Genomic DNA, 55,987 nt, shown 5'->3' on the forward strand with positions numbered 1-55,987 from the left:
ATCGTTGCGATCGTTAACCCCGAACGCAACCGTCGTTTCGTGATTGCTCATTGTTCGCGGGTGGCCGCGGCGGAAAACTATGAGTCACCGGGAAAACCGATCCGAGACGAGAGGGCACGACACCATGGCAGTCGTCCGCACGCACCGATACACCGTCGTGACCGGCAAGTTGGCCCAGCTGCTCGAGCAGCGCACGCTGGTGCTGCGGGCCATTCGGTCGGCGAACGCGGCCTTCACCGCCGCCACTTTGATCCGTCAGGAAGACGGGTCCTTCCTCGACATCTGGCGCTGGGAGTCGGCCGAGGGTATGCGCGGCGCGACGGCGGGTGCGCAGAGTTGCCCGCTCGCCACGGCGGCCGCCGCGCTGACCACCCAGCACAGCGTGGTCGACGGCAAAGTCCTCGACGAGCGATAGATCCGAAACATTTACCGCACGACCTGTGGATCGTGCACCGCACAAAGGAGAACATCATGGCTTGGAGCAAGCGGAACCGTCAGCTGCATCGCCAGCTGTCCATCATCTTCACCACGACCGTCATCGTCGCCTTCGTCGGCGCCGCCCTCGGCCTCACCGAGACCGCGATGTGGCTGTTCTACCTCCCGCTGCCGCCGCTGTTCTTGCTGATGGGCACCGGCTTGTACATGTTCGCCCAGCCCTACCGAAGCAAGCGGCGCGGCGTGCGCCCGAACCTCGCCCAGTAGTCCTGATCAGGTTAGATGGAGACACCATGAGCACCGCAACGAAGAAAAAGAGCACCGAGCCCGCGCAGCCGGCCGCGGACAGCCACGATCTGATCCGGGTGCACGGCGCACGGGTGAACAACCTGCGCGACGTCAGCATCGAGATCCCCAAGCGCAGGCTGACGGTGTTCACCGGTGTCTCCGGCTCGGGCAAGAGCTCGCTGGTGTTCAGCACGATCGCCGCGGAGTCGCAGCGGCTGATCAACGAGACCTACAGCTCCTTCGTGCAGGGTTTCATGCCCACGCTGGCTCGGCCCGAGGTCGATGTGCTCGAAGGGCTGACCACGGTGATCACCGTCGACCAGCAGCGGATGGGTGCCGACCCACGCTCCACGGTCGGCACCGCGACCGACGCCAACGCGATGCTGCGCATTCTGTTCAGCCGTCTCGGTAAGCCGCATATCGGTTCGCCCCAAGCCTTTTCGTTCAACGTCGCCTCGATCAGCGGCGCGGGCGCGGTCACCATCGAGAAGGCCGGCCGGACCGTGAAAGAGCGGCGCAGCTTCAGCATTACCGGCGGCATGTGCCCGCGGTGTGAGGGCAGGGGCTCGGTCTCCGATATCGACCTGACCCAGCTCTACGACGATTCCAAATCACTGGCCGAAGGCGCGTTCACCATTCCCGGCTGGAAATCCGACAGTTTCTGGACGGTGCGGGTCTATGCCGAGTCGGGTTTCGTCGACCCGAACAAGACGATTCGCAAGTACACCAAGAAGGAACTCAACGACTTCCTCTACAAGGAGCCGGTCAAGGTCAAGGTCGACGGCGTCAACCTCACCTATGAGGGTCTGATCCCGAAGATCCAGAAATCGTTCCTGTCCAAGGACCGTGAGGCGATGCAGCCGCACATCCGGGCGTTCGTCGACCGGGCGGTCACCTTCACTACCTGCCCCGACTGCGACGGCACCCGGCTCAGCGCGGAGGCGCGCTCGTCGAAGATCAAGCGCAAGAACATCGCCGACCTCTGCGCGATGCAGATCAGCGACCTCGCCGAGTGGGTCCGCGCCCTCGATGAGCCGTCGGTGAAACCGTTGCTCGACTCGCTGGTGCACACCCTCGACTCGTTCGTGGACATCGGCCTCGGCTACCTCTCGCTGGAACGGCCCTCGGGCACGCTGTCGGGCGGTGAAGCCCAGCGCGTCAAGATGATTCGCCACCTCGGGTCCGCGCTCACCGATGTCACCTACGTGTTCGACGAGCCGACCATCGGGCTGCACCCGCACGATATCCAGCGGATGAACGACCTGCTGCTGCAGCTGCGCGACAAGGGCAACACGGTGCTCGTGGTGGAGCACAAGCCGGAGACGATCGCCATCGCCGATCATGTGGTCGATCTCGGTCCTGGCGCCGGTTCGGGCGGCGGCACAATCTGTTTCGAGGGTACGGTCGAGGGGCTGCGGTCCAGCGGCACCATTACGGGCAAGCACTTCGACGACCGGGCCGCGCTGAAGGAGACGGTGCGAAAGTCCACCGGCGCCTTGGAGATTCGCGGCGCCGACCGGCACAACCTGCGCAACGTCGATGTCGACATTCCGCTCGGCGTGCTCTGTGTGATCACCGGCGTCGCCGGCTCAGGTAAGAGCTCACTCGTGCACGGTTCGATCCCGGCCTCGGCGGGCGTGGTGGCGGTCGACCAGACACCGATCCGTGGTTCGCGGCGTAGTAACCCGGCCACCTACACCGGGCTGCTCGAACCCATCCGCAAGGCGTTCGCGAAGGCCAACGGCGTGAAGCCCGCGCTGTTCAGCTCGAACTCCGAGGGCGCGTGCCCCAACTGCAACGGCGCCGGGGTGATCTACACCGACCTGGGCATCATGGCGAGCATGGAGACCACCTGCGAGGTGTGCGAGGGCAAGCGATTCGACGCGTCGGTGCTCGAGTACCACCTCGGCGGCCGCGACATCAGCGAGGTGCTGGCCATGTCGGTCACCGAGGCCGAAAAGTTCTTCGCCGCAGGCGAATCGCGTATACCGGCCGCGCACGCCATCCTGGAGCGCCTGGTCGATGTCGGGCTCGGCTACCTCACCATCGGCCAGCCGCTCACCACGCTGTCCGGCGGCGAACGGCAGCGGCTGAAGCTGGCCACGCACATGGCCGACAAGGGCGGCGTCTACGTGCTCGACGAGCCGACCACCGGCCTGCACCTTGCCGATGTGGAGAATCTGCTCGCCCTGCTCGACCGGCTGGTGGAGTCCGGTAAGTCGGTCATCGTGATCGAGCACCATCAGGCCGTGATGGCGCACGCCGACTGGATCATCGACCTCGGGCCCGGCGCCGGGCACGACGGCGGCAAGATCGTCTTCGAGGGCACGCCCGCCGAGCTGGTCGCCGCTCGCTCCACCCTCACCGGGGAGCATCTCGCCGAGTACGTCGGCGCCTGAGTCGAACCCGCGGACCGGCGGAGCCGATATCGGCTCCGCCGGTCCGTCGCGTTAGCCGTCGGATCGCTTGGAAATGCCGACTGGCCGGTTTTTGGAAAACTGCCGTTATTTCTTCGACATATGACATGTCTCCGGCGTAGTCTGGGCCCTGATATTCAGCCGGGTGGAGTCGGGGAGAAATGCGTTCAATTCACGGGGGACATCGTTATCGTGGCTGCCTGGAATTCGCTGGACCTGAGCTATCCGGCCGCGGTGTCGACCGGGTCGATGCCGTGTGGTGATTCGAGTGGGGACGTACGGCAATGCCGCAAGAAGACAGAGTTCAGCAAAGATGTCGAGCTTCGCGACCGTCGAGTGGTGGCTTCAAAAGGGAACTTTCCCCGGAGACGAAAGAAGCCGTCAAAGATATTCACAACAGCAGGGATAATTGGCATGGCCCGCTCGGACTGTTGGCCGACTGGCTGGTAATTATCGGTACAGCCATTGTTGTCGTGCGCTTCCATTACCAACCGCTCGTGTACCTGGCGGGCGTGATCGTCATCGCGGGCAGGCAGCGCGCGCTGCGTAGCCTGATGCACGAGGCCAGCCACCTGAAACTCACTCGGCACGGGCCTGCCAACAAGTGGCTCGGGCGCGTCTTCATCGCCTGGCCGATCTTCTCCGGGTTGTCGTCGTACACCTGCGCGCATTGCGAGCATCACCGGCATCTCTGGGACGATCGCCGCGATCCGAAATTGCTCGGCTATATGCGGCTCGGCCTGGTGAATCCGCGGGATATGAAGCAATTCGTGCGGCGGCACCTGCTGAAGCCGCTCTTGATGACGCATGTGCCGTATCAGGTGACGGCGGATCTGATCGGACGCGACGAGGATCGTAAGGAAACGCGCCTTCGGGTACTCTTTATCGTTGCGGTTTCCGCAGCCTTCGTGGTGTCCGGTGCCGGTCTGGAATTCCTGCTCCTGTGGGTAGTCCCATACGTCACCTTCTATCAAATCCTGCGGTACTGGAGTGATATCGCCGATCACGCCGGATTGCGCTCGGACAATCCATGGCAGGCGACGCGCAGCTGGGATGCGCCGTGGCTGGTCCGACAATTCCTGGCACCACACAATTCCAATTGGCATCTCGCACATCATCTGTACCCGGCGGTACCGCACTACCGGATTCGCCAGCTGCACCAGACTTTGCAGGCGACACCGTCCTACCAGGACGCCCACCATTGCGACGGTTTCTTGTTCGCCCGCAACCGGTGTCAACCCGCTGTCGTGCAAGACGTGCTCCAGCCGGAACGGTTGACCGAGATCCGAGCCCGTCATCCGGAACTCTGCGAACATCGCCGCGAGATGATGGCGGGATGCGCGCAATCCTGCCCCGTCACGGCGCTACGGCCAGCGGATCCGAGCGAAATCGTATGAGCCTCAGCGTGTCCCGAGCCGCTGAGCAACGATCCGCTGCTTGGCTCGGGACCCTGCTTGCCTTGGGCTCCAGTGTCGCGGTCGGCTCCGCGATCGCCGCGACGACGGCGCTGACCGAGTTCCCGATCATGACCGGGCAAACGGTCCGATACGGCATCGCCGCCGCGTTGATGTTCGTTCTCTTCTGGGGGCGGCTGCCCCGGGTCAACGCGGCGCAGCTCACCAGGATCGGGGTGCTGGGCGCGACCGGTCTGGCCGGCTTCAATATCTGCCTGGTGCTCGCGCTGCAACGGGTCGACGCGGGTGTGGTCGGCGCGGTCGTCGGTGCGGTGCCGGTGGTGCTGGCCCTCGCGGGTCCGCTCATGGCTCGTCGCTCACCGTCGATGCGGGCGGTGGTTGCCGCGGGCATCGTGACCACGGGTGCGGTCGTCGTGCAATGGACCGGTGCCGCGGCCGATCCGGTCGGACTGCTCCTCGCGGCAGGTGCCCTCGCGGGCGAGTGCGCCTTCTCGCTCGTGGCCATTCCACTGGTGCGGGAGATCGGCGCGAAAGCCACCGCCACCTACGCCGCGACCGCGGGCGCGGTCCTCTGCGGAATCGTCGCGGTGCTGATCGACGTGCCGACCGCCCGCCTGCCCACGCTGGCGGAGTCGGCGGCCATCGGCTATCTCGCCGTCGTGGCGTCGGCCGGCGCCTTCCTCCTCTGGTACGCGGCGCTGGATCGAATCCCGGTGGAGACGGCCGGCGCCTTCGCCGGGGTGGTGCCCGTGTGTGCCTTGGTGACCGGCGTGCTGCTGGGTGTCTCGGAGAGCTCGCCACTGCGTTTCGTCGGCGCGGCCATAGTCGGCGTAGGAGTGGTGCTCGCCGCCCGGGGAACCCGGCAGGTCGGCACGGGAGCGGACTAGGCCATTTCCTGCTGCTCGTACCAGGTACGCAACCGTTGCAGAGCAGCAGGTAGGGTGCCGTCGTTCAGCGCCGTAAGGATGATGCCATCGCCGAAGCGCTCGCCGCGGATCACGGCGGTGAGCACTCGGGCGGCATCGGCGACGGGGGCGGTCTCGAGACCCCGACCGCCCGGATACGCAGTCTTCCTGTCCCACTTCATCCAGTCGAAGCCCACGATGGCACCGACGGCGTAGACGGCCTGGGTCATGCGATCGACCGCTTCGCTGTACTGGACGTGGGGCATGCATAACGACCCGTCGCGATTATTCGTTCGCCAGCTCCCGAGGGCTTGCGGGTCCTCGGCACGGATGTCGTCGACGGCAGACCACAATTGGTGCCATGCTTCCCGGGGTGCGGCGCGCAGGACCGATTCGATGGCGGGATTGTCGCTGGGATCCGGATGATAAGGGTTGGCGCGCAATTCGGCCTCGGCGCGCTCTCTTTCCCGGTTGAATTCCGCGAACTGCGCTGTGATACTCGCTGTTTCCGCGGCGGTGTAGCCAGGGTAAACCTCGTCGGCGGTCTTGCGGAACAGCCGTCTCAACCATCCTGCCACAGTGACACTCTGTCAGATCGTCCGGTTATCCGCGACTGCCTCGGGCACTCAATGCGCGGATCGGGCCGATGAGTGTGCGGTAGATGGGGCGCACGAAACGGCCGGGGAGATAGCGGTGACGTTCCTCCTGCCAGACGCGCGCTCTGCGGTGCGCGGCGAGGGGCGACCAGCGTTCCGGATCCACGGGCTCGGTGGCGTGGAATTCGATGCGGCACAGGTGTTTCGTATTAACGTAGCCATATTGGTGTGGGCTGACCAGTCGGACCGGGGCGCCGTGGTCACCGGTGAGTGGGTGTCCGTCGAGGCGGTCGGCGATGAGCACATCGGCGGCGAGTGCGTCCTCCAGCAACACGATCGACCGGAAGCCGTCGAGTCCCTCGAAGACCACGTGGCTGATGGTCACGCCGGGCTGGAGCAGCGGCTCGATCCGGGCACGGTAGAGCGGTTCGAACGCGGTTCCTTCCCACCGCAGACCGGTAGCCGACCATCCTGCGACACAATGGAAGTCGGCATCGAGCTGCCGTCGCGGCAGGTCCACGAGATCGGCCACCGACAGCGTGATGGGCTCGGTCAGGGGGCCGCCGATCTCGATCGCCGGGTCGGCGGGGACCGGCGGTGGTGGGTGATGCAGATGGGTGCCGAAGCGCGGGAAGCCGTCGACGGCTCGTTGGCCCGGGGGAAGTGTCATGTCGATCCTCGATCTATACGACGTTGTATATGCGGGACGCGGTGGGCGCTATGAGTATTCTGGGCGATACGCACCCGTTGGTGCGCTGTGAGAAACCTAACGTGGGTGGAGCAGTTAGGGATTCAGCGAAGAAGGACTAGGCTTTGTCGTGTTTCGGCGAGATGACTATTCGCCCCGGTGTGCTGTCCTATCGCGGCGGATTGTCGCCGGCGAAGATGCATGCCCACCATTCGGTGCAGGTGCTCATTGCCCGCCGCGGTGAGTTCATCATGGCGGATGCCGGTGCGACAATCGTCACCTGCCCGGCGGCGGTGATTCCCGCCGATACCGCCCACGAAATGGTCCAGGGCGTGGTGAACGGCGAAATGGTGCAACTGGCCGCCGAATCCGCCGACGGCGTCGAATTGAGCCGGACGGTTGCGCAACCGGGATCCGCCGAGTCCTGGGCGGCCGCAGGCGCCGCCCTTATCGCTGAGCTCGGCGAAAATGACTGGTGGGCAGACGGATTGCCCTACGCGAAGCCGGGCCCCGCCGCCATGCGACACCCCGCGCTCACCGCCGCCCTGCGCCGGCTACCCGACCTCATCGCGGCGGGCCCGGTCCGACTGCGGGACGTGGCCGCCGCGGTCGACGTGTCCGAAAGCCGACTCGGCCACCTGTTCACGGCCGAGATCGGACTCCCGTTCCGCCCCTACGTCCGCTGGCTGCGCATGTCCCGAGCCATCGACCACATCGCCCTCGGCCACACCCTCACCGACGCCGCCCACACCGCGGGCTTCTACGACGGCGCCCACTTCACCCGCGTCTGCACCAAAACCTTCGGCCTCTCCCCAGCCATCCTGATCCGCGAAATGACCTTCAACGCGGGTGCGTAGCCCGCGTCAGGCGAGGCGGACGTCGGCGGTGGCGAGGCCGAAGATCTTGCGGCCTGCGGACTTTGCGACGAGGACGAGGACGGCGGAGCGGGTTTCCGGGTCGAGGGATTTGACGCGGGCGGTGAATTCGACGGTGCCGATGGAGCGGGCGTCGACGACGGTGTAGTTGGAGAGGCGGACGCCGAAACGGGTCATGGCGCCTGGGTCGCCGAGCCAGTCGGTGAGGTAGCCGGCGCCGAGGCCCATGGTGAGCATGCCGTGGGCGATCACGTCGGGCAGGCCGGTCAGGGTGGCGATGTCGTCGTGCCAGTGGATCGGGTTGGCGTCGCCCGCGACACCGGCGTAGTTCACCAGGTCGCCGCGGGTGAGCTGGTTGACGCGGGGCGGGAGTTCGTCGCCGACGGTGAGGTCCTCGAAGCGAATCGCGGTGCGCGGGAGGCGGGTTCGGGAGACCTCGGACGGGGTGGCGCTCTGCGCGGCGGTCCGGGTGGCTTCGCCGGGGGTGTTCGAGGCGGTCGCGGCGCGGCCGGGGATTTCGATGCCGTGCATGATGACGCGCTCGATCGCGTCGCCGACCCCGGCTGCGACGTCGTTGCCGGTGATGCCCGCGACGGTGGTGTGCATGACCTGCACGACCCGCCCGGTCCGGTCGGTGAAGGTGTTCTTGATGGTGAGCAGATCGTTGCCCGCTATCCGGCGCACCGAGGCGAGTTCGACATCGCTGACCAGTCGATCGCCGGTGACCACCGGCTGGTACATCTCGAAAACCTGATCGGTCTGCACGAACACGTCGTAACCGGTGATGACGCTCTCGAAGAGCTTGCGGTTGGCCAGCATCGCGGGGATCGAGACGAACGTGGTCGGCGCGACTAGACCGGCGTAGCCGAGCTCGTCGGCGGCGTCCTCGCTCCAGTGCGCCGGATGGAAATCCTGGACCGCACGCGCGTATTCGCGGATCTTCTCGCGGCCGACCTCGTAATAGTCGTCAGCACGATAGTGATGCCCGACCAGTGCGGCCACATCGAACGTCGCTTCCATCAAGCCGCTCCTCGCTCCAGATCCCCGCGCACATCGTAAACGGCTCGCGCAGGACGGAACCCACTGGCGGTCAGTCGAGCCAGATCGCGAGCTCGTCGGCACGCGGGTTGGACACCGCATGGGAGCGCGGGGCATCGAAGGTCATGACGGTCCGGGTGCCTGCGTCGTACGGGGCCCAGCAGGGAGTACGGCCGTGCGCGAAATCGACCCAGATATGGTGCATTTCGGAGGCGAGGGTCTGGGGTGGGACGTCGGCGCCGACCATCATCTGTGTGCCCTCGGCGGTCAAGGTATCGAAGACGAAAGCGACCTCGAGGGCATGGCAGGCGCGCAAATCGAGATGAGTAGTGGGCCAGGCGAATTCGTAGACATGCGCGGTGGCGGCGGCTTCGGCCATGCGGACCGCGGGGATCCGGAATGCCCAGTCGGTGAGGATCGCGGCCAGCAGGTCACCGGGGCTCGCAGTGGGGCGGTTGGCTGCATAGATATCGGCGATGGCCGGGTCGAGTCCGCGGGAGCTCAGCGTTGTGATGAGTAGTTCCGGGGTGAGTGTGGCGGTGAGTCCCGCCGGCGTCGCGAACAGGCGGAATTCGTCGGTGGTGCTGCCGGCGATAAGCGGAATGTCATCCGCAGCGCCCCCGGCGATGGCGTCGAGGGGGAGTTGGGTGAGGCTGTGGCCGTCGATCGTGGGCACGAAAGCCATCTGGCCCAGCCCTGCGGCAATGGAGGACGCGCCCCAGCGGTGGGGTAGCTGCTGGAACATGAAGTCGAGCACCAGGTTTCGCTCCGCGTGGAGCAGTGCGGGAATACCGGCGTCTTCGGGTGGGGTATCGAGTCGCCCGACGAAGTCGGCGGCGACCAGGCGCGCGTCCGCGAGCGTCGAGGCGATGGTTCCGTTGCCGCTCTGCATGATCGCGCGCTGGAACAGACCCGCGGCCAAGGGCGAGGCGATCAGCGTGGCGACGCTCATGGCGCCCGCGGATTCGCCGAAGATTGTGATTCGCTCGGGGTCCCCGCCGAACGACGCGATATTGTCGCGAACCCACCGGAGGGCGGCGATCTGGTCGAGCAGACCACGGTTGGCCGGTGACCCGTCGATCGCCGCGAAACCGATGGCCCCGAGGCGATAGTTGATGCTGACCAGCACCACTCCGTCCCGAGCGAAGGCGTGCCCGTCGTAGACGGAGACGGCGCTGGAGCCGACGCGGAACGCCCCACCGTGAATCCACACCATGACCGGTAGGCCCGAGGCCGTCGGATCGGGTGTCCACACATTGAGGTTCAGAAATTCGGGCCCCTCGATGATCGGGTTGTGCAAGATCGAGCGCAGCGGCTCCGGGTAACCCACTTGCGGAGCGGTCGGCCCGAAGCGGGTCGCGTCCCGTTCGTCATCCCAGCTGGGTGCCTGGCCGGGAGCCTGAAACAGTGCGGCACCCAATGGCGCTGCCGCATACGGTATTCCGAGGAAAGCGGCCACCGACCCGGTGGCGTTGCCGCGAACTTTGCCCTGTGGTAGCGCTACGACTGACGCATGCATCAAGATTCCTCACCTCGCCGACGACACCTTGAACGTCTCACACCCGAACGGGTCACTAGGGTGGAATGATGCGGATCTTTCTGGCCGGCGCGACCGGCGTCATCGGAACACGGTTGGTCCCGCTGCTGGTAGAGGCCGGGCACGAGGTCGCGGGCATGACCCGCTCGGCCACCAAAGCCGACCAGGTGCGCGACGCGGGGGCCGTGCCGGTGATCTGCGACGTCTACGACCAGGACGCGTTGACCGCAGCCGTCGTCGACTTCCGCCCCGACCTGGTGATGCACCAACTGACCGATCTACCCGACGACGCGGCCCTGCTCCCGGAACGGGCCGGCGCGAACGCGCGCATCCGCACCGAGGGCACCCGCAACCTCATCGCCGCCGCCCGTGCCGCCGGAGCCAAGCGATTCCTCGCCCAGAGCATCGCCTGGGAACCGGCGGGCGGCCGCGGCCAGGTCATCCAGGACCACGAGGCGGCTGTCCTCGACATCGATGGTGTGGTCGTGAAATACGGCCAGTTCTATGGGCCTGGCACCTATTACGAAGACCAGCACCCACCACACCCCAGGGTGCACGTATACGACGCTGCGGCACGGACGATCCCGCTGCTCGAGGCGTCGACCGGGGTGATCATCGTCGCCGACGTGGCGTAGGCACACGACTCTTCGGACTGGCAGCGCGTCACCGGGGGCCGTACGTGTTGAGGAACAGCACCGGCCCCGCACCGAAAAAGCCGGCGGTATCGAGGTGCAGTGCGGCGGCCAATGCCTTGGCGGTGTATACGGTTTCGAGCCGGAGCCCGTCCTGTGCCGCGAGGGTCCGTGCCTCGTGGGCGGCGGGGGTGGGGTGACCGTAGCCGGGCCCGAGCCAGTCCGTGGTGCTGGTGAGGTCGTCGGGGCGCAGGCCGGTCGGTTCGAATCGCGCACCGCGCGAACGCAACAGCCGCTGCGCACGCTCGGCCAGGCGAACGATGTGCTGGGCGTCGAGGGGGAGCGCGTCGTTGACGACGACGCCGACGACCCGGGTGTTGAGCCCGGCCAGCCGTAGGCCGAGCGCCAAACCCGCTGCGGTGCCACCGGAACCGACCGCCGTCACGAGATGGCTCGGCTCGGGCATCGCGCCCGCGGCGATCTGGTCGGCCAGTTCGAGCGCGGCTTCGACATAGCCGAGCGCGCCGATCGGCGACGAGCCACCCACCGGGAGGTAGTAGGGCCGCCTACGGCCCTGCATGTGCTTCAGGTACAACCAGGGCGCCGTCAGTAGCGTGCGTCGCTTGGTGTGCGTGAAATGCACTGTGGCGCCGGAGTTCTCCAGTCGCCGCAGTTGCGCGCGGACATGGTCGTCCGTCGGCTGGTCGACCAGCGCGAGCACCGTCTCGATGCCCTGCTCTCGGCCGTACAGTGCGGTGGCGAGCCCCCAGTTGGTGCCGGTGCCGCCAACCGTGAAGATCGTCCGTGCACCGCGCCGATGCGCTTCGGGCAGTAACCATTCGAGCTTGCGGACCTTGTTACCGCCCCACGCGCCGTCGCCATAGCGACTGTCGTCCTTGCACCACAGCGGAGCTGCGGTGCCGACGTCGAGCCGGCGGATCGGGGTCGGCGCGGTACCGAGCCGCACATACGGCAGCGAGTCGGTGAGGTCAGGAAAACGCTGGTGCAGCAGTGCGTCCGACATGTCAGCTTCCTGTGGCAGGTCTCGTGATCGCCTCGGGGATGCCGAGCAGCGCGGCCTGCACCTCGTGCAGCCGGTCGACATCCCCGCGGATGCCTGCGACATTATCGTTGTACAGGAACGCCTCGCCGAGGCGGACCAGCGCGTAGGCGAGCAGGTCCGGCTCGACCGGCGGCCGGTAGTCGTCCTCGCGCTCGGCGCGGGCGATGAGCTCGCGCACGGTGGTGACCACCAGCGGCTGCACCGGTCCGTCGCCTGCGGTGAGGATGCGCAGACCGGACAGCGGCTCGTTCTCGAAGTACCGCCGGAACGGCACATTGTCGGTCATCCAGCGATTGACCCGATACAGCACGTCGAGGATGCGCCGGGCCCCGGTCGAGCGCCGCCGGGCATCGGCGCGGGTGAGCAGCGCGGCGAACTCGCCGGCCAGCACCGTGCCGAGTACTCCTTCGCGGGACCCGAACCAGCGGTAGACCGAGGCGCGGCTGAGTCCGAGCTCGGCCGCGATGGCCTGGATGTCCACCCGTTCACCGGCCAGGAACGACTGCCTGGCCAGCGCGATGACCTGTTCGCGGGTCGCCGACGCCGGTCGTCCTGGTGGGCGGGTGGTTCGCTGGCTCCGGGTGGTCATCGAAAAATGGTACATCTTCCGACACGTGTACCGAATCAGAACCAGGCGTCGCGCATCTCGATGGTCGTGGTGTCGAGGCGGGCGAGCAGATCCCATGCCGGTGCCGTCTTGGGCAGTTCGAACCGGTAGAAGTACCGGGCCGCATGCCGCTTGCCGTCGTAGAAGTCGCCGGAGCGCCCGGCGGCGGCCAGCAGCTGCTCGAGCCAGATCCAGGCCAGCACGCTATGGCCGAAGGCTTCCAGGTAGACCGAGCTGTTCGCCAGCGCGGCCTCGACGTCGCCGCCGGCGAACAACCCGGCGGTCACCTCGACGAGCCGCTGCCACGCCGCATCCAGCTGCGCGGCGAGCTCGGCCGCCTCGCCACCGGCCGCGCTGGCGGCGGCCACGGTGTTCTGCACCCGGCCCGCGAGGGCGATCAGGCTCGCGCCACCCTGCTGGGTTACCTTGCGCCCCAGCAGATCCAGGCCCTGGATGCCGTGCGTGCCCTCATGGATCGGGTTGAGCCGGTTGTCCCGGTAGTGCTGCTCGACGTTGTACTCGCGGGTGTAGCCGTAACCACCGAGCACCTGGATGGCGAGGTTGTTCGCCTCGAGGCACCACTGCGACGGCCAGCTCTTGGCGATCGGGGTCAGGATGTCGAGCAGCAGGGTGAGCGCCCGCTTCTCCTCGTCGGAGTCGGCGGTGTGCTGCTCGTCGACCAGCCGCGCGCAGTAGAGCACGAGTCCCAGCGCGCCCTCGGCGTAGGCCTTCTGCGCCAACAGCATTCGCTTGACGTCGGCATGCTCGATGATCGGTCGCTGCGGTGCCGTCGGATCGGCGGGCAGCTTGGCCCGGCCCTGCGTGCGCGTGCGGGCGTAGTCGAGGGATTCGAGGTAGCCGGTGTAGCCGAGCGCCGTCGCGACCAGGCCGACGCCGATGCGCGCCTCGTTCATCATGTGGAACATGTAGGACAGCCCGCGGTGCGGCTCGCCGACCAGGTAGCCGACGGCGCCCGCCGCGCCGCCCGGGGTCCAGCGGCCCTCGCCGAAGTTCAGCACGGTATTGACGGTGCCGCGGAAGCCCATCTTGTGATTGAGTCCGGCCAGCGCGACATCGTTGCGTTCGCCGACCGCGCCGTCGTCGTCGACCAGGAACCGCGGCACGACGAACAGGGAGATGCCCTTGGTGCCTGCCGGGCCGCCGGGGATCTTCGCCAGCACCAGGTGCACGATGTTCTCGCCGAGCTCGTGATCGCCGCCGGAGATCCACATCTTGGTGCCGAACAGCCGATAGGTGCCGTCGTCCTGCGGCTCGGCCCGGGTGACGATATCGGCCAGTGACGAACCGGCCTGCGGCTCGGACAGGCACATGGTGCCGAAGAACCGCCCCTCCAGCATCGGACGGACGAACCGCTCGGTGAACTCCGGACCGGTATGGCTGAGCAGCAGGTTCGCGTTCGCGACAGTGAGGAACGAGTAGCCGGAGGTGCCCGGGTTGGCCGCCTGGAACCAGGCATAGCTCGCCTGCGCGACGGTGACCGGCAGCTGCGCCCCGCCGAGGTCGTAATCCATTGCCGCCGCGGGCAATCCGGCCTTGGCGAAGGCGGCCAGCGCCGTGGCCACCTCGGGAATGATGGTGACCCGTTCGCCGTCGAAGGTCGGCTCGTTCGCGTCGTTGAGTTTGTTGTGCGGCGCAAAGTATTTGGTGGCCAGCTGCTCGCTGAGCTCGAGCACCGCGTCGAAGGTCTCGCGCGAATGGTCGGCGTAGCGCCCACGTTTGGTGAGCTCCTCGACGTTGAGCCACTCGTAGAGCAGGAAATCGAGATCGCGCCGGGAAAGCAGCGTCGAACGCATCAGCCATCCTTTCGAGACATGTGCCGACCACTGTATCTTACGGTTCGCGCGGATGCAGTGGCCCGGCCATGGGTCGAAGGTAGCGGACGGGAAGGTGCTTGGAGCCGAACTCGGATCAGGTGGTCACCCGCTCGATATGGTCGGCGTGAACACCCCAGCCGGACAGCAGCTTTCGCACCTGCTCCGGGTCGGAGCTGAGCGGCGCGGGGACATCGACCGGGGTGCGGTCGAACCGCGGCGCCGGCGCGGGCTGGAGCACGCCGTCGACCTCGATGAAGGCGTTGCGGGCCTTGTTGTGCGGGTGCTCGTGGGCCTCCCACGGACTCAACACCGGCGCGACGCAGGCATCGGAGCCTGCGAAGATCTCGGCCCACTCGTCACGGGCGCGCTCCTTGAACTTCGCCCCGAGCACTTCCTTGAGCTGAGGCCAGCCGTTCTTGTCGAGCTGGAACGGCAGATCGGGGTCGTCGATGCCGAGGATGGCGAGCATCTGGTTGTAGAACGGGATCTCCACGCAGCCGACCGCGAGGTACCGGCCGTCGGCGCACTCGTAGGTGTCGTAGAACGGTGCGCCGCCGTCGAGCATGTTCTCCCCGCGCGGGAAGTTCCACAGGCCGAGGTGGTGCAGCCCGTGCATGGACGCGGTGAACAGGGCGGATCCGTCGACCATGGCCGCGTCGATCACCTGCCCCTTGCCGGAACGTTCCCGTTCGTACAGCGCGCCGAGCACGCCGAGCGCGAGCAGCAGGCCGCCGCCCGCGTAGTCGCCGAGCATATTGGCAGGCGGCACCGGCGGCTCCCCGGCGCGGCCGACCAACCCGAGCGCGCCGGAGATCGCGATGTAATCGATGTCGTGCCCGGCGGTGCGGGCCAGCGGGCCGTCCTGACCCCAGCCGGTCATCCGGCCGTAGATCAGGCGCGGGTTGCGCGCGGCGAGTTCGGCGGGGCCGAAGCCGAGGCGTTCGGCGACGCCGGGGCGGAACCCCTCGATGAGCACGTCGGCATGATCGGCGAGCGCGAGCAGCGTCTCGCGATCGGCCGGCTGCTTGAGATCCAGTGTGATGCTGTGCTTTCCACGGTCGAGCGGCCCCGCCGGGGAGACGATGCCCTCGCCGGGTGCGCCGCCACGGTCGACGCGCAGCACCTCCGCGCCGAGATCGGCCAGGATCATCGCGCCGAACGGGCCTGGCGCGAGACTGGCGATCTCGATGACTTTCACTCCGTGCAGTGGTCCCATGTCTCCGCTCTCTGTCGTCCTGGACGAGGGCAGGGCAGGCGGCCACGGCCGAACCCCGCCCGTCCGGATCGGTGCCCCCGAGGCTAGGCACGTTCCGGGGTACCGCCAATGACCGTCGCGCTCGGAAGGGGGTGACCGTAGCGCTCACGACTCGCCGAGCAGCAACTCCAGCCGCGCGACCGCGACCGCCGACAGGTCGCCCATGTCGAGGTAGGTCGATATCCGCAGCAGCGCGACGGAGAGCAGCACGGCGCCGAGGATCTCGTTGTAGCGCAGCCGCCGGACCGGGCGGCCGGTGGCCGCCTCGTAGCGTGCGATGGTGTCCGCGCGGCTAGGGGTGCCGGGCAGGCGCGCCTTGCCGAGGTATTCGCTGGACACCCAGTCGGTGAGCAGCAGCCAGGCGAGGTCGGATTCGGGGTCACCGAGGTGGCCGACCTCCCAGTCCAGCGCGCCGATCACGCCGTAGTCCTTGTCGTAGAGCATGTTCGACAGCCGCGAGTCGCCCCAGCAGAGGGCGAGATGCTCGGGGTCGTAGCGGTTGTCGCGGAGCCAGGTGATCGCCCGCTCGATGGTGTCGGGGATGTGCGGCGCCGCCCAGTGCACCGCCCAGTCGAGATAGTTGACGGCCTGCTCGACGGGGTGGCCGCCGAATCGGGGGAGGCGCAGGAAGTCCAGGCGCAGTGCCGCCGGATCGAGGAGGTGCAGCCGGGCCATGGTGTCGACGCAGCCCCACCACATCGTCGTTCGTTCGTGCGGCGCGGCCGCGAGGTACATGCCGGATTCGTGGTACGGCGGTACATCGCTCGGTGTCCGGCCGCCCTCGATCCGGTCCATGATCAGATAGGGGCTGCCGAGGTCCGCGGTGCCGGTGTCGATCCAGCGCACCGACGGCACCGGAATGCCGGTGGGCGCAAGGCGTTTCATCACGACGAACTGGCGGCGCAGATCGTAGTCCGGAAACAGCGGCACCTCGGGTGGTCGGCGGAACACCAGACCCAGCGGTGTGTCCGTGTTATCGATGCCGTCGACGGCGAAAAGGTAAGTGTCGGAGGCGAAGCCCTGCTCCGCACGCTGCCAGCCGATGACGGTGGCGTGCTCGGCGTGCGGAATACGCTGCCGGATCACCTTTTCCAGCAGCGGGGGCAGCTGTTCGGGGGTGGGACGTTCGGTCATCGCGGTCACCATCCGGTGTAGCCGTAGCGCGGATAGTTACCCACGCAGACCATCTCGACCAGGCCGTGCCCGACCCGGTCACCCATCCGTACCGTGCACAACGTCTCGCTGAGCAGGCTGACCGGCCCGATCTGGTCGAGATCGGTGAGGTCGACGGTGAACCCGTCGCTGAACGCTGGGCCGCGCCACATGCCGGACGCGTAGCCTCGGTATTCGTTGTATCCGGCGAGGCCCGGCCAGAAGCGGCAGGTGGGTTGCACCTCGAGGGTGGTGCTGGTGCGGTCGGCCTGGTGCACGGTGAAGGTGCCGCCGGAGATTACCCGCAGGTCCGGCTCGAAGGTCAGCTCGTGTTCGACATCGATGATGGGCGTCGGTGCCTGGCCGGTGGCGAGCGGATACAACACCTCGCCCTCGAACTGCCAGCGCTGGCCGGTGCTCGTCTCCCGCTGCGCGAAATGCACCAGCCGGTCGTCGAATTGGAAGATGCCCATGTAGTACAGGACGCCGTCGGGCACCTCGACGGGTGGCAACCCCGGCCCTTCGTCCAGACTGCCGCCGCCCGGACCGTGTCGCACGCCCCACGAGTGGTCGCGACCGAACCACCACTGCTCGGGGTCGATATCGATGCGCCTGCCGTCGAGTTCGATCCAGCCGGTGACGACGCCGTTCTGGTAGTAGCGGCGGGCGTCCTCGCGCACCCGGCCGCGGGACCGATGGAACGCCGGCGTCTGCTCGTAGGCGGGGAAGCTCCCGCGGAAGTCGAGGTGCAGGCTCAGCCCGTGCTCGTTGCCGCCCAACGTCGCTCGGGTGCCGAGGAGCGGTTCGGTGACCGCGTAGGTGTAGGGGCCGACCGTCCACGAGTCCAACGACGCACGGGGAGCGGTGAATTCGGTGGCGAGACGGACCACCCGCGCCTGCTTGCCGCCGATCGTCACCATCGCGTAGGCGTCCATCACATTGCGATTGGGGTAGCGGGCGAGGCCGGTCATCACACTCACCTCGCCGGAGGTGTCGAAGCCGTACATCACCACCCGCTCGGTCCAGCGCAGATCGCTTTGCGCCACATGGTCGAACGTGGTTGCCAGCTGGTGGCACAGCATTTCGTCGTCGGGTACGAGCACCGAACTTCCCTTCATAGAACCGATGCGGGCCAATATATTACGATGCGCACCGCAACGTATTTGTTTCGACGATTCCCGCCCGGTACGCTGCGCCGTGTGACATCCACCGACCCCGCCCGCTCCGCCGCGGGCCGCCCGCGCGACAGCCAGATCGACCACGCGGTGCTCGACGCCACCCGCACGCTGCTCGCCGAGGTCGGCTACCGGGACGTCACCATCGCCGCGGTCGCTCGTCGCGCCGGAGTCGGCACCGCGCCCATCTATCGCCGCTGGCCGGGCAAGGAGGCGCTGATCGAGGACGCCGTCTTCGGGTCCGAAAACCTCTGGCTGCCAGCGGTAACCGAGGACCTGCACGCCGACCTGATCGCCTGGGCCCGCCTGTTCCTCGAGCGGGTCGCCGAGCCGGCCACCCGCGCCGCGGTGCCCGGACTGATGTCGGCCTACCACCACGACCCCGCCCGCTACCGCGCACTACACGACCGCGCCGACGTCCCAGCCCGCAAGGCCCTCGCCGACCGGATCGCCCCCGCCATCCCGGCGGGCGCCGACGAATCCGCCACCACCGATCTGGTTTTCGAGATCCTGGTCGCGCGCACCCTCCTGCGCGGCGTGACGCACGGCCTCGACGACGCCGAAACCTTCTGTCGCCGAACGGCCGATGCCTTGTCCGCGATAATTCGTGCCGGAACCTGACGGCGAGTCGCCTCGCGGAACAGTCTTCAGTGTCATAGTGATTCGATGGGTCGGCTTCGTGGCTTCGCCGCCATTGCCAGTATTGTTTGTGCGCTCAGCGTGTCGGGGTGCACGGGCTCGTCCGCACCGGCGGGCACACCGACCGCTCAGCCGCCGCCATCGACAACCACGGGCGCTACCGATCGGGATCGAACCGTCCGCCTCGAATTCGGTGGCAAGCAGCGGACTTACGTGGTGCATACGCCCCCGCGCTACCAGGACAGTGCCGCGCTGCCGCTGGTCGTTGCCATGCACTCCTATCCGAGCGACGCGGCTCAGATCGCCGCCACCTCCGGCTTGAATGCCAAGGCGGACAAGGAGAACTTCCTCGTCGTCTACCCGGAGGGGTACTCCCGCGCGTACAACGCCCTGATCTGTTGCGGTACGGAAGACGATGTCGGCTTCATCCGGACGGTCGTCGCCGCGATGGTTGCCGAGTGGAAGGCCGATCCGAAACGCGTCTACGCCACCGGTATGTCGAATGGTGGCGACATGTCCTACAAGCTCGCGGTGGAGCTACCCGGTACCTTCGCCGCCATCGCTCCGGTCAGCGGCGGCTTCATCGGTGCGAAGGCCAAGGAGGAGGCGTATAAGCCGTCCGTACCGGTTTCGGTGATCACCTTCCTCGGCGGCCGGGATCGCTACATCGGCGAGTTCGAGGCCGGCATCACGCAGTGGCAGCAGCGGCTCGCGTGCGCTCCCGCCGAACCCGCCGCGGCGTCGACCAAGGGGATCACCCGCACGACAGCCGAGTGCGGCGACGGCAGCGAGGTTCAGGTGTACCGGATCCCCGAGATGGGTCACGGGTGGCCGGGCGCGGCGCAAGGCACGCTGTCCCAGCCGGACGCCGGGGTGAACGCGACCGACCTGCTGTGGGAATTCTTCGCGGCACACCCGAAATGACCGCCGGTCAGCCCGCGCTCGTAAACAGCTGGTGCGTGTGGGCGGCGGCGGCCGCTTCGGTGCGGGTGGCGACGCCGAGCTTGGTGAGGATGCGGGAAACGTGCACGCCCGCGGTGTTGCCGCTGATGAAGAGTTCGGCGGCGATCTGACGGTTGCTCAATCCCTTGGTGACCAGGCGTAGGACGTCGAGTTCGCGCGGGGTGAGGCCGAAGGTCGATGGGCTGGCGGCGGTGGGGGGTTCCGGCGACTGATCGGTCAGGGTGAGTCCGGCTCGTTCGGCTACCCGGCGGACCTGCGCGAGCAGGGGGGCGGCGCCGAGATCGGTGGCGATGGTGGCGGATTCGCGCAAGGCTGCCTGCGCGGTGGGCCGGTTGCCCTCCGCCAGCTCGGTTTCGGCGGCGCCGAAAAGGCTGAGAGCCAGCTCGTAGGGCTGACCCAATGCCCGCCAAGCTGATACGGCCTCGGACCACGCGGCGGCGTGGTCGGCGCGATGGGCGGCGTCGACGGCGGTGGTGACCGGTAAGGCGTCGGCGAGCGAGTCGAGAGCTGGTGGCAGTTCGCCGATCCGGGCCGCGAGGGCGAGCAGTGGCCACACTTCGTGATGGTGTGCGGCGAGATCGTCGGCGGACAGCGTCTCGACGGCGATGTCGGCGGCCCGCTGCGTTCGACCTAGCGCGAGTGCGGTCGCGCATTGCACGGTGCGCAGTTGGATCTGGTACTGCCGGGCCCACGGCCCGTCGCTCAACAGACCGGCGGCGGTGTCCGCGCTGCTCCTGGCGGCGGCCGAATCACCCTGTGCCAACACTATTCTGGCGTGCGAGAGCAGCAGCGCCGCCTTACTGAGTGGCGGCAGTTGCTCGGTCAGTGATTCATCGATGAGGGTGAGCGCCTCCGGCCAGCGGCCGAGCGCGGTCAGCGCCTGCGCCCATTTGACCAGCAGGATCGGGCCGGCCTCGGCGAAGCGGAAGGTCTCGTGGGCGGCCCGCAGACCCTGCTGGATGGCCGCGATCGCCGCCGCGTAATCGCCTGCGGCGACGAGGACCGCCGATTCCCACAGCACCACGGTGAGCAGTGTCTGCGGATCCGCCGCGGCGGCCGCCGCGCCGTGGGCTTTCTCGAAACAGGCCACGGCACTGTCGGTTCGGGTGGAGCGGGCGGCGGCGAGCCCGAGGTAGGCGTAAGCGCGGGCGGCCAGCGCCGTGGCGCCGAGCTGCTCGGCCACCTCGGCGGCGGCCAGCGCGTTGCGCTCGGCCTCGGTGGCATCGCCGCTGAAGGCGTGGGCCGCGGCGAGCTCGGCCAGCACCTCACCGCGCAGCAGGGTCGGCGGATGCACGGGTAGCAAGGCCGAGGCGCGCACCAGATCGTCGTCACCTCCCTTGCCGCTCTGGTTATTCAGGGCGGCCCGGCAGTAGAGCAGCCGGGCGGCGCGCTCCGGCGCACTGTCGGTGTCCACCAGCGGCAGTGCTTCGTCCGCGGCCGCGATGCCGCGTTCGACGAAGCCGCCGTGATAGCAGGTCTCGACGACCTGCTCCAGCACCTGGAGTCGGTCCGCGGCGACGCGTCCGGCGGCGTCGGGCACGTTGTCCCAGAGTTCGAGCACGCGATCGAGATGGTGCAGCCGTTCCGCGTGCGCGCCCGCGCTCTCCGCGGCCGCGCGCCAGGAGGCGTCCAGTGCCAGGGGCAACTCACCGGCGGCATGTGCGTGATAGGCCAGCGCGCCGGCACTCGATGATTCGCGGTCGCCGGTGAGCGCGTGGGAAAGCCTGGCGTGCAGGCGTTTCCGCTCCGCGGGCAGCAGGTGGCCGTAGACGGCGTCGCGAAGCAGAATGTGCCGGAACTCGTACCCGGTGTCGTCCGCAATGAGGATCTGCCGATCGATCAGTTGACGAAGCGCGTGATGCAATGCGTCCTGGTCGAGTTCGGTGGCCGATGCGAGCAGCGTGTGCCGCACCGGAGAACCCGCGACCGCGGCGAGCCGCAGCAACGCCTGCGTCTGCGGTGCTAGTTCGGACTGATAGCCGAGCAGCAACTCCGACAGTTCGGCAGGCGTGTCCTCGGGCGATGTGCTGAGCGCCTCGACGAACAAGGGAATCCCTTTGCTGCGCGCAGAGATTCGCGCGATCGTCCCCGGTTCGGGTTCCCGACCGAGCAGCGCCGCGAGCTGCCTGCCCACCTCGTGCCGGGTCAGTGGTTCCGGAACCACCAGTCGCACACCAGGATCGCGGCGCAGCCCCGCGACCAGCCTGCGCGTCGCCGCCGAGTCGGCGGGACGATAGGTACCGACCAGCAGCGGGCCGCGCTGCGCCGAGTTGGCCACCAGGAACGCCAGCAGATCCCGGCTCGAATCGTCGGCCCAGTGCAGGTCCTCCAGCACGACGACCACAGGCTGGCCGACCGCGAGCTGCTCGAGCACGGTGAGGATCTCCCCGAACAACCGAATCCGATCGGCCTCCGCCGCGCCCTCGGCCGACCCGGCGTGCGCCGCCAGCTCAGGCAACCATCGCGCCAACGCAGGCCGGGTCACCGGAAGCAGCGTCGCCAGCCGCTCCACCCCGAGTTGTCGCACCAGCGCGCGCAGCACCGACACGAACGGCGCATACGGCACGCTGTTGCCGAACTCGGGGCACCGCCCGGCCAACACCACCGTGTCCGCGCTGAGCCGCGAGGTGAACTCGGCGACCAGCCGGGATTTGCCGAGCCCGCCCTCCCCGGCGACCAGCACGGTGTGCAGCGCCGGATCCTGATAGGCCGCCAGCAGTGCCGACAATTCTGCGGCCCGCCCGACAAAGGCACCGCGGACGGGAAGGCTCACCACCCCGCGATCATGCACGGACCAGGCGATTTGTGCCAGCTCCAGGGTCGAACGGGTAAAGCGTCGCCGCCCGCGTAATGACATTGTCAGCGCCGAAATAACGAATTCTTGTGATTCGCAGGCCCCCTCGTTACGCGAAGTATTTATGGCATGACAAGCACCGAGATCCGCCCCTTCCGCATCGAGATCCCGCAGGCCGCCCTGGACGATCTGCACGACCGGCTGGCCCGCACCCGCTGGATCGACGACCTGCCCAGCACCGGCTGGGAGCGCGGTGTGCCGACCACCTACCTGAAGGACCTGGCCGGCTATTGGGCGGCGGAGTTCGACTGGCGCGCCATCGAAGCGGAACTGAACAAACATCCGCAGTTCACCACCACCATCGACGGGCAGAACGTGCACTTCCTGCACATCCGCTCGGCCGAGGCCGCCGCTACGCCGCTGCTCCTGCTGCACGGCTGGCCGAGCTCGGTGGTCGATTTCCTGGAGGTGATCGGCCCGCTCACCGACCCGAAAGCGCACGGCGCGCCCGAGGCACCCGCGTTTCACCTGGTCATTCCGTCGCTGCCGGGGCACGGCTTCTCCGGCTCGGTCACCGAGGCGGGCTGGCACGACGGCCGGGTCGCCGCCGCGCTGGCCGAACTGATGGCGCGGCTCGGCTACGACCGGTACGGGGTGCAAGGCGGCGATCACGGCGCGTTCATCGCACCGCGGCTCGGCCGGGTGGACGCCGACCATGTGCTCGGCGTGCACGTCAACGCGCTGGTCACCTTCCCGAGCGGTGACCCGGGCGATATGGCCGCGCTGACCGAGGCCGAACGGCAGCGCCTCGGCCGGATGAAGCAGTTCCAGGACGACGGCGCGGCCTACATGAATCTGAAGGGTTCCCGCCCGAACACCGTCGCGCAACTGGTGGCGGATTCACCGGCCGGGCAGCTCGGCTGGATCGTGGAGAAGTACAAGGAGTGGGTCGACCAGTCGCACGAACTGCCCGAGCAGGCGATCGACAAAGACCGCATCCTGGCCAACGTCAGCATCTACTGGTTCACCGAGACCGCACGCAGCGTAGCCAATTACTACTACGAGCGGTTCCACGACGTGAGCATGTTCGCGCCCGCGCCGAAGGGCACCGTGCCGACGGGCGTGGCGGTATTCAAGGACGGCGACTACGCCATCCGCCGGTTCGCCGAGAAGGCGCACAACATCACGCACTGGTCGGAGTTCTACTCCGGCGGCCATTTTCCGGCGCTCGAGGTGCCCGACCTGCTCACCGGCGATATCCGTGAGTTCTTCCGCTCGCTGAGCTGACGCACGAATGGCGAAGGGGCAGGCAGCAATCCGCCGCCCGCCCCTTGCCGAGCGTTCAGTCGAGACTCGACAGCCTGGCGAGGATGGTGGCCGCCATCGCCGCCGGATCGCCGTCGTCGGGGCGCAGCACGAGCTCGGCCTCGGTGGGCGACTCGTACGGGTCGTCGATGCCGGTGAAGCCGCGGATCTCGCCCGCACGGGCCTTGGCGTACATGCCCTTCGGATCCCGGGCTTCGCAGATCTCCAGCGGCGTGTCGACGAAGACCTCCACGAACGGGATGCCCGCCGCCAGGTGCGCCGCACGGACCCGGTCGCGGTCGGCGCGGTACGGGCTGATCAACGAAACCACCGCGACCACACCGGCTTCGGCGAAGAGACGGGCCACCTCGCCGACCCGGCGGACGTTCTCCACCCGATCGGCGGCGCTGAAGCCGAGATCTGCGTTCAGTCCGTGCCGCAGGTTGTCACCGTCGAGCAGGAAGGCGGGGCGGCCAGCCGCGACCAGTCGGCGTTCGAGTTCCACTGCGACGGTGGACTTTCCCGAACCGGACAGGCCGGTCAGCCACACGGTGAGGCCACGGGTCGCCCGCTCGTCCCGGCCGACCGCGGTGGAGTGCCAGACCACCCGCGAGGACGGCAGGCTCGCCCCGGTGATCATGCCCGCGCCGACGGTGTTGTTGGTGGCGTCGTCGACCAGGATGAAGCTGCCGGTGAACCGATTACGCCGGTACGGATCGAACAGCAGCGGCTGCCGGGTGCGCAGCTGGACGCGGCCTATCTCGTTGAGCGACAACGACTCCGCCTGCTCGTCGCGGTGCAGGGTATTGACGTCGAGCCGGTAGTCCAGCGTGCGCACCTCGACGGTGGCGGTGCGTGTGGTGTGCCGGATGGTGTAGGTCGCGCCGGGGGTCAGTTGCGACTCGTCGGCGAACCAGCAGACCATCGCGTCGAGATCGCGGCCCGCGGTGGGGCGGTTGTTCGGCCGGCAGATCATGTCACCGCGGGACACGTCCAGGTGGTCGGCGAGCTGCATGGTCACCGCCTGCGGCGGAAAGGCCTCCGTGACGGGCTTGCCGCCCGGACCCCAGATGGCCGCGACGGTGGTGGTGAAACCCGAAGGCAGCACCGCGACCTCGTCGCCGGGCTTGAACACACCGCCCGCCACTGTGCCGGCATAGCCGCGGAAATCCTGTGCGTGACTACGGGTTACGTACTGCACCGGGAACCGCGCGTCGATGAGGTTGCGGTCGGAGGCGATGTGTACCTCTTCGAGGTGATGCAGCAGGGGAGTGCCCTCGTACCAGGGCATGCTCGCGCCGCGGTGCACGATGTTCTCGCCGTCCAGCGCCGACATCGGCACGAACGTCAGGTCGAAGATGTCGAGTTTCGAGGCGAACTGGGCGAATTCGGTGCGGATCTCCTCGAACCGGGCCTGTGACCAGTCCACCAGGTCCATCTTGTTGACGCACAGCACCAGGTGCGGGATGCCGAGCAGGCTGGCCAGGAAGGCATGCCTGCGGGTCTGCTCCACCACGCCCTTGCGGGCGTCGACCAGGATCAGCGCGAGGTCGGCGGTGGACGCGCCGGTCACCATGTTCCTGGTGTACTGGATGTGGCCCGGGGTGTCGGCGATGATGAATTTGCGCCGGGGCGTGGCGAAGTAGCGGTGCGCCACGTCGATGGTGATGCCCTGCTCGCGTTCGGCGCGCAACCCGTCGGTGAGCAGTGCCAGGTTCGGGTAGTCGTCGCCGCGGTCGCGGCTGGTCCGCTCCACGGCGGCGAGCTGGTCGGTGAAGATCGTCTTGGAGTCGAAGAGCAGCCTGCCGATGAGGGTCGATTTGCCGTCGTCGACGCTGCCCGCGGTGGCCAGACGCAGCAGTGTTGCGGTCATCAGAAGTAGCCCTCTCGTTTGCGATCTTCCATGCCCGCCTCCGAGATTCGATCGTCGGCGCGGGTGGCGCCACGCTCGGTGACCCGGGCCGCGGCCACCTCGGTGACCACCTCGGCGGGGGTGGCCGCGGTCGACTCCACGCAGCCGGTGCAGGTGGCGTCGCCGACCGTGCGGAACCGCACCGTGGTCTCGTGCGGCTGCTCGCCGTCGAGGAGCTGCAGGAATCGGGTGTGCGCCAACAACATTCCGTCGCGCTGTACCACCGGGCGGCGGTGCGCGTAGTAGAGCGGCGGCAGGTCGATGCCCTCGGCGGCGATGTAGGTCCAGATGTCGAGCTCGGTCCAGTTGGACAGCGGGAACACTCGAATATGTTCGCCCGCACGGTGTTTGCCGTTGTAAAGGTTCCACAGTTCCGGGCGCTGGCTGCGCGGGTTCCACTGGCCGTACTCGTCGCGGAAGCTGAACACCCGCTCCTTGGCGCGGGCCTTCTCCTCGTCGCGGCGCGCGCCGCCGAAGACCGCGTCGAAGCCGCCCTCCTGGATCGACCGCAGCAGTGTGGTGGTCTGCAATCGGTTGCGAGAGGCGCGCGGCCCGGCCTCCTCGACCACCCGGCCCGCGTCGATGTCGTCCTGCACGCTGCCGACCACCAGCCGCAGCCCGAATCGCGCGACCGTCTTGTCGCGGAAGGCGATCACCTCATCGAAGTTGTGTCCGGTATCGATGTGCAGTACCGGGAACGGCAGCGGCGCGGGCCAGAAGGCCTTGGCCGCCAGGTGCAGCATCACCACCGAGTCCTTGCCGCCGGAGAACAGCAACACCGGACGTTCGAAAGTTGCCGCTACTTCACGGAATATATGTGCCGACTCGGCCTCGAGCACGTCCAGATGGGGCAGCTCGTAGGTGCTCGCCGTCGACTTCGCGTACTGGCTCACCCCGCAAAACTAGAACACGTTTCGGTCGTTGGCAACAGCTCGCCGGGGCCGGGAGCGGGTTTGCGCCCGCCCGACGCGGCGGTCACGGCGTCCGCCGCCGCGACCAGAGCCGTTCCGCGCCGGTCGATTTCGGCCCCGGTGATGGACGCGCCGACGTACATGGTCAGCACCATGTTCTGCCTGCCGTCGCCGCCGTAGGTCGGTGCGGCGAGCAGGCTGACCGGGTGCTCCTTGCGTGGCCGCAGATCCGTGCCGAGGTACACCCGCTCGCCGAGGCTGGTGACCAGTTCGCCGACCAATTCGCGCAGCTCATCAGGGAGATCGTGGGCGGCGAATCCGGCAAGCATGGAGTACAGCCTGCGGCCCGCCGCGGTGAGACTCTCCACCAGATAGCCGCGCTCGCGGCATTCGGCGACCACCTGCCGCAGCCGCGCCTCGTCCTGCTGCAACGGCACCGTCGACGGCTTGGCCAGCCAGGCGTCGAACGCCGCGTCGGTGTCCCACAGCACGTACATCAGGCCGACCGGCGGCGCGAAGTGGTACGCCGCGCCGACCTTGACCATCCCCGGCCCGGTGCTCTCCAGAACCATGATCTGCTCGCCGACCACGGCGGATGCGGTGCAGGTGGTGCGGTATCGCGCGGTCAGTCGCTCCAGCTCGGCGCGGGCCAGCGCGGAGATGGCGAAGCTGTCCTGGGCGACCCGGCCGGCGGCGATGAGCGCGGGCCCGAGGCCGTAGGTCAGCGTGTCGGCGTCGCGCACCAGGTAGCCGCCCGCGGTGAGCTCGGTGAGGATGCCGAGGCAGGTCGGTTTCGCCAGGTCCAGCGCCCGCGCCAGCTCGGACAGGCCGAAGCGCTTACCGCGCTGCTCGACCAGGAAATCCAGTACCTGCACCACCCGCACCGTTGGCGCGGATCTACGGCCGACCATTGACCACTCCTAGAACACGTTCTAATCTTGCCTCACACGGAATGTACCAGAGCGGTACATATTTGGAACACCGCGCCCGATCCACTGGAGACCCTTTGCTGACACAGCCGTTCGCGGATGCCATCGCCGCCGCCGAGCAGATCATCACCGGAGCCGCGCACATCCGCACCGAACAGGACCTCGTCGAGGGCTACGACTATCTGGCGGGCAGCATTCGCGCCGCCTTACAGATGGCGTGGGCCTATGAGCGGGACTTCCCGTTCTTCGTCCAGTCCACCGGGCCGTACACGAAGATGGGCCTGGACAACCCGGACACGCTCTACTACCACTCGTATCTGCGCCCGGACGCGGAGTACGTGGTGACCGGAGAGCGCGGCACCACCAGGGATTTGAGTTTCCAGGTGCTGAACGGGAACTACTCGCCGGTCGACGTGCCGGACAGCCTCACCGCCTTCGACGACCGCGCCTTGGACGTAGCGCCGGACGGTTCGTACGAGCTGCGCCTCGGCCCCGGCGAAGCGCGGCCCGGTTATGTGCACCTGGCCGCCGACTCGGCGATGCTGGTGGTCCGTGAGGTCTACAGCGACTGGGCCGTCGAGAAACCGGGCACGATCCGGATCGCGCGGGTCGACGGCATCGGTGACGCACCGCCGCCGCTGACGAAAGATCAGCTGACCAAGCGTTACGGCGTCGCGGGCAAGATGCTGATCTCCCGGATCAAGACCTTCCTGGCCTTCCCGGAGTGGTTCTACCTGAACCTGCCGGTGAACACGATGACCGAACCCCGGTCCACGCCGGGCGGTCTCACTACCCAGTTCTCCTCGGCCGGCCACTACGAGCTGACCGACGACCAGGCGATGATCATCACGGTGCCGAAATCCGATGCGCCGTATCAGGGTTTCCAGCTCGGCAGCATGTGGTATCTGTCGCTGGACTACATCAATCACCAGACCAGCCTCACCGCCGACCAGGCGCACGTGGACCCCGACGGCATGATCCGGCTGGTGGTCAGCGAGCGGGACCCGGGGCTGGCGAACTGGATCGAACGCACCGGGCACGACCGCGGTTATCTCCAGTTCCGCTGGCAGCGGCTGGCGCGCGACATGAAGCCCGAGGACGGGCCGACCGTCGAGGTGGTGGCGGTCGACGAACTGGCGCGGCGCCTGCCGTTCTACGACCAGGCGCGCGTCACGCCGGATCAGTGGCGCGCACGAATCGCGGCACGGCAGGCCGCCGTCGCGGAGAGGATGCTGGGCTGATGTTGTTGCAGGACAAGGTTGTTGTGGTGTCCGGGGTCGGTCCCGGGCTCGGTCGCGCCATCGCGGTGCAGAGCGCGAAGGCCGGCGCCGACGTGGTGCTCGCGTCGCGGACCGAGTCGCGGCTCACCGAGGTGGCCAAGGAGATCACCGAGCTCGGCAGGCGCGCGGTGGTGGTGCCGACCGACATCAACGACGAAGCGGCCGCGGCGAATCTGGTGCAGGCCGCGCACAGTGCGTTCGGCCGCGTGGACACCCTGGTGAACAATGCCTTCGCCATCCCGCCGATCGTGGACCTCGCCGACGTGGACCTGGATCAGGTGCGCGCCGGTTTCGAGACCAACGTGCTTGCGGCACTGCGCTTGACGCGGCTGTTCATCCCCGCGCTCGACGAAACCAACGGCTCGGTGGTGATGATCAACTCGGCGGTGCTGCGGCATTCCCGGCGGACCTTCGGCCCCTACAAGATGGCCAAGGCCAGCCTGCTCGCGCTGGCCCAGAGCCTGGCCACCGAGCTCGGGCCGCGCGGCATCCGGGTGAACACCATTGCGCCCGGCTACATCTGGGCCGACAACCTGAAGTGGTACTTCAACTACCTCGCCGAGCAGCGCGGCAGCACCGCCGAGGCGGTCTACGCCGAGACGGCGAAGACCATCGATCTGCGCAAGCTGCCCGAACCCGATGAGATCGCCGACGCCGTGGTGTTCTTCGCCTCGCCGATGGCGCGCGCGATCACCGGGGCCTGTCTGGATGTCAACGGCGGCGAATACCACCACTGAGCGGGTGCCGCTGACCGGCACCACTATTGAGGAGATGACGTTGATCGGTAGGGACGATGTCGGGACCATCGATGATCTGCACGCGTCGGCGACCAAGGTCGTCGGGCTGGACGATTTCGGATCCGACGACTACCGCGCCGGGCTCGAGGTGCTGCTCGAGTCCTATGCCAAGGATGCGGAGCTGACGCCGTTCGGCAACAAGGTGAACCGCGCCTTCCTGCGGGGGGCGCTGATCGCCCGGCTGCTCAGTGAGGCCGCGTGGCAACGCTTTCCGGAGCATGCCGACGTGGCGATCGAGCGGCCGATCTTCGTGACGGGTCTGCCGCGTTCGGGCACGACGGCGGTGCACCGGCTGCTCAACGCGGACCCGGCGCACCAGGGCCTGGAGATGTGGCTCACCGAGATGCCGCAGCCGCGCCCGCCGCGCGAGACCTGGGCGAGCAATCCGGTGTACCAGCGGATCGAGGCCGCGTTCGAGCAGCACCACGTGGAGCACCCGGAGTTCATGGGCGTGCACCACATCTCCGCCGACCAGGTGGAGGAGTGCTGGCAGCTGCTGCGGCAGTCGGCCATGTCGGTGTCCTACGAGTGCCTCGGCTACCTGCCCACCTACTCCGAGTGGCTGCGGGCGCAGGACTGGACCCCGGCCTACCGCAGGCACCGGCGCAACCTGCAGTTGATCGGCCTGCCCGACGCCGGGCGCCGCTGGGTGTTGAAGAACCCCAGTCATTTATTCGCACTCGATGCCATTTTCGAGGTGTATCCGGACGCGCTCGTCATTCAGATGCATCGCGATCCGCGCACCATCATCGCCTCGGTGTGCAGTCTCAACGAGCAGGCTTCGGCAGGCTGGTCCGACAAGTTCCGCGGCCCGGTGGTGGGTGCCACCCAGCTCGATCTGTGGGCACGCGGCGCCGATCGCTTCCTGGCAGACCGCAAGCAGCACAATGCTGCCCAGTTCTGCGATGTCGACTACGACGACTTCGTCGCCGACCCCATCGGCACCGTTGCCTCGATCTACCGGCACTTCGACCTGCCGCTGACCGAGGCGGCGACCGCGGCGATGGCGGCGCTGCACGCCGAAAGCACCTCCGGGGCGGCCCGTCCCGCGCACCGCTACACCCTCGCCGACTTCGGCCTCACCACCGAGGAAGTCGACGAGAGATTCGCGGCGTATCGGGAGGCGCATTTCCCGGGTCGTTGATCGGCAAGCCGGGCAAGGCGTTTCGTGCATGCTTGCACGGTGCGCAGTTTCGGGCCCGTGGGGCGGCGGTTGTCGTCGCACGGGCCCGAATTCGGAAGATCTTGACTGTCAGTACATCTCGTGCGTGCATGCAGCGTGCGCAATTCCGAGGGCGGCACGCCGCCGCGGCGCTACGGCTGGCCGGGCTTGAGGACGATGAACAAGCCGTGCGCTTCGGCGCAGAGGCGCTCCCCGTCGTGCAGGGTGGCGCGGACGTAGACCTTGCGACCCTCTTGGCGTTCGGCCCAAGCGTGCACCTTCAGCTCCGTATTGAGCGGAGTGATGGAGCGGTAGTCGACGGTGAGCGACGCGGTCCTGGTCACCGCGCCCGCGTGCACCGCCGCGGCCAGGCCGAGCAGGTCATCGAAGCCGATCGCGATCTGACCACCATGTGCGGCATTGTTGCCACCGAGGTGGAAGGTGCGGAAGGTGATGCGCGCGTCGACCCCCGCGCGGTCGGCGTGATCGACGACGAACGGCGGCAGCGTGATGTTGCCGCGGGCGGGCAGATCGTGCCGGGTCCAGGTCGGCGTGGACCATTCATCGACGACCGCGGCGTCCAACTTGTCGTTCAGCTGCTTGAGAATGCCGATCGTTTCCAGGGCCTGCTCGTCCGACGGGCAGGCGAGCCGCGCGCGATCCATCAGTCCGCGCACCTGCTCCACGAACTCCGCGAAGTGCGGCCCGCCCCGGGTGATGTCGATGGTGCCGTCATCGTGCGCGTTCATCAGCTCGGTCATCGGCCGGAACGCGCCCTCATGGTGCTCCGCGTTCGGTAGCGAGTCACCGGCCTGCTGTTCGTTCATGCGGAACACGTTATCGGTTGCCCATCGAATGCCCTCCGCACGGGCGGCGGGTGGATCGGCGGATCGGGGCCGAAACCATCGATGTGGCCTAGGCTGGTTCGCGATCACCGAGCGCGTGCGGCGAAGGGAATCAGCAGGTGGGCGGCGCAGCTCGGCCGCTCGGAGCAAGGACGAGTCCGCTGGCGAAAGGCGTTGAGTAGATGGGTATCACGGCAGTTGTCTTCGATATGGACGGCGTACTGATCGACTCCGAGCCGGTGTGGGAACGGGTGCGCCGGGACTATGTCGCGGAGCGCGGCGGGCAGTGGCTGCCCGACACTCAGCAACGGCTCATGGGCATGAGCACCCGCGAATGGTCGGAGTACCTGAGCACCGATCTCGGCGTCGACGCACCGCCCGAGACGGTGGCGCAAGACGTGATCGAGCGGATGGCCGCGCAGTACTACCGCAAGGTTCCGCTGCTGCCCGGCGCGATCGACGCCGTGCAACGGATGAGCGAGAAGTGGCCACTCGGCGTGGCCAGCTCCTCCCCGCGGACGCTGATCGACGTCGTACTCGGACGCACCGGCCTCATCGAATTCTTCACCGTCACCTTCTCGACCGAAGAGGTCGACCGCGGCAAACCCGCCCCCGACGTCTACGTCGCCGTAGCCGCATTCCTCCGCCAACGCCCCACCGACTGTGCCGCAGTGGAGGATTCGAGCAACGGCCTGCGCTCCGCCCACGCCGCGGGCATGCGCGTCATCGCCGCCCCCCGCCCCGAATACCCGCCGGCCCCCGACGCCCTGGCCCTCGCCACTCACGTCATCACCGACCTCGACGAACTGACCCCCACCCTCGTCACCGAACCAGCCTGACCGCAGGAGAGCGCGGTACCGCCGGATCGGGATCGGTGTCAGGTCGGTGATTCGTCCGGGTGGTAGGAGGTGAGGAGGGTGCGGGCGGCGGCGGGGAGGTCGGTGTCCAGCCAGGTGGGGAGAGTGGGGGCGTGGGCGTGGCGGCGTAGGGCGGCGTAGGGGAGGTCGACTACGGCTCGGCTGATCGCGTCGATTTCGCGGTCGCCCGCGCGGCCGAAGCGGGCGGTGGCGATGCGGCGGAGGTGGTCGAAGAGGGGGGTGTTCATGGTGCTCAGGCGGGCGCGGAAGTCGTCGTCGGGGGCGCCGTCGAGGAGGTCGCTGGGGCGCAGGTTCAGGAGAAGTCTTGCGTCGTCGGGTAATTCGCGTCCGAAGGTGAGGGCGGCGCGGACCATGGCGACGCCTGCTTCGACCGCGTCGGGGTGATCGGCGGCAGCGAGAACTCCGCTTTGGAAACGTTCGAGGGCGCGTAGCCAGGCTGCGGTCAGTACTCCGTTGCGGTTGCCGAAGCGGTGGTACAGCGTGCCGACCGGTGCGCCACTGGCCTCGGCGATCGCCGCGACACTGGCGGCGCGGGGTCCCTCGGCGAGCACTAGGGCGCGTGCTGCGTCGAGGATCACGTCGGTGTCGTGCTTGCGGGGAGGTGCCATGTACTAGTACGTTCCTTCTATATGGAGCGTTTATCCTATATTGATGAGCATGCCAGATCTGTCAACGCGAATCGCGACCGGGTCTGGCAGGCACTATTGAAGGTCGTCTGCAAGGACCCGGCGGATCCGACCACCGTGCCGAGTGGCTTCGAACTCGAGGCCGCGCAGGCCCCCGCCCGGCTGGCGATGAAAGGGCGGCACTGGTTTTCCGAGTACGCCCTGGTCTTCGAACTGGCGGACGAGGGAGCCAGCCGGACCCGCGTCAGCGCGAAGTCGTGGGGCGATTTCCCCGGGCTGCACGGCAAGATCTACCGCGCACTCGTCATCGGCAGCGGCGGGCACCAGATCGTGGTCCGCCGGCTGCTGCGCCGGATCGCGGCCGCGGCGTGATTCCCGGACTGGTCTGGGGCGCCACCGACGCCGAGCGCGAACACCCACTCCCGTGCGACACCCTGCAACCCGCCGGCGTGCAAGCGGATCGAGCCATCAGCATCGACGCACCCCACGGCCTGGTCTATGCCTGGCTGTGCCAATTACGGGTCGCGCCATACAGTTACGACCTGCTCGACCGCTGGGGTCGCCCCAGCCCCCGTCATCGCGATCCGCAGCTGACGGAACTCGAAGTGGGACAACGCTTCATGGGCCAGTTCGACCTGGTCTCCTTCGCGCCGAGTCAGCACATCACCCTGGTCAGCGGGAAGATCGCTGTCACCTACGCGGTTCGTCCGGCGGGCGACGGCACCCGCCTGGTGGTCCGGGTCCGCATGGGCGGACCACGAATTCTCGGACGCCTGTTGGCCTTCGGCGACGTCATCATGATGCGCAAGCAACTGCTCACGCTGAAAGAGCTGGCCGAAGCCGAGAACTGCGCCGAACCACGGGTCGACCTGCAATAGGACTGTGTCGCGCTACACAGTGGGCGGTATCTGGTTCCTGCGGTCCGTCGCTGTTCGAGGATGATCGGCCCATGGCAAAAGATGTTCAGCTCGGCGCCGTCCGAGCCTGGTACGACGAAACAGGCGACGGCGAGCCGGTGCTGTTGTTGCACGGCGGCTTCGTCGACTCCCGTTCGTTCGAACCCGCCGTCGCCGGATTGGCCGAGCACTTCCGCGTCTACCGGATGGATCGCCGCGGCCACGGCCGCACCCCCGACGTCGCGGGACCGATCTCCTACGACCTGATGGCGCAGGACACCATCGCGTTCCTCGACACGGTGGTCGGCGGCGCCGCGCATCTGGTCGGCTACAGCGACGGCGCGGTCGTCGCCCTGCTGATCGCGCTCCGGAGGCCGGATCTGGTCCGCAAGCTCGTCTCGATCAGCGGCAACTTCCACCACGACGGACTGCTGCCCGGCGTGCTCGACGGTTTCGCGCACGAGGAACCGATGCGGCGCTTGGCCGCTCGGTACGGCGAGGTGTCGCCCGACGGCGAGGAGCACTTCCGGGTGGTCGCCGAGAAGCTGCTGTCGATGGCCCGCGCCGAGCCAACCCTGACGGGGGCGGAGCTCGCGGGCATCGCCAGCCGCACCCTCGTCATCGCCGCCGACGACGACGCGATGAGCCTGGAACACACGATCGCCCTCTATCGCGCGATCCCCGACTCCGAGCTCGCCATCATCCCGGGTACCTCGCACCTGTTGGTGGTGGAGAAGCCCGCCGAGGTCTACCGCATCGTCGGCACCTTCCTCACCACCGACGCGACCCGAACCTGGCAGCCGATCCGTCGCGCCTGAGTCGGGAGTGTCCCGAACGTTTCTATCTGGTAGCAGGATCCCGGCAGCGCACGATATTTCGGCAAACTATGTGCTAACAGTCTCGCTGCTGGGCGCCTGACCAGTCATGCTGAACGCATGGACTTCATGAAACCAGCGGAGCAATTGTTGGCGCAGGTCGCGGCGAAGTTCGGCTCTGCGGAAGCGTTCCTGGACCGGTTGGCCGACGTGCGCGCCGAATATGTCGACGACACCGTCGAGATGCCGCGTGTCGTCGGCGGGTTGCCCACTATTTACTGAAACTGGTGAAGTTCGGCTACATCGAACTTCCACAGCTCGAAGCCGTCCGGCACGGTGTCGCCGACCGAAATCCGGTCGCGCGCCCACGCGCCGGCCAAAGCGTGCGGCTCGGCGCCACCCTCGGCGGTGAGTATCGGTAATGGATGCGTGCGCCGCCGTCCGGCCCGCTCCACTGCGGCGGCCTTGTCCACGTACCCGAGCTGATCATGGTTGACGATGTATCGCCCGGTGCAGCCGTGCTCCGGCGGCCTGAGCGCCGCGACGGATGCCGCGGCCGCGTAGAGGTTTTCCTCGCCCAGCTGCCGCCGAGCCCACACCACCCGAGCGGGCACGGCCAGCAGCCGTTCGATGCCCTGCACGCTGTGATCGCCGATCCACGCGTGTTCCTCGAGCCGTGCACCGGGCTCCACATATCCGATCAGCCGGTAGTCGTCGTCCAGGAGCACTGCTCGATAGAACTGTCGCACGCGGCCGGATTCCTTTCGGAGGTAAGCGGTTTCGTAGCATGCTCACACCCGATTGCGGTGTAGCGATTACCACGGCGTTACAACCGAACTAGCGGGCCCCGCTGTCCGCCGCGCGATCGAGCAGCAGCGCCCGCTCGGCCTTGTTGCCGGTCAGCTCGGCGGCCCGGACGAAATCGGCGCCCGCTTCCGTGCGCCTGCCGAGTTGGCTGAGCAGGTCGCCGCGCACGGCGTAGTAGAGGTGGTAGGTGTCCAGCGCGCCCGAGGCCGCCAGTGCGTCGACGAGGTCGAGGCCCGCCGCCGGACCGTGCACCTTGCTCACCGCCACCGCACGATTCAACTCCACGATCGGCGACGGAAAGCGTTCGGCGAGAACGGCGTACAGCCCGGCGATGCGTCGCCAATCGGTGTCCTGCGACGTCGCCGCCATGGCGTGCACGGCGGCGATCGCGGCCTGCAACGCGTAACTGCCCGGCGGCAGTCCACGGTCCCTGGCGACCGCGTTGGCGCGCCCCAGCGCCGCGAACCCACGCCGGATCAACAGCCGGTCCCACCGTGCCCGATTCTGATCGGCAAGCAGCACAGCATCGTTCGCCGGACCGGTGCGCGCGGGCAGCCGCGAGGCCTGCAGCTCCAGCAGCGCGACCAGCCCGTGCACCTCGGGTTCGGCGGGCAGCAGCTCGGCCAGGATGCGGGCCAGCCGCAGCGCGTCCTGGCACAGCTCGACGCGGATCCAATCCTCGCCGGCGGTCGCCGCGTACCCCTCGTTGAAGATCAGATAGACGACCGCGAGAACCGAGGCCAGCCGCTCGGTCAACTCGTCGCCATTGGGCACCTCGTAGGGCACTTGCTTGGCGGCGATGGTCCGTTTGGCGCGCACAATGCGTTGCGCCACCGTGGATTCCGCGACAACGAAGGCTCGGGCGATCTCCTCGGTGGTCAAGCCGCCGAGCAGCCGCAGCGTCAACGCCACCCGCGCCTGCTCCGGCAGCACCGGATGACAAGCGGTGAACATCATCCGGAGCAGATCATCGGCGACGTCGGCGTCCGGTTCCGGTTCGTCCGGCGCCTGCTCGGTCACCAGTTGGTGACCGAGCAGCGCGAGCTTGCGGGCGAAGGTCTGAGTGCGGCGGATCCGGTCGATCGCCCGATGCTTGGCGGTGAGCATCAGCCAGCCACCCGGATTCGGCGGCACCCCGTCGCGCGGCCACTGCTCCAGCGCCGCGACCAGCGCGTCCTGCGCCAGCTCCTCGGCCGCGTCGATATCGCCGACGACGCGGGTGAGCCCCGCGACCAGTCGCGGCCACTCCATCCGCCACACCGTTTCCACGGCGCGGTGGGTCTGCTCGGGCGACCGGTTCCGGCTCATCCGCCGCGCCCGATCAGGCCTCTTCGGCGATCTGCCGGAGCTCGACCTCGATCTCCCACTCGGGGCCGTGCGCGTCGAGGAAGCGTGAGGTCCACTCGACCGCTTCCTCCTTGGTCTTGGTCTGCAGGATGCAGTACCCGCCGACCACCTCTTTGGACTCGGTGAACGGCCCGTCGATCACGGTCTGCTTGCCGCCGGATTGCTTGATCGTGGTGGCCTCGCTCACCGGGCGCAAACCGTTGGTGTCCAGCAGTACCCCGGCCTTGGTCATCTCCTCGATCACCTTGCCCACCCGGTCCATCAGCGCCGCGTCCGGCTCGGGCGCGGTGGTCGGGTCGAGGTGGATCAGCATCATGTAGCGCATCTCGGGTCCTTTGCTCGTCGTCGTCAGGATCGTCCGATCCTCACCTCACTGCATCGAACGGCCACCATCCGGATCGACACTTCATCGAAAAATTCTCCTCGAGTATTTTCGCGGGCGGAACGGCAGGCCACGGTTTCCGCGGTATTGCGGGGAGCATCCGCGGCAGGGAGCATGGCCGTGGAGGGATGTCATGGAATCTGGTGGCGACGCTACTTTCGCAGCGATCCCCGGACCCGTCGGCGCGGGCGACGGCCTCGCCGACATCGTCGCGGCTGGTGGGCTGCACAACTACCAGCGGAAACTGCATGCCGATTACGGCCCCGTCGTTCGGTTCCGGTTACCCGGCGCGGAGAAGGCGGTGTCGATCGCCGATCCGGTTCTGCTGGAGGCCACTGCGAAGATCGACAAGCGGCCGGAGAAGTTGTTCGAGTTCCTGGCGCCGCTACAGGAATCGGATAACTTGCAGACCCTTTCCGCGGAGCAGCACACCCCGTGGCGACGAGTATTGCTGTCGGTGCTGGCCGGGCGGCGCTCGCACGAGGCGCATTTCGGGCAGTTCGCCGCCCTGACCTGCGACATGGCCGATCGGTGGGCGAAGTCGGACGGCCCGATTGCTTTGCAGCAGCACCTCAGCGAGCTGTCGCTGCGGATGATCTGTGATTACGCGCTCGGTGCCGGCGCGGACTCCCCGGAGCAGGCCGGACGGATCGTGTCGGCCTTCGAGGATGTGCTGACCGACCAGCTGGCCCGGCTGTACCACGCCGACCTGCCGGGAACCGACGCCGAACGCGGCGATCGCGCGCAGCGGGCGCTGGCTTTTCTTCGGTCGACCGTGGACGAAGTGCTCGCCGCGCACCAGGACGACGCGCGGCCGGGCAGCGCGAGCCAGGACACCGCGCAGCAGGGTGGCCCGCGACAATCCGACGGCAGCGACCTGATCGCCGCGCTCGCCGCAGCGGGCCAACCGCCGGCGCGGATCCGCGACACCGTGCTGATGACCATGCTGGCCGCACACCACACCACCGGCGTCGCGATCTCCTGGACCCTGTACCTCCTCGCACAGCACCCTGCCGTCGCCGACCGCGTCGCCGATGAACTCACGGACATACTCGGCGACCGGCCCGCACCCGAGTACGCGGATCTGAAATGCCTGCCCTATCTGAAGATGGTGCTCGAGGAGTCGATGCGGCTCTACCCACCAGGCCCGTACGGCGCCCGCGAAGTCTCGGAGGATCTTCGCGTGGGCGACTATACGATTCCGGCCGGGGCCACGATCTTCTACCCGATCTGGGCCGTGCACCTCAACCCCGAATACTGGCCGCAGCCAGAGGTTTTCCGTCCCGAACGGTTCACCGCCGCGGAATCCGCCGGACGACCCAGGTTCGCCTACATCCCCTTCGGCCTCGGCCCGCGCAGCTGCGAAGGCGTCGCCCTGGCGATGGTCGAGGCGCAACTGGTCCTCGCGGTTCTGCTGCGACGCTTCCGATTCGAGCTTGCCCCTGGGCATTCGGTGGTACCCGTCGAGCGGTTCGTCCTGTGGGCGGCCGACGACATCCGGATGAACCTCACGCCACGCGTTCCCTGACTCAGCCTCGATGCCCGCGGTTCTGTTGCGGCTGAGCGTTATTCGCCGGGCCAGACGGGGCGGGCGTGTGCGGCCCGCGCGGTCCACCGGCCGTCGTAGCGGACTTCGACAGGGTGGGCGAAGGCGCTGGTGACGTTCTCGGTGGTCAGGGTGTCGCGCGCGGGGCCCGCGGCGACGGTGTGGCCGTCGGCGATCAGCATGGCGTGCGTCGTGGTGCTCGGCAGCTCCTCCAGATGGTGGGTGACCAGCACCGACGCCACCTCGGGATGGGTATCGCCGAGCGTGTCGACGGTTTCCAGGAGTTGTTCGCGGGCAGCCAGATCCAGGCCGGTGGACGGCTCGTCGAACAGCAGCAGGCGCGGTTCGGCGATGAGCGCGCGGGCGATCAACGTGCGGCCGCGTTCACCCTGCGAGAGCGTCGGCCACGTGTTGTCGGCCTTTCCGGTGAGGCCGACCGTATCGATCATCGCGTCGGCGCGGGCGAGCTGGTCCGGCGTCGGTGTCCAGCGCATCGGGGTGTCGATGGTCGCGGTGAGACCGGTCAGCACCACCTCGCGGATGGTCAGCGGATAACGCAGCGGGTGGCGCGGATTCACATGCCCGATCGAATGACGCAGGCGTTGCAGTTCGACGCGGCCGAGCTGTTCGCCGAGCACGCGCACCGTGCCGGAGGTGGGGAACATGACCGCGCCACAGAAGCCGAGCAGGGTGCTCTTGCCCGCGCCGTTCGGCCCGAGCAGTGCCCAGTGTTCGCCGGCGTGCACGGTCAGCGAGATGCCGTTGATGATCTTCTTACCCTCGCGGCGGAACGTCACATCCGTCAGTTCGAGCACCGGTACGCCGGTCACGTGCATCCCTCCTTCGGAAAGGGCAGTTTAGCCAGCGCGGACACCACCACCGCACCCGGTATCTTCCGGCAAAACGCCCGGGGGCCACGGCCGTCCGTGCGAAGGTAATCGGCGTGGCGCGGCACGTGACAGGAAACCTCCCCGCCGAAGTGACCAGCTTCGTCGGGCGGGGCAGCGAAGTCGCCGCCGCCAGGAAACTGCTGTCCAGCACCCGGCTGCTCACGCTGACCGGGCCGGGCGGCGTCGGTAAGACCCGGCTGGCCCGGCGAGTGGGCGACGCGGTGCGGCGCGCCTTCCCGGATGGCGTGTGGTTGGTCGAAATCGCCCACGTCAACAACGGCGAGTTGGTGGCGCTCAGCGTCGCGCAGGCGCTCGGTCTGCGCGACGACACCAGCGCGCCGCTGGCCGGCCTCACCGATTACCTCGGTGGCAAGCGTCTGCTGCTGGTCCTCGACAACTGCGAGCACCTCATCGACGCCTGCGCCGAACTCGTCGACCGGCTCATCGCGCGCACGCCCGAGGTGCGAGTGCTGGCGACCAGCCGGGAGCCGCTCGGTGTGCTGGGGGAGCAGGTGCTGCCGATCGCGCCGCTGCCGGTACCGGAGCTGGACGAGGACTCCGGCGAAGTCGACGCCGCGGACAACGCGGCACTGCGGCTGCTGATCGATCGGGCCACCGCCGCGAACCCCGAATTCCGGGTCACCGCCGCCAATCTCAGCGCACTGGCCGGGATTTGCCTCCGGCTGGACGGTATTCCGCTGGCTGTGGAGCTTGCGGCGTTGCGGCTGCGTGCTTTCACCCCCGACCAGGTGCTGGAACGCCTCGACGACACCATGCGCCTGCTCACCACCGGGTTACGCACGGCACCGGAGCGGCAGCAGACGCTCGAGGCCGCCATTCGCTGGAGTTACGACCTGTGTACCCCGGACGAACAACGCCTCTGGGAGCAGCTCGCCGTATTCGCGGGCGGCTTCGACCTGGCCGCCGCCGAGGCGGTGTGCGTACTCGCGCCGCCGGGTGCGCTGGTCGACGCGCTCACCGGCCTGGTGGACAAGTCGGTGCTGAGCCATCGCCACGACAGCGACGGCACCGGCCGGTACACCGTGCTCGAGCCGCTACGCCAGTTCGCGCTGGCGCGGCTCGCGGCGCACGGTGACGAGTACGCGGTCCGGGTTCGGCACCGCGACCACTACTACCGCCTCGCGCAGCGGGGCCGCACCGAATACTGGGGTGCGGCCGACGTCCGCTGGTTCCGGGACGTCACCCGTGAACACGCGAATCTGCGTGCGGCGCTCCAGTTCGCGCTCGCCGACCCGGACGGTGCGCATCGGGGGTTACAGATCGCCGCCGAACTGCGGCCGTTCTGGGAGCACTATCGGTTCCTGCTGGAGGGGTATCGCTGGTTGATGGAGGCGCTCGGCAAGGATCCCGCGCGCACCAGTGACCGGGCGCGGGCGTTGACCGCCGCGTCGATCATCGCGGCCATGCTGTCGGACACCGGGTCGGCGCACGAGTATCTGCGCGAATGCGTGTCGATAGCCATGGAGTTGGGTGCCGAGGAGGTGCTGGTCGAGGCGGCCCTGCTGTCGGCGGTGCTGGCGTTCGCCGAGTCGGGGCCGGTGCGCGCGCTCGAGCTCGCCGAGGAGGCGGCCGAGCGGGCCCGCGCGTGCGCGCACCACGGCACCGAGATGGAGTGCCTCGCTTTCGCTTACGTCTGCGCGATGGTGCTGGCGGACCAGCGCGCGGGGGCGCTGGCCGAGCAGTTCCTGGCGAAGTCCACCCAGCACGGTTCGCATCTGCTCGGCGGCCTCGCCTCGTGGGCGGGCGGGACGAACCATTGGCGAAACGGCCACGAGGACAAGGCGATCGAGGAACTCCGGCGCGCGGTCGAGTTGCTGCGACTGTTCGACCGATGCGTGTGGACCGCGTCGGCGTTCGATGGACTCGCCTGGGTAGCAGCGGCCGGTGGTGACCTGAACCGTGCCGCTCGGCTGATGGGTGCCGCGTCGACCGTGCGGCACGGCAGTACGCAGCGGCTGGCGCACGCGATGACCGACGTGGTCGGTGACAAGGTCCGGCTGCAGGTCTGTGCGGCGATGGGGGACAGGGAGTTCCGGGCCGCCTTCGACAGCGGCGCCGCGCTCGGGCTCGACGAAGCGGTGCGCTACGCGCTCGGTGCCGAGGAGCCGGTCGCGGCGCCGAAATCCGTTGCCGCCGAGCAGCTCACGCGCCGCGAACGCGACGTGGCGCGGTTGGTGGCAGCCGGCTACAGCAACAAGCGCATCGCCGCCGAGCTGGTCATCTCGATCCGCACCGCGGAGAGCCACGTCGACCACATCCTGACCAAGCTCGGCTTCACCTCGCGCGCCCAGATCGCGGCGTGGGTCAGCAGGCAGCGCCCCTGACCGGTCAGTCGCCGGTCGCGCCGTCGATGCGTTCGCGCAGCAGGTCGGCGTGCCCGTTGTGCCGGGCGTACTCCTCGATCATGTGCAGGTAGACCCAGCGCAGGTTGTACTCCAGGTCGGGCCGCCTCGGATGCTGGAAAGTGTGGTCGAGCGGCAGGTCGGCCACCGCGGCGTCGGCCAGTTCGATCTCGCGCCGCAGCGCCGCGAAATCGGCGGCGGGATCAGCGGTTTCGGTGTCGTCGAAGTCGCCGTCGGGATTGTCCTCGCTGCAGTAGACGTACGGCACCGGCTGGGCCGCGGCGGCGAGCCGGAACCAGCCGCGTTCCACCTCGGTCATGTGCCGGACCAAGCCGTGCAGCGACAACGTGGAGGGCTCCACGGAACGCCATTCGAGCTGTTCGGTGTCGAGGCCCGCGCACTTGAGCAGCAACGTGTCGCGGTGAAAATCGAGCCAGGCCTGCAGCATCGGCCGCTCGTCGGCGATCCGCGGTGCGTCGGTGCGGGTGAGGGCGGGCGCGATCCAGTTCACGGAGCCGACTCTAACGCCGCGAAGTGATCGGCGCTCCGCGATTATTCTGTGCCCTACCGAGCGCGGGTGAAGCGTTGCGCGTCCGCGCCGTGCAGCGTCCCCGCAGGCAGTTTGCGCCCGCACAGCACCAACAACAGATGCTGCGCCGCACCGGACAACACCTCGCCGGAACCGTAGCGCCACTCCACATCATCGGCGCGCAACTCGATCCCCTTCAAATCGACCCCGAAGAACTTGACGCTCTTCGGATTGATCGCATCCAGCACGATCCGCAACCGGTCCTCCGGCACCTTCCGCTCCAGGCCGAGTCCCACCGTGATGTCCAGACCATGAATAACGTCATGACTCAACGCCCCCGCGAATCCACCGCCCGGCGGCCTCCACGGATGAGCAACGTTGTCCCAGAGCGACTTCAGCAAATCCTCCGCCGTCAGCTCCGCCGCATCCCGCCGGGCCACCCGATCGGCCATCCGGTGGAAACTCCCGACCGCCCGCACCATCTCCAGCCCGAACCGCGCCCCCGACAACCGATACGGCATGGTGATATGCGCGACCACCTCCCGCACCCGCCACCCCCGGCACAACGTCGCCGCATCCCAACTCTCGGCATCGAGCCCCGCCAGCAACTCGGCAAGCTCGGTCCGCTCAGCGGTAATCGCCCTACGCACCCCGATATCGGTCATCGTCTCTCCTCGCCGCAGATCATCCCTCCAACTGCCCCGAGACGCCAGAGGACGAGTAAATTACCGCCCGATCACACCCGTCTGCGTCGCTTGGTTTCCCCACGCGTTCACTCGCCGCCGCGCCGAGAGCCTGCGCGACAAGGTCCAAGCGGCAACCGATGTGCTGCTCGACCGCATGGCCGCGCGCGACGAGCCCGAGCTCATCGCGGACTTCGCCGCCCCGTTACCGCTGACCGTGATCGGTGACCTGCTGGGCATCCCGCGCGAGGACCGCGACCGGTTCCACGGCTGGACGAATTCATTGCTGAACCCTGATCCGAACCAGCCCCAGCAGGCGAAGCAGGCCGTGGTCCAGATGGCGCAGTTCATGGTTGATCTGGTCGCAGGCAAACGCGCCGCGCCCGCTGACGACTTTCTCTCCGACCTGATCGCCGTGCGCGACGCGGGCGACGCGCTCACCGAGGACGAACTGGTTTCCTTGGCATTCCTGATCTTCTGGGCCGGCTACGAGAATGCGGTCAAACTCATCGGGAAGGCCGTGCTGGCATTGTTCGACAACCCGGAGCAGTTGGCAGCGCTGCGCGAGGCTGCTCCGGAAGTCAGTGATGCAGCGGTCGAGGAGCTGCTGCGCTACTGCCACCCCAGCCAATTCGCCATCCGTCGCTTTCCTACCGAGGACATCAGCATCGGCGGTGTCCGTATCCCCGCAGGCGACACCGTCCTCCTGGGTGCCGCGTCTGCCAACCGGGATCTTTCGCTCGTTGCGGACCCCGACACTCTCGATCTGACGAGAGCCGACAACGCGCACCTCGCACTCGGTCACGGCATCCACTACCCCTCGGTGCCCCGCTTGCTCGTCTCGAGACCCGTATCGCGATCGGCAGTCTGCTGCACCGCTTCCCGCGTATCGAGCCGGCGATCCCACGGGATGAAATCCGCTGGCTTCCCTCGTTCCGGGAGCACGGCCTGCAGGCCTTGCCGGTGACCCTCGGCGGCTAGACCGGGAGGTGGCGGCGGTGGCGGCCGCGTTGTCCGGCGCGGGTGAAGCGGTTGGCTTTGAGGCCGTGCAGGGATCCGTCGGGCAGTATGCGTCCGCAGAGGACGAGGAGGAGGTTTTGGGCGGTGCCGGAGAGGATTTCGCCGGTGCCGTAGTGCCAGTCCATGTCTTCGGCGCGGAGTTGAATGCCGTCAAGGTCGACGCCGAAGAACTCGAGGCACCGGGGGTTGATGGCGTCGAGGACTGGGCGGAGTCGGTCTTCGGGGACCGTGCGGTCGAGTCCGAGGGGGACGGTGATGTCCAGGCCGTGGACGACGTCGTGGCCGAGGGCGGCGGCGTATCCACTGCCGGGGGGCTTCCAGGGGTGGGCGACGTTGTCCCACAGGGATTTCAGTAGATCTTCGGCGGTGAAGTCGGCGGCGTCCTGGCGCGCGGCGTGGTCGGCCATGCGGTTGAAACCGCCTGCCGCCCGCAGCATTTCGTAGGCGAAGCGAGGTTCGGAGAGTCGGAAGGGGAGGGTGATGTGCGCGAGGACTTCCCGTACCCGCCAACCGCGGCACAGGGTCGGTGCGTTCCAGCTTTCGGCGTCGAGCCCGGTCAGTATTTCGGCGAGGTCGGTTCGTTCGGCCGTGATCGCCCTGCGCACGTCGCTATCGGTCATTGTGTCTCCTCGCCGTGGTCTCCCCCCACGCCGTGAGATGCCACCCGACCGCGACCGTTGTCCGGCCGAGCGGAACCCGGCGGCGGACTGATCTGCGAATTGTCGGGATTGTCCCGTTCGGGTGATGCTATGCCCAGACGGCGCAGAGTGGGTTCTCGGCGTTTCACACCGGCGTGTCGCGCACGCGATCAGGCGGGGGTGAGGAAAGTTCCGGCATGCAGGGTGCTGCCGAAGCCGGGCGCGAAGGTGCCGTATTCGTAGACGACCTGCCCGCCGACCAGGGTGGCGGCGACGGCGCGGTCGTTGCGGTTGACCATCCGGTTCAGGCCCGCGATGCCGGGAAATGGGGTTTCGGCGTAGGCGGCGCTGGAACCGTCGAACCCGGCCGGATCGATCACGGCGATATCGGCGCGGGCACCCTCGCGCAGGCGGCCGGCGTCCAGCCCGTACCAGTCGGCCAGCTCGCCGGTGAGCCGGTGCACCGCCGCCTCGATCGGCATGAACTTGCGCTCGTGCACCCGCTCGAGCATGCGCAGGCCGAAGTTGTAGAAGGCCATATTGCGCAGGTGCGCACCGGAATCGGCGAATCCGACCTGGACGTGCGGTGAGCGTTGCAGCGAGTCGAGCACGTCGTCGCGGTCGTTGGCTATGACGGTGCGCCAGCGCAGTTTCGCCCCGTGCGCGACGGCGAGGTCGAGCAGCGCGTCGGCCGGATGGATGTCGCGCTCGTCGGCCACCTCGCCGAACGACCTGCCGACCACCTCCGGCTCGGGGCAGGACACGATCTGCGCGTCGTACAGGTCCCGATGCCACACCCGCGGACCGTATTTCTTCGCGAGGTCCTTGCGGAACTGCCTGCGGTAGGCCTCGTCGGCCAGCAACTCGCTCCGTTTCAGCACGTCGCGGATGTTGAGCGCCGCGACGCCGGAGCCGAACTCCTCGAACACGACCAGATCGACGCCGTCGGCGTACACCTCGAACGGCACCGGCAGATGCTGCCAGCGGAAAGCGGCCTTGCCCAGGGTGTTCGCGAGCCACGCCGCGGTGGTCGCGGCGCGTGCGGTGGTGCGGTCGGCCTTCACGTCCATGCCCGCGATGAGCGTCGTCTTGAGCGGCTTACGGAACCGTCCGGCACTCTGCGCGAAGTAACGCGCGATCTCCAGCCGGGAGGTGAGGTTCGGCGTGCTCTGATGGATCCGGTTCCGTTGCCGCAGAATATCGTTCAGCGCCGCGTATTCGCGCCAGCTCGCATAGGTCGACGGCAGCTGCCTGGTCGGGAAGCGCGTCCCCTCCAGCTTGGAGAACGAGCTGCGAATGGTGGACAGGCCGAGGAACCCGGCATCGAGCGCGTCGGTCAGCATCCGCCGCATGCGATTCAGCTCGTCGCCGGTCGGCCGCGCCTGCGGGTCGGTGGCGCGGCCGAGACCCATGACGGCCACCCGAATATCCGAGTGACCGAGCAGTGCAGCCACATTCGCGCCGAGCGGGCGCGCGGCCAGCGACTCGACGTAGGCGCGCGGGCCGTCCCAGTTCTTGTGCTCTTTGACCGCCGAGTGCACCGCGTCCCAGGGCAGCGCCTCGACCCGGGCGAACATGTCCGCACAGTCGTCTGCCTCCGCGTAGACCGTGGACAGCGAGCAGTTCCCGATCACCACGGAGGTGACGCCGTGGCGCACCGACTCGCCGAGCCCGGGATTGCCGAGCACTTCCGCGTCGTAGTGGGTGTGCACGTCGAGCATGCCCGGAATGACCCACTTGCCCGAAGCGTCGAGGTTGCGTGCGCCATCGGGCAGCGGCTCGGCGCTCACCGCGACCACCGTGCCGTCCTTGATGCCGACATCGGCCGTGCGCGGCGCGGAACCCGCGCCGTCGAAGACCGATCCGCCGCGAATCACCACGTCACACGGTTGCATCTGCGCTCCCTCGACAAGCCGCCGGTATCCAGTACTACCGGTAATGACTACATCGTCGCACGGGTCCGCCGACTTTGTTCGGGTCGATCACCGATGACCACGTCGACGGCGCTGCTGCGACGACACCGCCACACCCATGCCGTAGAGGTCATTGTGTGCCCGTTGATATTCCGCACGGATATGGCGGCCGACGGTGGACAGGGTCGGGGCCGGGATCTCGGCGGCCGTTCTGGCAGGCCAGGTCGGTGGCTCCGCCGCACCGCTGAGCGCCCAGGCCGCCTGCCGGGCCGCGCCGAGCGCGACGTATTCGATCGGCTGTGGCACGGTGACGGGGACACCGAAGATCTGGGCGGCGATCTCGGCGACCAAGGCGGAACGGGCAGCTCCACCGATCAAGAGGATGCGGCGCACACCGGTGCCCCGCGAGCGCAGATGATCGAGCGCCTCGGCCATATTGCAGAGCATGCCCTCGAAGGCGGCCCGGGCAATGTGGCTGGGCCGCATGGTCTCCGGACGCAGACCGTGCAGGCTGCCGGTGGCGTGCGGCAGGTTCGGGGTCCGTTCGCCGGACAGGTAGGGCAGCAGCACGAGCCCGTCGGCGCCCGGTGGCGCCTGCGCGGCAAGCGATTCCAGCGTGACCAGGTCGACGCCGAGCAGCTCGGCGGCGTACTCCAGCACGCGTGCGGCGTTCAACGTGCACACCAGCGGCAGGAATGCCCCTGTCGCGTCCGCGAATCCGGCCACCGCGGCGGTGGCGTCGGCGCTGGGCACGGTGCTGCGGGCGAAGACGGTTCCGCTGGTGCCGAGCGACACCACCACGTCACCATCGCCGATGCCGAGACCCAGTGCCGCACCGGCGTTGTCGCCTGTCCCGGCCGCGACGAGCACACCGGCGGGGGTCCGTCCAGCGGCTTCGGCCGGCTCGAGCACCCGCGGCAGTTCCGGCGTGCGGCCGCGAAAGCCCAGGGCGAGTAGGTCTTTGCGATATTCGCAGTCCGCAGGCGACCAGTAACCGGTACCCGAGGCATCGCCGCGATCGGTGGTCGGCTCCGGCTCGGGCGTCCCGGGGCCGCCGCCGCGCAATCGCCAGGTCAGGTAGTCGTGCGGCAGCATGATCCGGGCGGTGCGGTCGGCGAGTTCGGGCTCGTGATCGGCCAACCAGCGCAGCTTGGCCACCGTGAAGGCGGCGACCGGGACGCTGCCGACGGCGTCGGCCCACGCCTGCGCGCCACCGAGCTCGAGAATCAGCTCGTCGGCCGCCGCCGCGGAGCGGATGTCGTGCCACAGCAGCGCGTCGCGCACCGGACGGCCCTCGGCATCGAGGGCGACCAGGCCGTGCTGCTGGCCGGCCACCGCGATCGCGTCGACCCGATCGAGCAGCCCGTCACCCGCCGCGCGTAGGGCGTCCCACCAGGCCTCCGGCGCCACTTCGGTGCCGTCCGGATGCGGCGCGTGCGCCTGGTGCAGGATCTCGCCGGTGTCCGCGTCGCAGACCACCACCTTGCAGGACTGGGTGGAGCTGTCCACCCCGGCCACCGTCGCCGCGCACATAGTTCCACCTTGCACCCGAAGTGGCCGGGCTCGGCGCATTTCGGGCAATCAATGGCGGGATCGGGCACACTGGCTCGGTGACCGACGATCCGGACCGACCTGCCGACGTGCATGTCCGGACCGGCGCCGGAACGCCGGTGCCGGAGCTGACCGACGACGTGCTGACCGAGTTGCTCGACGAGCCCCCCGACCCGGAATGTCCGTTCATCGTGATCAACCGCGGCGAGCACGTCTACATCCAGACCCGCCTGCTCCCCGACGGTGTCTACGAGATCGAGCATCGCGCCGACGGGTCGGACGGGCTGTTCCAGGTCTACACCTCCGACGCCCGTCTGGTACGGGATGTGATGTGGGCGTGGGTGGACGACGACCCCTGGTGGCGTGACGCGGTCGCTTGGTATCGGGTCGATCCGGCCGTCGCCGAGGTGCAGTCGGTGCTGCGCGACTTCGAGGATCTGCTGGGCGGCGTGTCGGTACTGGACGGCATCCAGGCCGCCATGGACGACGCGATGACCCGAGCGGACGAGCTGCTCGCCATGGATTTCGACGAAATTCCTGCGGAGCCCGACGATCAGGGCGACGGCACGGCCTGATACCACCACGCGGTGGTGGCGATCTCCGCATCTTCCAGTGGCAGATAGGTTTCGGAGTCCCGCCAGCCGAGCGCCTGCACGGTGACGCGCAGGTTCTGGTGAAAGCAGATGGGGTCGCGCACATGCCAGCGGTACATGCCGTAGCGCTGATGCGGTTGGTAAATCTCGTCGGCGGGCAGCACCTGCGGCAAGCCGAGGTACTGCGTGCAGTACGGTCGATACGCCCCGTTGATGTCGAAATTCCAGGCGCCGCCGAAGTAGTCCTCGGTGCCGGTGCCGCACAGCGTCGGGAACTCGGTGTCGCCGTCCAGATAGAACTTGAACTCGCCCTCGCCCCACCAGCGCGGGGCGTTGGGTCGAATCGCCTGGTAGGTACCGACATAACGTCCAGGACCGGGCACCGTGTCCAGGACGGTGTGGATGGCGGGGCTGCCCACCGGAGCACTGCGCGACCACCGAGTGTGCAGGTAGCCCGCGTCCGCGGGCACCTCCTCTTCGGTGTAGGTGATCTGGTAGTACACCGGAACCGTTCGGCCGCAGTGGTTTTCCAGCGTGATCCTGGCGTGCCCGCGAAACGGCATGGGCCAGTAGCTGTTCAAGCCACCCGCCGGGGCGACCACGATCATCTCCGAGTCGATCAGGGCCAGTTCGTCCCAGCCGTTGCAGAACAAGTCGCCCAGCGGCGCCTCGATCGCGGGTTCCGTGGCCTCGTCCCAATACATCCGTAGCGTGATCGCCCGCAGGGCGGCGCGGTCGGTGGTCAGCCAGCAGTGGCGGAGCACGCCAGGGCCGGAAATGTCTGCCAGGGTGGCGGTTTCGCCGTCCGCGAGCAAGATCGAGGGCGATATCTTCCAGCCGATTCCGAGCAGCCGCGCCGCGTGCGCGCCGGTGCCGGTGGTCGCGCGGGCGCCGCCGCCGGCAGCGCCCGTCGGATTCTCCGCGCTGATCGACCGCGTGCGCGTGCCGTCCAGCCGCCATAGTTCCGCCGGGCGCTGCGGGGTCATAACCCGGGCCAGCCGTATCGACTCGCGGTGGCCGCCAGCCCTGCCTGCCGCGAGCCCGGCCCGGGTGCGGTCGGAGCGGGTGCGTTGGCCGGGAATTGCGGTGCGTCCATTTGCTGGGCCACTTCGCGGCGGAGCTTCTCCATATCCAGCCACTTGATGTTCTGGACCAGCTCGTCGAGGGCCTCGGGCTCGAGGTAGCCCGACTCGTTGTACACCAGCAGGCCCTCCCGATACGCCATCAGCGTGGGGAAGGCGGTGATCTGCGCCTTGACCTTCATCGCCTCCTCCGCGACGGCGTCCACCATGCCGTGCACGACGTCGGGGTGTCGTTCCGCCGAGGATTCGTAGACCGGGGCGAATCGCGTACACCAGCCGCACCAGTCGGCCCACCAATCGACGAGCACGATGGGGTGGCGGGCGATGACAGCATCGAAATTGTGCGGGGTCAGTGTGACAGTGGGCATGAAATCCTCGTTTGATGTCCGACAGAGCAACCCTGCATCCTCGCACGGTCAGCGAGGATCAGGAAAACACCCCCTCGCGGTGCTGTTCGGCCGCCAGGAAATGCGTAATAGCAGTGCTGCATTCATACAGTTCGCGGTAGTGCCGATAGTACGAATCGTATTCTCCGGTACGTCCAGGATAGGGCTCGACGGTACTGACCACCGGATTCCATTTCGCGGTGTCGACGCCCGCCGCCTCCGCCGCCAGGAGGGCATCGCCGAGGCACGCGCCGATCGTCTCGGCCGGGAGTTGTTGCGGCAGTCCGGTCACGTCGGAGACGATCTGCGTCCACAGCCCGCCCTTGGTGCCGCCGCCGACCGCGACCAGCCGTCCGGCCCCGCCACCGGCCTCGCTCATGGCCGCGAGGTTGTGCCGCACGCCGTAGGCGGTGCCTTCCAGCACCGCCCGGTACAGCTCGGCGCGTCCGTGGCCGAGGGTGAGGCCCGCGACGATGCCGCGGGCGGCCGGATCGAACAGGGGAGTGCGCTCGCCGGCGAAGTAGGGCAGCACCAGCAGTCCCCGGCTGCCCGGCGGTACCCGCGCCGCCTCGGCGACGAGATCGGCGAATTCGCCGCCGACCAGGTTGCGCAGCCAGTCGGTCACCGCGCCCGAGGTGGCCATGCCCGCGGCGAGAGTGTATGTGCCGGGCCAGGTTCCGCAGGTGCCCCACAGGCCGGGGTGCGGGCGTGGATCTTCGAGCACCTGCACCAGGAACATGGTGGTGCCGTACATGATCATCGCGTCGCCCGGCGCGCGCACGCCGACACTGGCGGCCTCGGCCCAGGCGTCGATGGTGCCGGTGCTGACCGGAAGACCCACGGGCAGACCGGTACTCGCCGCCGCCTGCGCCCCGACCCGCCCGACCACCTCGGTCGGCCAGGCGAGTTCGGGCAGGCGCAGGCCGGGCGCCACCTGTTCGGCCCAGTCGCCGGCCCACTCACGGCGGCGCAGGTCGTACAGGGGGACGCACTGGCTCGCCGATTGGTGATCGAGCACGTACCGGCCGGTGAGCCGCTGCACCAGAAAGGAACTCGCCATCAACAGCATGTCGGTCGCCGCGGCCACCTGTGGTTCGTGGCGGGCGAGCCAGCGCAGCTTCGGCCCGACGGCTTGGCTGGTGATCGGTGATCCCGCACGCGCCAGCACGGCTTCGGCGCCGAACTCCGCGGTGAGTTCGGCGATTTCGGTGGTCGCCCTGGTGTCGACGCCGTAGAGGATGGCTGGACGCAGCGGACGGCCGTGCGCGTCGGCAGGCAGCAAGCATGGGCCGATACCCGAGACCGCGAGCCCGTCGAGCGTCGCGCCGTCCGCCGCGGCGACGAGCTCGCCGACGATGGCGACGAAGTCGGCCCACCACACCTGCTCCGCGTCGTGCTCCACCCAGCCGGGCCGTGGTGTGGAAACACCATGCGCTCGTTCGGATCTAGCGAGCACCACGCCGTGTTCGTCGGTCAGCACACCCTTGGAGCTGGCGGTGCCGATGTCGACGCCGAGGAACCGCATCACCGGGTGAACTCGTCGAGGGTGATGCCGAGCAGCTCGCACGCCGCCCGCAGCGCGGCCCGGTGGTCGCCGGGCACCGCGTGAATGTGATTGGCGCCGAAGCGGGACAGGAAATCCTCGGCCCGGGCAGCAAATCGAGCGAACGCGTGCGGCCATTCCCAGGTGGACTGCTTCATCAGCGCTTCGTTGGTCTGGTCGTCGTAGGTTTCGAAGTCGCCGAGCAGCAACTGCATTCGATAGTCGCCGTCCTTACGGGTCAGCCGGGCCAATGTCATGGCGCCCGGCGCGGCGAGGTGATGCACCGAGGCGCCGCCCGCCGGAAAGAAGAACACCTCGGGGTACAGGTGCACCTTGGCGAGGTTCTCCGCGGGGTCCGCGCTGCGGGCCGCGAACCAGGTCGCGTGCTGGCCCGAGTTGCACAGGTCCCAGATGTCGCGGTCGGCGTGATAGTGCCGCACGTCGGCGAAGAGCACCGGGGTGCCTGCGATCTGCTTGAGCAGCTGCATGGTGAGCGCACCGTCCATGTCCGCCTCGGTGGCGCACACGTGTGTCTGCTTCGGCCCGTTCCAGTCGTAGGGGTCGTTGAGGAACGCCTCGGTGATGTCCATCGTGGCGAAGTACTGGGTGAGTTCCGGCTGGCCCTTGATCCCCGAGAAGTCGAGGCGCCGTTCGGCGATCAGCTCACGCACCGCCAGATACGAGCGGATCTGGCGCTCCAGGATGTCCGGCGTCAGCTTCGCGCCGTCGTAATGCACGCCTGCGGCATGGTGTTCCAGCCACTCGCGGGCCGCCTTCGCCTCGCCCGCGTCGGCCAGTTCGGCGCGCCGCACGATCTCCCACTGATCGATCTCCTCGACATCGATGCCGAATACCCGTTGCCACTGATCGGTATTGGCGACCGCGGTGTTCATGCCCATCGGCCTGCCGCCGAACCGCCCGAAGGTACTGCCGCGCAGGCTCGCCACCGCCGCGGCCGCACGGGCCCGCACGCCGATCTCCTCGAGGAGCGCGGGATCGTCCGGGTCGCCCCACAACCGGGTATGGGTGCGCCCGATCTGGTCGAGTGCGCCGCCTGCGGCCAGCATGCCGACCATGCCGGGCTGCACCGGATCGATGTTCGACAACAGCAGCAGCGGGCCGGGCGTCGCGCCCGCCGCGAGCATGGTGAAATGCGGGAAAGCCCAGACGGCGTAGTGGAATACGGTCAGATCGACCTCGGCGGCCGCTACACTGCGCGCCACCGAATTGGCCAGCGCGTTGTCGCTGACGGCTGCCGCGCCGCACACCACCTCATGGCCTGCGCGCGTCAAGGCCGCCACCAAGTGGTCCTCGGTGGTCCTGATGAAGTCCACGATCCCCGCGTGCACGTAGTCGCGACCGTCGGACATGCTGATTACACCGATACGGGCCATGCCGGTCCCTCCGCGCGGGTGGGTGGTCGGATAGACGGTTGCACTCCAGAGATACCAGGGTGCACCCGGCGTTCGCGGCGATTCGCAAAATCGCGCGACCACACCGGTGCATGACGGGCAGATTGCTACCGTCACCGGATGGGAACGGACCCGGCGGGGCGGGCCGACGCCGCGACCTCATCGAACAGCGGGCACCACCGCACCGAGGTGCTCGTTGTCGGCGCCTACTTCGCCGATCTCGTGTTTCACGGCCTGACGCGGCCCGTTCAGCCCGGTACCGAGGTGTTCGCCAGCGGTTTCGCAATACTGCCCGGCGGAGCGTTCACGCCCGCGATGGCGATGCACAGGCTGGGGCACGACGTGGTGTGGTCGACCGACTTCGGCACCGACCTGTTCAGCCAACAGGTTCTGGCGGCGGCCCGCGCGGAGGGCTTGGACGACAGCGGCTTTCGCTTGCACACGGTGCCGGTACGCAGCGTCACCGCGGCGTTGTCGTCCGCCGAGGACCGAGCGATGGTGAGCTATCAGGACCCGGTGGCGCCGTTTCCGCTCGAGCGGCTGCTGCGCGAGCATCGGGCGGAGGTGGTGATCCTGCCGCAACTGCGGTACGGCGCGGCCGTGCACGCCGCCCTCGACGTCGCACATCGGCTCGGGACCCGAGTTTTCATGGACTGCCAGGACGTGCCCTGCACGCTCGACACACCGACGGTGCGTGAGATCCTCGCCGAGGTAGACATTTTCGCGCCGAACGCCGACGAAGCGCTGCGGCTCACCGCCGCGCCGACCCTCGACGCGGCCATCGACATCCTTGCCGGCCTTGTGAATACGCTTGTCGTCAAACGGGGCAGCGGCGGCGCCGTGGCGGTGCGCGACGGTGCGCGGTGCGAGATCGACGCCGTCGCGGTCGAAGTCGTCGACACCACCGCCGCGGGCGACTGTTTCAACGTGGGTTTCCTGCACGCGCACCTGGCCGGCCACGCGCTGCCGGACTGCCTCGCCACCGCCGTGGCCTGCGGTGCGGCCGCGACCACGGCGCTCGGATCCAGCGCCGCACCTGACCTGAGCGAGCTCCCCGGGTGGCTCGCTCGGGTGCCGCGCGCCCGTCAGGTCTGAAGATTCAGCACGGTTTCATGATGCGTTCCTGCTATCGTTGCGTAGATGGCAACCGGCGAGGGTTCCAAATCTGTTGAGCCGGAAGCATGTTCACCCGGCAAACGATACCGCGGGGGCTCCGAGAAGATCCTGGTCACCGATCTCGACGGCACCCTGCTCGGCGGCACCGCCACGGATCGGCTGCGCCTGCGCAACGCACTGACCCGGCATCCCGAGGTGACGGTGGTCTTCGCGACCGGGCGCGGCATCGAGTCGATCCGCACCGTGCTGCGCGATCCGCTTGTCCCGCAGCCACGATGGATCATCGCCGACGTCGGCGCCAGCATCATCGACGGCGCGGACCTCACCCCGGTCGCCGCGCTGCAAACACCGCTGCGCGCGGGCTGGCCAGGCGCCGACCGCGTCCGCGCAGCCCTACGCCGTTTTCCGGGGCTCACCTACCAGCACGGTGTGCCGCAGGACGGTCGCTGCTCGTTCCACCTGCCGCCCGCGGGCCTGACGCCGGATCTGCTCGACGCCGTCCACGCGCTGGGTTGCTCGTGGCAGTACTCGGCCGACACCTACTTCGACGTGCTGCCCGCCCGGGCGAACAAGGGCAATGCGCTCGTCGTCCTCGCCACGCAGCAGGGCTGGTCGATGGACGCGGTGCTGGTCGCGGGCGACTCGGCCAACGACCGCTCGATGTTCGGCCGTGGCGCAAACGGTGTCATCGTCGGCAACGCCGAACGTGGCCTGCTGAGTGCGGTGCCCGCCGCGGACGCGGCGTATCGGCCGGACCTGCCCGGCGCCGCCGGAATCCTGGCCGCCCTGCAGGATCTCGGTTGGATCGAGCCCGACTACCCGCTGGTGGTCGGCTACCACCGCGCGCCGATCGCCTGGACCCCCGACGGCTGGCGCGGCACCGCGAGCCCCAACGGCATCCTGCCGACCCTGCACAGGGTGTTCACCGGAGACCTGCGGGCGGTGTGGGCGGCAGGCGTCGTCATCGAGCCCAACCACCGCGCCGCGCACCTCGGCGATCACGGCACCGGCCTGCCGCTGGCCTTTCTGCCGCTCACCTCGGCCGAATGGAGTGGCTACTTCCACCGCGCCTGCAAGGAAGCGCTGTGGCCGGTCCTGATGTCGCAACCGCACCGCGCGCGTTTCGATCCCGCCGCCTGGGCCGACTATCGCGCGGTGAACCGGCGCTTCGCCGACCACATCAGCATGCACGCCGCACCGGGCGCGACCGTGTGGTTGCACGACTACAACCTGTGGCTCGTGCCGGGCCGACTACGCGAGACGCGACCGGACCTGCGGCTCGGCCTGTTTCACCACACGCCGTTTCCCGAACCGAGTGTCTTTGCCGCGCTGCCGCACGCTGCCGAGCTCCGCGGCTCCCTAGGTGCACTGGACTGGGCGGGCTTCCACTCCGAGGTCTTCGCCGAACGCTTCCTCCGGTCGCTGACCGACCGCGCCCGACGGCCGGTGGTCGGCGTGCACCCCCTCGGCATCGACCGCGCCGCGACTGAGCAGCTGGCCCGCGGCCGCCCACTCGGCCGC

The 55,987-nt window shown here is 68.2% G+C and carries 53 protein-coding genes (1 of these 53 running past the window's edge); 24 read left to right on the plus strand and 29 right to left on the minus strand.

The genetic code is table 11. The features are described 5' to 3' along the window. The first annotated feature begins 124 nt into the window (after nt 1–124). The 5 genes from ACIHA7_RS36870 to ACIHA7_RS36890 all read left to right on the plus strand — a co-directional run bounded on the left by ACIHA7_RS36870 (nt 125) and on the right by ACIHA7_RS36890 (nt 5,442). Nucleotides 125–415 (plus strand): hypothetical protein, encoded by a 291-nt coding sequence (locus ACIHA7_RS36870; RefSeq protein WP_397296237.1) that lies wholly within the window; start codon nt 125–127, stop codon nt 413–415. Between the two features lie 56 nt (nt 416–471). After that, nucleotides 472–702, plus strand: a complete 231-nt coding sequence (locus ACIHA7_RS36875; RefSeq protein ID WP_397296238.1) for a hypothetical protein — start codon at nt 472–474, stop codon at nt 700–702. Between the two features lie 26 nt (nt 703–728). After that, complete coding sequence (locus ACIHA7_RS36880; protein WP_397296240.1) at nt 729–3,122, plus strand: ATP-binding cassette domain-containing protein; 2,394 nt, start codon at nt 729–731, stop codon at nt 3,120–3,122. A gap of 302 nt (nt 3,123–3,424) precedes the next feature. Further along, nucleotides 3,425–4,537, plus strand: a complete 1,113-nt coding sequence (locus ACIHA7_RS36885; RefSeq protein ID WP_397296242.1) for a fatty acid desaturase family protein — start codon at nt 3,425–3,427, stop codon at nt 4,535–4,537. Further along, nucleotides 4,534–5,442, plus strand: a complete 909-nt coding sequence (locus tag ACIHA7_RS36890; protein WP_397296244.1) for a DMT family transporter — start codon at nt 4,534–4,536, stop codon at nt 5,440–5,442. Before ACIHA7_RS36885 ends, ACIHA7_RS36890 begins: the two co-directional genes overlap by 4 nt. On the opposite strand, the gene ACIHA7_RS36895 is transcribed toward ACIHA7_RS36890, so the two are convergent. Then, nucleotides 5,439–6,038, minus strand: a complete 600-nt coding sequence (locus ACIHA7_RS36895) for a DUF6508 domain-containing protein (RefSeq protein WP_397296245.1) — start codon at nt 6,036–6,038, stop codon at nt 5,439–5,441. The two genes, ACIHA7_RS36890 and ACIHA7_RS36895, sit on opposite strands and share 4 nt — an antisense overlap. Nucleotides 6,039–6,063: 25 nt before the next feature. Then, nucleotides 6,064–6,726, minus strand: a complete 663-nt coding sequence (locus ACIHA7_RS36900) for a molybdopterin-dependent oxidoreductase (RefSeq protein WP_397296246.1) — start codon at nt 6,724–6,726, stop codon at nt 6,064–6,066. A 161-nt stretch (nt 6,727–6,887) separates the two neighbouring features. On the opposite strand from ACIHA7_RS36900, the gene ACIHA7_RS36905 reads away from it, so the two are divergent. Beyond that, a complete protein-coding gene (locus tag ACIHA7_RS36905; RefSeq protein WP_397296248.1) occupies nt 6,888–7,601 on the plus strand; it encodes a helix-turn-helix transcriptional regulator in 714 nt (237 codons plus the stop codon). A 6-nt stretch (nt 7,602–7,607) separates the two neighbouring features. Here the strand turns inward: ACIHA7_RS36905 and ACIHA7_RS36910 are convergent, their stop codons facing one another. Continuing rightward, on the minus strand, nt 7,608–8,639 hold the full coding sequence (locus ACIHA7_RS36910) for a fused (3R)-hydroxyacyl-ACP dehydratase subunits HadA/HadB (protein WP_397296249.1): 1,032 nt from the start codon (nt 8,637–8,639) through the stop codon (nt 7,608–7,610). A 70-nt stretch (nt 8,640–8,709) separates the two neighbouring features. Beyond that, the gene (locus tag ACIHA7_RS36915; protein ID WP_397296251.1) at nt 8,710–10,176 is read right to left on the minus strand and encodes a carboxylesterase/lipase family protein; all 1,467 of its coding nucleotides are present in this window, start codon (nt 10,174–10,176) and stop codon (nt 8,710–8,712) included. A gap of 68 nt (nt 10,177–10,244) precedes the next feature. Here ACIHA7_RS36915 and ACIHA7_RS36920 point away from each other — a divergent pair, with 68 nt between their 5' ends. Beyond that, on the plus strand, nt 10,245–10,829 hold the full coding sequence (locus tag ACIHA7_RS36920; RefSeq protein ID WP_397296253.1) for an NAD-dependent epimerase/dehydratase family protein: 585 nt from the start codon (nt 10,245–10,247) through the stop codon (nt 10,827–10,829). A gap of 28 nt (nt 10,830–10,857) precedes the next feature. Here ACIHA7_RS36920 and ACIHA7_RS36925 read toward each other — a convergent pair whose 3' ends face one another. The 6 genes from ACIHA7_RS36925 to ACIHA7_RS36950 form a co-directional block, all read right to left on the minus strand. After that, entirely contained in the window at nt 10,858–11,850 is a 993-nt protein-coding gene (locus ACIHA7_RS36925) for a 1-aminocyclopropane-1-carboxylate deaminase/D-cysteine desulfhydrase (protein ID WP_397296254.1), read from the minus strand. A gap of 1 nt (nt 11,851) precedes the next feature. Further along, complete coding sequence (locus ACIHA7_RS36930; protein ID WP_397296256.1) at nt 11,852–12,478, minus strand: QsdR family transcriptional regulator; 627 nt, start codon at nt 12,476–12,478, stop codon at nt 11,852–11,854. Nucleotides 12,479–12,513: 35 nt separating this feature from the next. Continuing rightward, nucleotides 12,514–14,310 (minus strand): acyl-CoA dehydrogenase, encoded by a 1,797-nt coding sequence (locus tag ACIHA7_RS36935; protein WP_397296258.1) that lies wholly within the window; start codon nt 14,308–14,310, stop codon nt 12,514–12,516. A 115-nt stretch (nt 14,311–14,425) separates the two neighbouring features. Continuing rightward, nucleotides 14,426–15,547, minus strand: a complete 1,122-nt coding sequence (locus tag ACIHA7_RS36940) for a CaiB/BaiF CoA transferase family protein (protein ID WP_397296260.1) — start codon at nt 15,545–15,547, stop codon at nt 14,426–14,428. A gap of 144 nt (nt 15,548–15,691) precedes the next feature. Next, complete coding sequence (locus ACIHA7_RS36945) at nt 15,692–16,720, minus strand: phosphotransferase family protein (RefSeq protein WP_397296262.1); 1,029 nt, start codon at nt 16,718–16,720, stop codon at nt 15,692–15,694. A gap of 5 nt (nt 16,721–16,725) precedes the next feature. Further along, the gene (locus tag ACIHA7_RS36950; RefSeq protein ID WP_397296264.1) at nt 16,726–17,841 is read right to left on the minus strand and encodes a hypothetical protein; all 1,116 of its coding nucleotides are present in this window, start codon (nt 17,839–17,841) and stop codon (nt 16,726–16,728) included. A gap of 96 nt (nt 17,842–17,937) precedes the next feature. Between ACIHA7_RS36950 and ACIHA7_RS36955 the strand changes: the two genes are divergently transcribed. After that, nucleotides 17,938–18,534, plus strand: a complete 597-nt coding sequence (locus ACIHA7_RS36955; RefSeq protein ID WP_397296266.1) for a TetR/AcrR family transcriptional regulator — start codon at nt 17,938–17,940, stop codon at nt 18,532–18,534. 231 nt (nt 18,535–18,765) lie between these two features. Then, nucleotides 18,766–19,476 (plus strand): alpha/beta hydrolase family esterase, encoded by a 711-nt coding sequence (locus tag ACIHA7_RS36960; RefSeq protein WP_397296268.1) that lies wholly within the window; start codon nt 18,766–18,768, stop codon nt 19,474–19,476. Nucleotides 19,477–19,483: 7 nt separating this feature from the next. Here the strand turns inward: ACIHA7_RS36960 and ACIHA7_RS36965 are convergent, their stop codons facing one another. Further along, nucleotides 19,484–22,291 carry an AAA family ATPase gene (locus ACIHA7_RS36965; RefSeq protein ID WP_397296270.1) on the minus strand — a complete coding sequence of 936 codons (2,808 nt, stop codon included), beginning with the start codon at nt 22,289–22,291 and terminating at the stop codon, nt 19,484–19,486. 147 nt (nt 22,292–22,438) lie between these two features. Here ACIHA7_RS36965 and ACIHA7_RS36970 point away from each other — a divergent pair, with 147 nt between their 5' ends. Next, entirely contained in the window at nt 22,439–23,596 is a 1,158-nt protein-coding gene (locus ACIHA7_RS36970; protein ID WP_397296272.1) for an epoxide hydrolase family protein, read from the plus strand. 55 nt (nt 23,597–23,651) lie between these two features. Here ACIHA7_RS36970 and cysC read toward each other — a convergent pair whose 3' ends face one another. From cysC to ACIHA7_RS36985, 3 genes are read right to left on the minus strand one after another with little or no spacing between them, the layout of a single operon-like run. Further along, complete coding sequence (gene cysC, locus ACIHA7_RS36975) at nt 23,652–25,487, minus strand: adenylyl-sulfate kinase (protein WP_397296273.1); 1,836 nt, start codon at nt 25,485–25,487, stop codon at nt 23,652–23,654. After that, entirely contained in the window at nt 25,487–26,419 is a 933-nt protein-coding gene (gene cysD, locus ACIHA7_RS36980) for a sulfate adenylyltransferase subunit CysD (RefSeq protein WP_397296275.1), read from the minus strand. The genes cysC and cysD overlap by 1 nt, the downstream gene beginning before the upstream one ends. Continuing rightward, entirely contained in the window at nt 26,416–27,348 is a 933-nt protein-coding gene (locus ACIHA7_RS36985; RefSeq protein WP_397296277.1) for a helix-turn-helix domain-containing protein, read from the minus strand. The genes cysD and ACIHA7_RS36985 overlap by 4 nt, the downstream gene beginning before the upstream one ends. Nucleotides 27,349–27,443: 95 nt before the next feature. Here ACIHA7_RS36985 and ACIHA7_RS36990 point away from each other — a divergent pair, with 95 nt between their 5' ends. The 3 genes from ACIHA7_RS36990 to ACIHA7_RS37000 are packed head-to-tail and all read left to right on the plus strand — an operon-like array spanning nt 27,444 to nt 30,587. Continuing rightward, the gene (locus ACIHA7_RS36990) at nt 27,444–28,607 is read left to right on the plus strand and encodes a hypothetical protein (protein ID WP_397296278.1); all 1,164 of its coding nucleotides are present in this window, start codon (nt 27,444–27,446) and stop codon (nt 28,605–28,607) included. Next, complete coding sequence (locus ACIHA7_RS36995) at nt 28,607–29,383, plus strand: SDR family oxidoreductase (RefSeq protein ID WP_397296280.1); 777 nt, start codon at nt 28,607–28,609, stop codon at nt 29,381–29,383. Before ACIHA7_RS36990 ends, ACIHA7_RS36995 begins: the two co-directional genes overlap by 1 nt. Before the next feature lie 40 nt (nt 29,384–29,423). Next, nucleotides 29,424–30,587, plus strand: coding sequence for a sulfotransferase family protein (locus ACIHA7_RS37000; RefSeq protein ID WP_397296344.1), 1,164 nt, complete (start codon nt 29,424–29,426; stop codon nt 30,585–30,587). Between the two features lie 170 nt (nt 30,588–30,757). On the opposite strand, the gene ACIHA7_RS37005 is transcribed toward ACIHA7_RS37000, so the two are convergent. After that, nucleotides 30,758–31,432, minus strand: coding sequence for a PaaI family thioesterase (locus ACIHA7_RS37005; RefSeq protein WP_397296282.1), 675 nt, complete (start codon nt 31,430–31,432; stop codon nt 30,758–30,760). Between the two features lie 200 nt (nt 31,433–31,632). On the opposite strand from ACIHA7_RS37005, the gene ACIHA7_RS37010 reads away from it, so the two are divergent. Then, nucleotides 31,633–32,289 (plus strand): HAD family hydrolase, encoded by a 657-nt coding sequence (locus ACIHA7_RS37010; RefSeq protein ID WP_397296284.1) that lies wholly within the window; start codon nt 31,633–31,635, stop codon nt 32,287–32,289. A 38-nt stretch (nt 32,290–32,327) separates the two neighbouring features. Here ACIHA7_RS37010 and ACIHA7_RS37015 read toward each other — a convergent pair whose 3' ends face one another. Further along, entirely contained in the window at nt 32,328–32,936 is a 609-nt protein-coding gene (locus tag ACIHA7_RS37015; protein WP_397296286.1) for a TetR/AcrR family transcriptional regulator, read from the minus strand. Between the two features lie 21 nt (nt 32,937–32,957). On the opposite strand from ACIHA7_RS37015, the gene ACIHA7_RS37020 reads away from it, so the two are divergent. From ACIHA7_RS37020 to ACIHA7_RS37035, 4 genes are all read left to right on the plus strand, one after another. Beyond that, entirely contained in the window at nt 32,958–33,326 is a 369-nt protein-coding gene (locus ACIHA7_RS37020; protein WP_397296288.1) for a hypothetical protein, read from the plus strand. After that, complete coding sequence (locus ACIHA7_RS37025) at nt 33,323–33,832, plus strand: hypothetical protein (protein WP_397296290.1); 510 nt, start codon at nt 33,323–33,325, stop codon at nt 33,830–33,832. Before ACIHA7_RS37020 ends, ACIHA7_RS37025 begins: the two co-directional genes overlap by 4 nt. Nucleotides 33,833–33,903: 71 nt before the next feature. Further along, complete coding sequence (locus ACIHA7_RS37030; RefSeq protein ID WP_397296292.1) at nt 33,904–34,668, plus strand: alpha/beta fold hydrolase; 765 nt, start codon at nt 33,904–33,906, stop codon at nt 34,666–34,668. Nucleotides 34,669–34,785: 117 nt separating this feature from the next. Further along, on the plus strand, nt 34,786–34,947 hold the full coding sequence (locus ACIHA7_RS37035) for a hypothetical protein (RefSeq protein ID WP_397296293.1): 162 nt from the start codon (nt 34,786–34,788) through the stop codon (nt 34,945–34,947). Here ACIHA7_RS37035 and ACIHA7_RS37040 read toward each other — a convergent pair. From ACIHA7_RS37040 to ACIHA7_RS37050, 3 genes are all read right to left on the minus strand, one after another. Further along, nucleotides 34,941–35,414: a hypothetical protein gene (locus tag ACIHA7_RS37040; RefSeq protein ID WP_397296295.1), complete on the minus strand. Its 474-nt coding sequence runs from the start codon at nt 35,412–35,414 to the stop codon at nt 34,941–34,943. The two genes, ACIHA7_RS37035 and ACIHA7_RS37040, sit on opposite strands and share 7 nt — an antisense overlap. Nucleotides 35,415–35,502: 88 nt before the next feature. Further along, entirely contained in the window at nt 35,503–36,780 is a 1,278-nt protein-coding gene (locus ACIHA7_RS37045) for an RNA polymerase sigma factor (protein WP_397296296.1), read from the minus strand. A gap of 13 nt (nt 36,781–36,793) precedes the next feature. Further along, nucleotides 36,794–37,144 (minus strand): YciI family protein, encoded by a 351-nt coding sequence (locus ACIHA7_RS37050; RefSeq protein WP_397296298.1) that lies wholly within the window; start codon nt 37,142–37,144, stop codon nt 36,794–36,796. Between the two features lie 190 nt (nt 37,145–37,334). On the opposite strand from ACIHA7_RS37050, the gene ACIHA7_RS37055 reads away from it, so the two are divergent. Next, entirely contained in the window at nt 37,335–38,729 is a 1,395-nt protein-coding gene (locus tag ACIHA7_RS37055; RefSeq protein ID WP_397296300.1) for a cytochrome P450, read from the plus strand. A gap of 38 nt (nt 38,730–38,767) precedes the next feature. Here the strand turns inward: ACIHA7_RS37055 and ACIHA7_RS37060 are convergent, their stop codons facing one another. Beyond that, complete coding sequence (locus ACIHA7_RS37060; RefSeq protein WP_397296302.1) at nt 38,768–39,577, minus strand: ABC transporter ATP-binding protein; 810 nt, start codon at nt 39,575–39,577, stop codon at nt 38,768–38,770. 125 nt (nt 39,578–39,702) lie between these two features. On the opposite strand from ACIHA7_RS37060, the gene ACIHA7_RS37065 reads away from it, so the two are divergent. After that, nucleotides 39,703–41,982, plus strand: a complete 2,280-nt coding sequence (locus ACIHA7_RS37065) for an ATP-binding protein (protein ID WP_397296304.1) — start codon at nt 39,703–39,705, stop codon at nt 41,980–41,982. 4 nt (nt 41,983–41,986) lie between these two features. Here ACIHA7_RS37065 and ACIHA7_RS37070 read toward each other — a convergent pair whose 3' ends face one another. Together ACIHA7_RS37070 and ACIHA7_RS37075 are read right to left on the minus strand one after the other, a co-directional pair. Continuing rightward, nucleotides 41,987–42,511, minus strand: coding sequence for a DinB family protein (locus ACIHA7_RS37070; protein ID WP_397296306.1), 525 nt, complete (start codon nt 42,509–42,511; stop codon nt 41,987–41,989). A 53-nt stretch (nt 42,512–42,564) separates the two neighbouring features. Further along, complete coding sequence (locus tag ACIHA7_RS37075; RefSeq protein WP_397296307.1) at nt 42,565–43,194, minus strand: maleylpyruvate isomerase family mycothiol-dependent enzyme; 630 nt, start codon at nt 43,192–43,194, stop codon at nt 42,565–42,567. Nucleotides 43,195–43,354: 160 nt separating this feature from the next. On the opposite strand from ACIHA7_RS37075, the gene ACIHA7_RS37080 reads away from it, so the two are divergent. Beyond that, complete coding sequence (locus tag ACIHA7_RS37080) at nt 43,355–44,179, plus strand: cytochrome P450 (protein WP_397296308.1); 825 nt, start codon at nt 43,355–43,357, stop codon at nt 44,177–44,179. Between the two features lie 10 nt (nt 44,180–44,189). On the opposite strand, the gene ACIHA7_RS37085 is transcribed toward ACIHA7_RS37080, so the two are convergent. From ACIHA7_RS37085 to xylB, 3 genes are all read right to left on the minus strand, one after another. Beyond that, complete coding sequence (locus ACIHA7_RS37085; RefSeq protein ID WP_397296310.1) at nt 44,190–44,852, minus strand: maleylpyruvate isomerase family mycothiol-dependent enzyme; 663 nt, start codon at nt 44,850–44,852, stop codon at nt 44,190–44,192. A gap of 188 nt (nt 44,853–45,040) precedes the next feature. Next, nucleotides 45,041–46,765 (minus strand): amidohydrolase family protein, encoded by a 1,725-nt coding sequence (locus ACIHA7_RS37090; RefSeq protein ID WP_397296312.1) that lies wholly within the window; start codon nt 46,763–46,765, stop codon nt 45,041–45,043. Nucleotides 46,766–46,852: 87 nt separating this feature from the next. Next, the gene (xylB, locus tag ACIHA7_RS37095) at nt 46,853–48,316 is read right to left on the minus strand and encodes a xylulokinase (RefSeq protein WP_397296313.1); all 1,464 of its coding nucleotides are present in this window, start codon (nt 48,314–48,316) and stop codon (nt 46,853–46,855) included. 77 nt (nt 48,317–48,393) lie between these two features. On the opposite strand from xylB, the gene ACIHA7_RS37100 reads away from it, so the two are divergent. Beyond that, on the plus strand, nt 48,394–48,909 hold the full coding sequence (locus tag ACIHA7_RS37100; RefSeq protein WP_397296314.1) for a hypothetical protein: 516 nt from the start codon (nt 48,394–48,396) through the stop codon (nt 48,907–48,909). On the opposite strand, the gene ACIHA7_RS37105 is transcribed toward ACIHA7_RS37100, so the two are convergent. Genes ACIHA7_RS37105 through ACIHA7_RS37120 form a run of 4 tightly spaced genes read right to left on the minus strand, consistent with a single transcriptional unit; the run spans nt 48,888 to nt 53,332 of the window. After that, entirely contained in the window at nt 48,888–49,913 is a 1,026-nt protein-coding gene (locus ACIHA7_RS37105) for a glycoside hydrolase family 172 protein (protein ID WP_397296315.1), read from the minus strand. The two genes, ACIHA7_RS37100 and ACIHA7_RS37105, sit on opposite strands and share 22 nt — an antisense overlap. Next, a complete protein-coding gene (locus tag ACIHA7_RS37110; RefSeq protein WP_397296317.1) occupies nt 49,910–50,377 on the minus strand; it encodes a thioredoxin family protein in 468 nt (155 codons plus the stop codon). Before ACIHA7_RS37110 ends, ACIHA7_RS37105 begins: the two co-directional genes overlap by 4 nt. Before the next feature lie 58 nt (nt 50,378–50,435). After that, on the minus strand, nt 50,436–51,920 hold the full coding sequence (locus tag ACIHA7_RS37115) for an FGGY-family carbohydrate kinase (RefSeq protein WP_397296346.1): 1,485 nt from the start codon (nt 51,918–51,920) through the stop codon (nt 50,436–50,438). Then, the gene (locus ACIHA7_RS37120) at nt 51,920–53,332 is read right to left on the minus strand and encodes an L-fucose/L-arabinose isomerase family protein (protein WP_397296319.1); all 1,413 of its coding nucleotides are present in this window, start codon (nt 53,330–53,332) and stop codon (nt 51,920–51,922) included. Before ACIHA7_RS37120 ends, ACIHA7_RS37115 begins: the two co-directional genes overlap by 1 nt. A 138-nt stretch (nt 53,333–53,470) precedes the next feature. Between ACIHA7_RS37120 and ACIHA7_RS37125 the strand changes: the two genes are divergently transcribed. Both ACIHA7_RS37125 and ACIHA7_RS37130 read left to right on the plus strand, forming a co-directional pair. Beyond that, nucleotides 53,471–54,445: a carbohydrate kinase family protein gene (locus ACIHA7_RS37125; protein WP_397296321.1), complete on the plus strand. Its 975-nt coding sequence runs from the start codon at nt 53,471–53,473 to the stop codon at nt 54,443–54,445. Nucleotides 54,446–54,490: 45 nt separating this feature from the next. Further along, on the plus strand, nt 54,491–55,987 hold the 5' portion of the coding sequence (locus ACIHA7_RS37130) for a trehalose-6-phosphate synthase (RefSeq protein ID WP_397296323.1). The gene runs 648 nt beyond the window's last position; the window shows 1,497 of its 2,145 coding nt (coding positions 1–1,497); it begins with the start codon at nt 54,491–54,493; its stop codon lies beyond the right edge, outside the window.

This window comes from Nocardia sp. NPDC052316, from assembly GCF_044547795.1.
Taxonomy (GTDB): Bacteria; Actinomycetota; Actinomycetes; order Mycobacteriales; family Mycobacteriaceae; genus Nocardia.

What these genes read in the sequence shown, in the direction of transcription:
- ACIHA7_RS37045 (WP_397296296.1), bottom strand. Translation starts at nt 36,780, where the DNA reads ATGAGCCGGAACCGGTCGCCCGAGCAGACCCACCGCGCCGTGGAAACG.
- ACIHA7_RS36995 (WP_397296280.1), top strand. Translation starts at nt 28,607, where the DNA reads ATGTTGTTGCAGGACAAGGTTGTTGTGGTGTCCGGGGTCGGTCCCGGG.
- ACIHA7_RS36920 (WP_397296253.1), top strand. Translation starts at nt 10,245, where the DNA reads ATGCGGATCTTTCTGGCCGGCGCGACCGGCGTCATCGGAACACGGTTG.
- ACIHA7_RS36915 (WP_397296251.1), bottom strand. Translation starts at nt 10,176, where the DNA reads ATGCATGCGTCAGTCGTAGCGCTACCACAGGGCAAAGTTCGCGGCAAC.
- cysC (WP_397296273.1), bottom strand. Translation starts at nt 25,487, where the DNA reads ATGACCGCAACACTGCTGCGTCTGGCCACCGCGGGCAGCGTCGACGAC.
- ACIHA7_RS37085 (WP_397296310.1), bottom strand. Translation starts at nt 44,852, where the DNA reads ATGACCGATAGCGACGTGCGCAGGGCGATCACGGCCGAACGAACCGAC.
- ACIHA7_RS37015 (WP_397296286.1), bottom strand. Translation starts at nt 32,936, where the DNA reads ATGGCACCTCCCCGCAAGCACGACACCGACGTGATCCTCGACGCAGCA.
- ACIHA7_RS36880 (WP_397296240.1), top strand. Translation starts at nt 729, where the DNA reads ATGAGCACCGCAACGAAGAAAAAGAGCACCGAGCCCGCGCAGCCGGCC.
- ACIHA7_RS36905 (WP_397296248.1), top strand. Translation starts at nt 6,888, where the DNA reads ATGACTATTCGCCCCGGTGTGCTGTCCTATCGCGGCGGATTGTCGCCG.
- ACIHA7_RS37050 (WP_397296298.1), bottom strand. Translation starts at nt 37,144, where the DNA reads ATGCGCTACATGATGCTGATCCACCTCGACCCGACCACCGCGCCCGAG.
- ACIHA7_RS36945 (WP_397296262.1), bottom strand. Translation starts at nt 16,720, where the DNA reads ATGACCGAACGTCCCACCCCCGAACAGCTGCCCCCGCTGCTGGAAAAG.
- ACIHA7_RS36875 (WP_397296238.1), top strand. Translation starts at nt 472, where the DNA reads ATGGCTTGGAGCAAGCGGAACCGTCAGCTGCATCGCCAGCTGTCCATC.
- ACIHA7_RS36900 (WP_397296246.1), bottom strand. Translation starts at nt 6,726, where the DNA reads ATGACACTTCCCCCGGGCCAACGAGCCGTCGACGGCTTCCCGCGCTTC.
- ACIHA7_RS37055 (WP_397296300.1), top strand. Translation starts at nt 37,335, where the DNA reads ATGGAATCTGGTGGCGACGCTACTTTCGCAGCGATCCCCGGACCCGTC.
- ACIHA7_RS36970 (WP_397296272.1), top strand. Translation starts at nt 22,439, where the DNA reads ATGACAAGCACCGAGATCCGCCCCTTCCGCATCGAGATCCCGCAGGCC.
- ACIHA7_RS36930 (WP_397296256.1), bottom strand. Translation starts at nt 12,478, where the DNA reads ATGACCACCCGGAGCCAGCGAACCACCCGCCCACCAGGACGACCGGCG.
- ACIHA7_RS36885 (WP_397296242.1), top strand. Translation starts at nt 3,425, where the DNA reads ATGCCGCAAGAAGACAGAGTTCAGCAAAGATGTCGAGCTTCGCGACCG.
- ACIHA7_RS36910 (WP_397296249.1), bottom strand. Translation starts at nt 8,639, where the DNA reads ATGGAAGCGACGTTCGATGTGGCCGCACTGGTCGGGCATCACTATCGT.
- ACIHA7_RS37010 (WP_397296284.1), top strand. Translation starts at nt 31,633, where the DNA reads ATGGGTATCACGGCAGTTGTCTTCGATATGGACGGCGTACTGATCGAC.
- ACIHA7_RS37090 (WP_397296312.1), bottom strand. Translation starts at nt 46,765, where the DNA reads ATGCAACCGTGTGACGTGGTGATTCGCGGCGGATCGGTCTTCGACGGC.
- ACIHA7_RS37125 (WP_397296321.1), top strand. Translation starts at nt 53,471, where the DNA reads ATGGGAACGGACCCGGCGGGGCGGGCCGACGCCGCGACCTCATCGAAC.
- ACIHA7_RS36890 (WP_397296244.1), top strand. Translation starts at nt 4,534, where the DNA reads ATGAGCCTCAGCGTGTCCCGAGCCGCTGAGCAACGATCCGCTGCTTGG.
- ACIHA7_RS36925 (WP_397296254.1), bottom strand. Translation starts at nt 11,850, where the DNA reads ATGTCGGACGCACTGCTGCACCAGCGTTTTCCTGACCTCACCGACTCG.
- xylB (WP_397296313.1), bottom strand. Translation starts at nt 48,316, where the DNA reads ATGTGCGCGGCGACGGTGGCCGGGGTGGACAGCTCCACCCAGTCCTGC.
- ACIHA7_RS37030 (WP_397296292.1), top strand. Translation starts at nt 33,904, where the DNA reads ATGGCAAAAGATGTTCAGCTCGGCGCCGTCCGAGCCTGGTACGACGAA.
- ACIHA7_RS37020 (WP_397296288.1), top strand. Translation starts at nt 32,958, where the DNA reads ATGGAGCGTTTATCCTATATTGATGAGCATGCCAGATCTGTCAACGCG.
- ACIHA7_RS36985 (WP_397296277.1), bottom strand. Translation starts at nt 27,348, where the DNA reads ATGGTCGGCCGTAGATCCGCGCCAACGGTGCGGGTGGTGCAGGTACTG.
- ACIHA7_RS36940 (WP_397296260.1), bottom strand. Translation starts at nt 15,547, where the DNA reads ATGGGACCACTGCACGGAGTGAAAGTCATCGAGATCGCCAGTCTCGCG.
- ACIHA7_RS37120 (WP_397296319.1), bottom strand. Translation starts at nt 53,332, where the DNA reads ATGGCCCGTATCGGTGTAATCAGCATGTCCGACGGTCGCGACTACGTG.
- ACIHA7_RS37115 (WP_397296346.1), bottom strand. Translation starts at nt 51,920, where the DNA reads ATGCGGTTCCTCGGCGTCGACATCGGCACCGCCAGCTCCAAGGGTGTG.
- ACIHA7_RS37105 (WP_397296315.1), bottom strand. Translation starts at nt 49,913, where the DNA reads ATGACCCCGCAGCGCCCGGCGGAACTATGGCGGCTGGACGGCACGCGC.
- ACIHA7_RS37075 (WP_397296307.1), bottom strand. Translation starts at nt 43,194, where the DNA reads ATGACCGATATCGGGGTGCGTAGGGCGATTACCGCTGAGCGGACCGAG.
- ACIHA7_RS37035 (WP_397296293.1), top strand. Translation starts at nt 34,786, where the DNA reads ATGGACTTCATGAAACCAGCGGAGCAATTGTTGGCGCAGGTCGCGGCG.
- ACIHA7_RS36935 (WP_397296258.1), bottom strand. Translation starts at nt 14,310, where the DNA reads ATGCGTTCGACGCTGCTTTCCCGGCGCGATCTCGATTTCCTGCTCTAC.
- ACIHA7_RS37005 (WP_397296282.1), bottom strand. Translation starts at nt 31,432, where the DNA reads ATGAACGAACAGCAGGCCGGTGACTCGCTACCGAACGCGGAGCACCAT.
- ACIHA7_RS36870 (WP_397296237.1), top strand. Translation starts at nt 125, where the DNA reads ATGGCAGTCGTCCGCACGCACCGATACACCGTCGTGACCGGCAAGTTG.
- ACIHA7_RS37110 (WP_397296317.1), bottom strand. Translation starts at nt 50,377, where the DNA reads ATGCCCACTGTCACACTGACCCCGCACAATTTCGATGCTGTCATCGCC.